Consider the following 50,733-nt stretch of genomic DNA (forward strand, 5'->3'; position numbering starts at 1 on the left):
CAACACCCCGCCCCACGGCCCCGGCGTCGTCGCCCACCCGGCCGATAAACCCGCGAAGTGGCAATCCCGTGCGGAAATCCTCCCGAAGTGGCAATCCCGTGCGGTTTTGACCCCAAATTCCGCACGAAACTGCCACCTCGCGGGCCGAAACGCACAAAACTGCCACCTCGCGGGCCGAAACCCAGGCAGGAAGGAAGGATCTTCGACGACAACTACGTGGCGCGCGACGCCGAAAGACCGAGACAGGCAGCGCATCACGGAAGCGAAGCCCCGCCCCCGCCCCCGCTCCCGACCCGCTTCACACCACTGCCCAGATTCCCGCCGCCACTGCGAACCCGGTCAGTGCCAGCACCGTCTCCAGGACGGTCCATGTCCGCAGGGTCTGGGCCACCGTCATGTTGAAGTAGCGCTGGATGATCCAGAACCCGCCGTCGTTCACGTGGGATGCGATGACGGAGCCGCTGGCCACGGCCGCAACGAGAAGCGCGAGCTGCACCTGCGAGTATCCGCCCGATTCCACGGCCGCCTGCAGGATCCCGCCGGTGGTCACGATGGCTACGGTCGCCGATCCCTGCGCGATGCGCAGCCCCGAAGAGATCACGAAGGCGGAGAGGATGATCGGCCAGCCCAGCGAACTGAGCGACCCGGCCACGGCTTCGCCGATGCCGGTCGCGGAGAGCACCGCGCCGAAGAACGCGCCCGAACCGATGACCAGGAGCAGCATCCCCACCGGGTTCAATGCCTTGGAAATGATCGAGGTGATGTCGGAGGATGAGCGCCCGCGACGCAGCCCCAGCAACCACATGGACAGCAGCACCGCGAGGGTCAGCGCGATGGCCGGCGTACCCACCAGCGTCAGGAAATTACGCAGCGCCCCCTCGGGAAGCAAGATGTTCCCGAAGGTCCCACCGAGAATCAGCAGAAGGGGCAGGCCGATCACCAGGGCCACCACGCCCATGCTCGGCGGTGTCCGCTCCTCGCCCTCCTCCTGGAGCTTCGCCGAGGTGGCGGGTATGAAGGAGTGCACGCGGTTGCCGATCCAAATGCCCCACAGCAGACCCGAGACGATGAACGCCGGGATGCCCACGGCGAAGCCGATCAGCAGCATCCACCCCAGGTCCACACCGAAGAGGCCGGCGGCGGTGACCGGGCCGGGGTGCGGCGGCAGGAAGGCGTGGGTCACGGAGAGGCCGGCGAGCAGCGGCAGCGCATACTTGACCAGTGAGCCCCCGCCCCGCCTGGCGGCGACGTAGACCAGGGGCGCCAGGACGAAGATGCCGATGTCGAAGAACACCGGAATGCCAAGCACGAACCCGCAGATCCCGATGGCCACCGCTGTGCCCCTGGTGCCGAAGACCTTGGTCAGCCGGGCCAGCAGCACCTCGGCCGCCCCGGAGGACTCCAACAGCGCGCCGAGCACGGTACCCAGGCCGATGATGACGGCGATGTGTCCCAGGGTCCCGGCGTAGCCCTTCTCCAGGATGGACTCCGAGGCCCCGGTCGCGGACCCCACGAGATCGGCCACGGAGACGCCGCCGGCCAGCGCCGTCAGAATGCCCACGATCAGAAGGGCAATGAACGGCTCCAGCTTGACCTTGATGATGAGGACCAGGAGCAACGCGACGCTGGCCGCGGCCAGCAGGAGAAGCCCCAGGGTGTCGTTCTGCAACCAGTCGACGAAAGCCATCGTCGTCACCGCCCCTCTCCGCCCGCGCCGGACCCGGAGGCGGGAACGGCTCCGGTGGTCCGCTCCACGAAATCGGTAGCATTCGCGGTGATCTTCTCCCACGCACCGCCCTCGACGTCGGCGGCCGAGACCACCGAGGAGCCGCAGCACACGGCCGTAGCCCCGGCGTCGATGAAGTCCCGAGCGTTCTTCTCGTCGATACCCCCACTGGGGACGGTGGAGAGGCCAGGGAATGGCCCCTGGAGGTCCTTGACGAAGCGGGAGCCGACGACGCCGGCCGGGAAGATCTTCACGTGCTCCGCCCCGAGTGCCCGCGCCCGGAGGACCTCGGTGGGGGTCATCGCGCCGAGGAGCATCGGGACCCCAGCCTCGCGGGCAACCTCGGCCACCTCCTCGATCACGGAGGGTGTGACCAGGAACCGCGCCCCGGCCTCGACCGCACCGCGGGCCTGCGCGGCGTCGAGGACCGTACCGGCGCCCACCAGGGTGCCGGGTGCACCGGAGCTGATCGCGCGCAGGTGCGTCTCGACGTCGGGCGTGGTGTAGGTCAGTTCCAGGATGGAGATGCCGCCGTTGGCGAGGGATTCGGCCAGGGCGACGGCGTCGGGGATGCGCTTGGCGCGCACCACGGCGACGACGCGGCTGCTGCGCAGCTGTTCGGTGAACGTGGTCATGGATGGGTCCTTGTCTCTCAGGATTTGTCAGGGCGCCGGAGGGCGCCGGGAGGATGGAAAAGCGAGCGGGCGGTAGGCCCGGTGGGGTTCACCGGTGCGGGCCGTGCTCGGCGACCCGCGGGGAGAGCGGATGCGGCGACTCGACTTCGCCGCGCAGGGCGCGCCCCGCGCGGCGGCCGGTGGCCCCGTCCTCCCCGTAGGCCAACGCCCCGTTGACCCACACGGCCCGGATGCCACGGGCGGGCTGCCGGGGCTCGGCGAAGGTGGAGGCTGCGTCGACCGTGGACGGGTCGAGGAGCACGAGGTCGGCGGCCCATCCCTCGCGAATCTCACCGCGCTCGCGCAGCCGCAGCCGCTGCGCGGGACGTCCGCTCAGGTGGTGCACCATCTCCTCGAGGCTCATGAGCTTCTCGTCCCGGACGTAGTGGCCGAGGAATCGGGGAAATGTGCCCCACGCACGTGGATGAGGTTTGGCCCCGATCAGGATGCCGTCGCTTCCGCCGGTGTGCGCGGGGTGGGCCATGATGGTGCGCACATTCTCCTCGTGGCCCACGTGCTGCAGGATGCCGGTTCCGAGCCGATCGGCAGCCATGATGCGCAGGGCGGTGTCGAAGGGTTCCTCGCCGGTCTCTTCGGCGATCTCCTGCACCGTCCGGCCGACCAGCCCCGCGAGCTCTGGGTTGCGGACGCCGGAGATCTCCAGAGTCTCGTACTCGACGGTGACTCCATGGCATCCGTCCGAGCCGTTGATCTCCATGTCCTCTCGTATCCGCGCGCGGTCCGCCGGATCCTGGAAACGGGCGAGGATCGCTTCGGTATCCCCGGCAGCGGCCCACGAGGGAAGTACTGCGGAGAGCATCGTCGCACCGGGAAGATAGGGGTAGGTGTCGAGGGTGATGTCGACGCCGCGGGCCAGGGCCGCGTCGACCAGTTCCAACAGTTCGCCGCCGCGTCCTTCGTTCTCGCCAAAGTTCATCGTCGCGTGCGTCAGGTGCAGGGCACAGCCGCTGACCTCCGCGAGGTCGATCATCTCGGCGTAGGCCTCCAGTGCCCCGTGGCCGTAGGATCGCGTGTGCGGCGAGAGGTAGCCGTCATGCCGCGCCAGCACGCCGCACAGCGCGGCCAGCTCTGCCCGGTCGGCATACATACCGGGCGTATAGGTCAGCCCGGTGGACATTCCGGCGGCTCCGTCCAGCAGCCCCTGCTCCAGGATCGCGCACATACGCCCGATCTGTTCGGCGTCGGCGGCCCCCTCGTCGAATCCCATGACCTGGGCCCGGACGACGCCGTGCGGCACCAGGTACGCAACGTTGGCCGCGATCCCGGCCGTGTCGAGCTCGTCGAGGTAGGCGCGCACGGTGGGCCAGCCGATCTCCCGGTCCCGCGGATCGTCGTTCCACCCCGCGATCTTCTGCCGCACCACGGCCAGCACCTCGGGAGTGATGGGCGCGTAAGAGAGCCCGTCCTGGCCCAGCACCTCGGTGGTGACCCCCTGGCTCAGCTTGGCGGTGTGCTCGGGAGTCAGGAGGACCTGCAGGTCAGAGTGGGCGTGCATGTCGATGAATCCCGGCGTCAGGACCAGCCCGGCGGCCTCGAAATGCTCGAGGTGTTCCGACGGGTCCAGCGAGCCGGGGCGCGCGATCGCGCGTATCCGCCCTGCCTCGAGCACGACGTCGGCGTCCCTCCCGGGCGCCCCCGTCCCGTCGACGACAGTGGCGCGGGAGATGAGGGTACTTGCAGTGTCCATGTCCATGGGGTCTTCCCCTGCCGGTCCCATGTTCTAGAAGTAGGTGGTGACGAGGTCGGCGACGGTGCCCTCGGCATCGAGCACCGGCAGCACTGCCCACTTGTCCAGGACGGTGCAGGGGTGGGAGAGGTTCAGCCGGAGCACCTCGCCGACCCGCGGCGGATCCTGGTCCTCGCCGTAGACCACGTACCCGTGCTGGTCGTTGAGCTCGACGACCTCGCCCCGGAAGGCCCGCTCCGACCCGCCGGGGACCTCGCAGGCGGCTGCGACCGTGGGCAGCCCGACATCGAAGGAGACGTCCCGCCGCCCGACGTCCACGATCGCCAGCCCGGGCTCGGGCTGCGAGACGACTCGCGCCCACCCGGTCATCGCGCTTGCGAACTCGTGCTCGGTTCCGGTCAACGGGGAGACCCCGCGACAGAAGCCCGCGTCGTGCACCAGGTAGGCGCCGGCGCGGACGATCACGTCCGCCCCGGTTTCCTCCGCGGCCGGGCGCAGGACCTCGGCGACCACGTCGAAGAAGGCGCTTCCGCCCGCGCTGAGGAAGCTTCTTTCGACGTCGTACAGCTCAACTGCGGCGCGATGCAGCTCGGCAACCCGGCCGAGGTACTCGCGGGCGATGCCCAGGTCAGTCTCGGTCCTCTCGTGGGCCAGCGCGCCTTCGTAGCCACCGACGCCGGACAGCAGAAGGTTGGGCGCCTCGTGGACGGCGCGGGCGACCTCGAGCGCTTCCTCGACGGTCCGGGCGCCGGTGCGGCCGCCGACCCCACCGAGTTCGACCATCACCTCGAGCGGCCCCTGCTCCGCGTGCTCGTGCAGCAGCTCGACGGTCCCCAAGGAGTCGGCCCAAGAGACCAGTCGCACACCCTCGGAGGCCTCGGCCGAGGCCCACGCGATATCCGCCGGCGAGGTCAGCGAGTTGGCCAGCATCAGTCGACGGTGCCCGAAGCGGCGGGCGACGCGTAGTTGCGGCACGTTGGCCAGGGTGATGCCCCAAGCTCCCTCGTCGAGCTGCAGCTGCCAGAGCTGAGGGGACATGGTGGTCTTTCCGTGCGGGGCGAGAAGGACGCCGTGATCACGGCACCACTCGGCCATGGTCCGGGCGTTGTGGGTGAGGGCCTGCTCCTCGAGGGTCACCAGGGGCGTGTTGAGTTCGGTCACGGGGGTGCCGAGGACGTCCCGGTCCCCGAAGGCAAGGTCCCGCCCTCCGAGGGCCTTGTTGGCACCGTGCGAGGAGTGGTCGAAAAGCTGCTGGGGGACGGGGAGCATGATGCGCACCTTCACTGCCGATGGATTGTGTTGCATATGTTGCAACGGCTGTTGCAAAAACCTGATTCCATGTCTAGTGTCACAGGCAACAGTTGTCAATGACTCAAAAACGGAAGGCACTTTATGCCCCACGCTGTCTGCCTCGGGGAGACGATGGCCGTCATGTCGCCTCGCAGTCCGGAGAACGAGTCGGTCCGCCTGCTCACCTGCACAGCAGGCGGCGCCGAGTCGAACGTGGCCGCTGGGCTGGAAGCAGCAGGCATACCGACGTCGTGGGTCTCCCGTCTGGGGGAGGATCCTCTGGGCGACCTAATCCTGGAGGAGCTAGGGGCCGCCGGCATCGATATCGAGGCAGTGGTCCGAGACCCGGAGCGGCGTACCGGGCTGTACCTGAAGTCGCGGCGGGGCGAGAACGAGGTGTTCTACTACCGCGAGGGCTCGGCAGCCTCGGCGATGTCGCCCGGGCTGCTTGAGGAGCCAGAGACAGCCCGACGCCTGGCCGCAGCGGATCTGGTGCACACCTCCGGTATCACTGCCTCGATCTCCCCTGGGTGCTCGAAGCTGTTGGACACCCTCTTCGGCCAGCCGCGGTCTGCCCGCCTCTCCTTCGACGTGAACTACCGCCCCTCGTTGCCAGGGGTCTCCCCCACCGAGCTCCTCGGGCTGGCGCGCCGGGCCGACGTCGTGTTCGTCGGCGCAGACGAGGCGCGGGCGGCCTGGGGCGCGGAGGGCGTCGAGGACATCCTGGCCGCACTGCCGGACGTTCCGTGCGTGGTGGTCAAGGACGACTCCCGTCGGGCGCTGTGCCGCCTCGACGGCGAGGTCAGCGAGGTCCCGTCCCTCTCGGTCCGGGTGATCGACGCGGTCGGCGCCGGCGACGCCTTCGCTGCGGGCTTCCTGGCCGGCCTCCTCCACGGGGACGACCCCATCCGATGCCTACGCCGCGGCCACCTCCACGCCTCCGCCGCACTGACCACCACAACCGACAGAGCTCTGCCGCCCTCCGCGGCGACGTTGGACGCCCTGCTCGCCGTGACCGAAGATGAGTGGGAAAGCATCCGCGTCGACGAGTCGGGTGCGCATCGTGGAGGTCGACTGTGAGCCAAGTCCTGGGCCGTGCGCTGGACATCCTGGAACATCTAGCAAAAGAGCCGGCAACGCTCGCCGAACTGAGCCTCGCATTCGACGTGCACAAAACCACGATCATGCGCCTGCTGCATGCTCTGGAAGAGCGCCATTACGTGGTGAAGCACCCGGACGAGCGATATCAACTGGGGCACGGGGTCTACGCGCTGGCTTCGGCGGCCGCCGCGAGCGGCCGGGGCATCCAGTCCGCGGCTCATCCACACCTGGTGCGGCTGAACATGGACATCGGCCATACCGTGCACCTCGCCGCGCTGGAGAACGACGAGGTGGTCTACATCGACAAGATCGAGCCGAGGACACCGGTCCGCATGTACTCGCGCGTGGGCCTCTCCGCCTCGTTGAACTCGGCCGCGGTCGCGAAGATCCTGGCGGGCAGTCTGGACCGGCCGGATCGGGAGCGCCTGCTCGGGCGCGCCGATCTCACCGAACGCACGCCCCACACATTGACGACGCCGGAGCAGGTGCTCGATGCCTGGGACGAGGCCAGCCGCCGCCACTGGGCCGCCGACCGCGAGGAGCACGAGCGGTTGGTGCACTGCGTCGCAGTGCCGATCTACGGGGCGGACGGCACAGTGTGGGCGGCGATCTCCGTCACCGTGCCGACCGTCATCCTGGACTTCGAGCAGTTGAAGGCGATGCTGCCGCGGCTGCACGAAACCGCGTGCGCGATCTCTGCGGACCTCGGCTTCCGGGGCGAGGTCCCCGCGCCGGACCTTGCCGAGCGCGCGGCCCACTAGGGCCTCGCCCCGACCACAGAGTTTTCCGTCAAACAACATCGACAGAAGGGAATCGCCATGAACGACAAGCAGATCGTGGCCACCGACCAGGCGCCGGCCCCGGCATACGTATTCTCCCAAGGGATCCGCATCGGCAACATGTTGCAGATCTCGGGACAGGGCCCGAAAGACCCTGAGAGCAACGAGTACATCGGAGCGGACGATGTGAAGGCCCAGACCACCCGAACCCTGGAGAACGTCCGGGCGATCGTGGAGGCCGGCGGAGCCTCGATGGAGGATGTGCTGATGCTGCGCGTCTATCTGACCAAGCGCGAGGACTTCGCGTTGATGAACGAGGCCTACGCCGAGTTCGTGGAGAAGTACGTACCGTCCAAGAAGTTCCCGTCCCGCACCACGGTCTTCGTAGGCCTGCCGGACGATCCGATGCTCGTGGAGATCGACGCCGTCGCCGTCGTGGCGTAGTACTGCGCCGACGACGCCGGGGCCGCTCCCCGGCGTCGTCGCCCACCCGGCCGATGAACCCGCGAAGTGGCAATCCCGTGCAAAACCCCCACGAAGTGGCAATCCCGTGCGGAAATCCTCCCGAAGTGGCAATCCCGTGCGGTTTTGACCCCAAATTCCGCACAAAGCTGCCACCTCGCGGGACAAAACGCACATGATTGCCACCTCGCGGGCCGAAACGCACAAAACTGCCACCTCGACCGCCGCACCCCGCCATAGACTGAAGAAACCCCAGCGAACGACGGGATCACGGCGCCCGGGAGGCGAGGACCAGCGATGAACACCGACCGGGCGGCAACGACCGACCAGCCCGAAGACCGCACCGAGCGGCTCGACCTGCACGTCCCACGCATGACTGACCTGGACGAACTGCACCGACTGTATTCGGACCCGCGCGTGTGGACGCATTTGCCGAGCGGCAGGTTCGCGGACGTCGGGACCACCCGCAATGTCCTGGCGGGCTGGATTTCGGCCTGGGATGCCGGCCTCGGAACCTGGGTAGCGCGAGAGGACGGAAAGGTGGTCGGTCACGGAGGCTGCGCCCTGCGCAACGGCGTGTTCTGGAACCTGGGGTACCGGTTCTCGCCCGAGGCCCAGGGGCGAGGACTGGCCACGGAGCTGTCGCGTCGAGCCCTCGATCGGGCGACGACGCTTCGCCCGGAGACCCCGATCGTGGCCTACCTGCTCGAGAACAACCGGGCGTCGGCCGCGGTGGCCGAAAAGTTGGGGCTCACGCTCCGCCACCGCGGACCGGACGCGGGAAACCCGGACCCGTCCGCGATACGCCTGGTCTACGCCGACAGGCCACTCCAGCCAGAGGTGCTGAAGGCGACGCAGAAGTAGCAAACGGGCGACGCCGGGATCGGACCTGACCGGCAGGGACTACTGGTAGGTGACCACCCACGGCTTGGGCTCCATCTGGTAGGTCTGCTCCGGGGTGAACATCGGGGTGTCTTCGTCGTAGAAATTTTTCCACGACATGCGGATACCCTGGGGCAGCCCCTTCTGCAACGCTTCCCAGGTCTCCTTCTTGAGCCCCGGAGTGCCGTGGCCGTCAGCGTGCAGGGTCAACGCGAGTTCCGGGTGGGATGTATCGATCTGTTCCCGGTTCGTGATCATGAATCCGGCGAATTGGTGGATGACTACGGCCTTCTGCGGCAGGTTCTCGCGCTTGGTCAGGTCCGCGATGTAGCGGAGGGAGTCGTTGACCTCGGAAGCGCCCACGGACCCGATCTGCTCGAGAGGTTTCTGACCCGGCGCCAGTCTCCATTCCGCATCCAGACCGACGCCGACGTTCGGGTCCTTGAGGATGTCCTCGTATTCCTTGATCTGGCTCGTGAAGTCCTGCAACCCGGGCTGGAGATCCAGGATCACGTAGACGCCGCTCTTCTTGGCCTCGTCCAGGAGCGGTCGCAGCTGCTCCGGCGTCATCTCGTTGGAGTAGTCCCCGTCCTCGCCGGGGGCCGCATCCGCGACCGAGGCGATGACTTCGAAGGCTGGAACAACCGGCTCTTCGCTGTACGGCTCGTACTGTTTGGCCAGGTCCTTGACCCGCTTGACCGAGGCCGCGGGACCCTGTTCGCCGAGCACGCCCAGGGAAGGATTTCCGGGTGCCCCGTACAGCGCAACCATGCGACGATCCGGGAACACGGTCTTCCCGCCGCCGATCAGCTCATTCTTTTTTGCTTTCTTGGGTGAGGAATCGCCCTCCGCCGTCGAGTCCTTGGACGATCCCTCGGAGGCTTTGCCGGTGGGCTGAGTCTGCGAGGCGTCGGACGACGAGGTCTTGTTGTCCCCCGAATCCGTGGAGCACCCTCCCAGGAAGAGTGCGGATGCAATGAGAAGCGCGGCCGAGGCGCGCGCGGACAGGGTCTTGCCTGTGCAGGTCATAGTGAGGTTCCCCAATGGTGCAGAGAGTGGTTCAGTACGCCAGAGTACAGAACCGTGAAGGTCCACCACAATGGCGGAATGGCCGGTCCACCAACCTACCATTCGCGCCAAACATTCGCCTGACTAGGTGAAACGTATCAGTTGAAAACTCAAGAAAACATATCTCCTTCGAAGAGCCACCGTGCGCGAAAGTTCTGGTGAACATTTTCCGAACTGTCGTAACGGCGCTCATATACCTATGCATTGATGCATAATCAACCATTCGCTGAATCTTTCACGAGGGCTCCGTTTTCTCCTCACACTTCCCGAACGACGCCGCGCCTGGCGTCATCGCATGCAGGTGTCATCTATTACAAATTGCTCATTAAGGGGTTTGCCGCGGTATTCAAACATTTTGAGTGACGTCATCGACTCGGAACACACCGCCTTCCTACGCTCAGTTCTGCCCGAAACAGTAGAAACAGACGGTAAGGAACATTCGACGATGAATAACTTCACGCGCAGGTTCGTTGCAGGTGCGGCTATCGCTTCCCTGGCCACCGGTGCCATGGCTGGCGCCGCGAACGCGACCACCGCGGCCCCCGAGGGTGCCGACACCGCCCAGGCGTCGACCCAGGCACAGCACAAGTTCCAGTACATCAGCCAGGTCCAGGGCCAGGACTCGCAGTACAACGATTGCGGCCCCGCGAGCATCCTGATGGCTCTCCTGCAGGGCGGTGGCAAGCTGCCGAGCAACTACTCGGATTCCGATCAGAGTGCAGCCATGAGCCAGATCCGCGATGAAGCCGGACGAGGCAACTCCGAGTTCCTCCAGAGTGACGACGTCGCCACGATCCTGAGCAACCACGGCGTCAAGGGCACGGCCCATGTGAACGGCGAGGCCACCAACTCGATCGAACAGATCAAGGACGGCAAGGGCGCCGTGGTCCTGACGCAGACCGGGGTCATTGAGGGCGAGGACGCCGCGCCGGGATACGGACACTTCGTCTACATTTCCGGCTACAACAAGGACAAGGGAACCTTCACGGTCAACGACCCTCTGAAGACCTCGAAGAAGTCCTACCAGGCCACCGAGACCCAGCTGACCAACATCATCACGACGTCGGCCGAGGGCAACACCCCCTGGGTCTACACGGTCTGAGTTTCCGACCGTGATCTCCCACCGGAAGTGAGCCGGTGAGAGTTCGGCCAGAACAGGCGCCGGTTTCCGTCCGTCGGAGACCGGCGCCTTTCCGCGTTCACCGCGGTGTGCGTCGGTCGGGATTCGCCCATCTCACAGCCTCGCTGGGTACAGTTGGGAAGCGAAGTGTTGCCGCAGCGACCGAAACACACCTCGCTGAGATGAGCCACCGAGAGGACGTTCATGCCCCAGAACCCGTACGGCCCGCCTCCGGGCCCCGATTTCGAGAGGGACGCCCACAAGTACGGGGCGCCCGGGGTCCATCCGCCGGAATCCGCGTTGCCGTCGCAGCCGCTGGCCGACGACGTCAGCAACGGTTGGGTCCCCGAGGACTCCCGTCAACGAGCCCGCAGCCCTCTGCCGGGGCCTTCGTTGTTCTCGACGCAGTCCCTCCTGGGGGAAGGACTGCGCGGCAAGCTGCGGCACCCCGGGGAGATCCCGTGGCTCATCGTAGGGATCTGCTTCACGATCGCGGCCTACACCTTCGCTTTCTGGGTCCTCTTCATCCGTACGTTCATGCCGATGATCACGACGCCGACCACATACACGGAGGCCGACACCGCGTCGACCTTCGACCAGTTGCTGGCCCTGATGTGCATCGTTCCGATCGCGATTTTCATCGGTCGCGGCATGCTGTACGGCCAGATGCGGCTCAGCGGCGTCCGTATCACCCCCACACAATTCCCCGAGGCCTACGAGATGCTCGTGGGCGCAGCCAAAGCCCACGGTCTGCGCCGTGTACCGGACGCCTACGTGGTGCTGGGCAACGGCACGATCAACGCTTTCGCCTCGGGCCATGGTCATCGTCGTTTCGTCGCGATCTACTCCGACCTGTTCGAGGTCGGCGGCGAGGCCCGTGACCCGGACGCTTTGCGATTCATCATCGGCCACGAGGTCGGCCACATTGCGGCCGGCCACACCTCGTACTTCCGGCTCCTGGGCGTTTCGGCCTTCCAGAACGTGCCGTTCCTGGCCTCGATCCTCTCCAGGGCACAGGAGTACACCGCGGACAACTTCGGTTACCGGTATTGCCCGCGTGGTTCGGAAGGCACGATCCGTACCCTGGCGGCCGGCAAGTACCTGAACAAGGACGTGAATTTCCAGGAGTTGGCCGACCGCGCCGTCTACGAGCGCGGATTGTTCACGTGGCTCGCCAACCTCAACATGTCCCATCCGGCGACGACGTGGCGCGCTCACGCCCTGCGCGATCGTTCCCGTCCCGGCCGCCTCATCTGGCGTCCGCGACTCAACCCGGCGAACAACCCGCTCTCCATGGTTCCCGCCGCGGAACCGGCGGCCTCCTGGCCGGACCCGCTCCAGAGCACCGAGTTCCTGGGCACGTACCCGGAGAAGCCGGGCAATGCGCACTGGGGCGTCAACGTTGTCTCCGACAAGGAGGTCGCCGACCGCCGCGACCGCGTGATCCCCGACCTGCTGGACATCTATTGGGCGGGCCCCGGTCGGCGCGGATTCGGCGGTCCGAACGGCCCCGCAGGACCGGAAGGCCAGACCGGCCCGAACGGGCCCACCGGTACCACCGGTTCCGCGGACGACGATTCGGCCCGTCCCCGACGCTCGAGCGGATACGGCATTGACCCCGAACCCGGTGACCGGCACCGGCAGGCCCCTCCTGAGACCCGCGATTCGCCGGATTCCTCGGGAGACAACCCGCGCCCGCCCGAGAACGGCTGATTCGGACTGCGGTATCGCGCGAAGCGCCCCCTGCCTCGTGAAGGCAGGGGGCGCTTCGCGCATCTGTCCGTCTCCCGCCATTCCCATCGACTCGCATCGCATGCTACGCTCATCTCGCTTCTGCCCCCGAACAAAGGAAATGCATTGGACAGTGCACCTCTCGCCCCCATCGGCTGAGCAGGACCACCGCGTCCGCTCGGCCTGCCATCACGCTGAGAGGACGCCATTATGCCTATCCAACACAACATTTCCCTCGTCGGAATCGGCTTTTCCTGGCCGGACGGGACCCCGTGCCTGACTGATGTCGACGTCGTGTACGACGCCGGCCTGCATGGCCTCATCGGGTCCAACGGCTCCGGCAAATCCACCCTGGTCGACATCATCACGGGTGGCCTCGACCCCGCGCACGGCTCGGCCACGGCCCCGCCGAGGACTCATGTCCTGCGGCAGGATCTGGGCCTGGAGACCGCGACGACGGTCGCCGATCTGCTCGGCATCTCTCCTGTTCTCTCCGCGATCGACGCGGTGACGCAGGGCGACGTCGCTCCACAGCACTTCGACGCGATCGGTGACGACTGGGACCTCCGGGACCGCCCCGAGGCAGCGATGCACCGAGCCGGAATGCCCGGCATCGGCCTGGACCGCGAGGTCGGCACGCTGTCCGGGGGCCAAGCCGTCAGGACCGCGCTGCTCGGGATCCGGCTTGCACGGCCGGAAGCGCTGATACTCGACGAACCCACCAACAATCTCGATGCCGAGGCCCGCGAGCAATTGGCTGGCCTCCTGGACGGCTTGCGACATCGCATACCGGTACTCGTGATCAGCCACGACAAGGCGCTCCTGGAACGATGCGACTCGATCAGCGAGCTCCGGCAGGTCGACCCGCGAAACCCGGCGTCGACTCTGCGACGGTTCGAGGGAAGTTTTTCCGCGTGGGAAGCCACCGTGGACGCCGAGGAAGAGACCAAGCGTCGCGACATTCGCGATGCCCGGGCGACCGCGGACAAGGAGAAGCGCGACCGGATCAATCAGCAGATCAGGCAGTCGCGGGACGAACGGCGCGGCAAGAAGTTCGCGGAGACCAAGCGCAAACCTCCCATCGCCATGGGCGGGGACAAGGAGAATTCGGAGAAGTCCTCCGCCCGGGCGCGTGCCCTGATGGCCGACCGCGAGCGCGCCGCCAACGACAGGCTCGCCGCGGCGGAGGACTCGCTCCGCCGGAGCGAGGACGTCTACCTGGACCTCCCGGACACTGCGGTCGGCAACGGCACCAGAATCGTGGAATTACAACTTCTCGAGGACGCCGGGGTGGTCGGCTCCGCGCAGGAGTCCGAGGACGACGTCGTTCCCTTGCCGACGGACGAAACCCACGTCATCGTCTCCGGGCCCGAGCATCTGCGGATCTCAGGACGCAATGGTTCGGGCAAGAGCACGTTGCTCGAGCGTGTGGTGACCGGCGCTCCCATGTCTTTCGTATCGGCGCCTGGCATGGGCCGGATCTACGAGGTGATCGGGAGGACCGATCGCATCGGGTACCTTCCCCAGCGGATCCGGCTGGACCCGGAGGCAACGGTTCTCGAAACGGTGGCCGCGAGCAACCCGGGGGCCAGCGACCAGCGGCTCCGGGACGACTTGGCGCGTTTGCTGTTCCGGCGCGACACGGTATTCGCGAAGGTTCGGACGCTCTCCGGCGGTGAGCGTTTCCGCGTCGCACTGGCCAGGATCCTGCTCTCGGCGCCCGCGCCGAGGCTCCTGGTGCTCGACGAGCCGACCAACAACCTGGACATGGGCACGGTCGACTGGCTGGTCAACGCCCTGGGCGGATTCCGGGGCGCGCTCCTGGTGGTCAGCCACGACCAGGACTTCCTGGACCGGATTCGCATCGACCGGACCGTGCCGTTGGACGCATGACGCCGCCCTCTGCGCGAAGCGGGCGGAGAAACGTCTAGAGCAGGATCGCGTCGATCGCGGAGACCAGGGCGATATGCGCGAGCGTCTGGGGGAAATTCCCGGTCATGCGCGAGCGGGCCAGGGAGTATTCGGAAGAGAGCAGGCCGACGTCGTTGGCCTTCTCCAGCACTCCGTCCAGGATGTCGCGGCCGCGGGCGATGTTCCCGGACCGGATGTGCTGCTCGGCAAGCCACAACGAGGACGCGAAGTGGGCGTTGTCCTGCCCCTCGAATCCGTCCAGCCGGTCGGCGTTGCGGTAGCGGTAGATCAGTCCGCCGCCGGCATCGAGTTCGGTCTCGATGCGCTCCACGGTGCCGCGCATCTCCGGCGAATCGAAGGAGACGAACCCCGTGTGGGCGACATTCAGCAGTGCGGAGTCGACGCTCGTTCCGCCGTAGTACTGCACGAACGAGTTGAGTTCCCGGTTGAAGCCGTGGGCCCAGATCTGTTCGGCGAGTCGGTCGCGGGCGGCCGCCCAGAGGTCGGCGTCGCCGGACAAGCCGTGAGTCCGGACGCCGCGAACCCCGGCATCGAGCGCGGCCCACAGCATGATCTGGGAGTGGGTATAGATGCGCGTTTCCCCGTGCATTTCCCAGATGCCTTGGTCCTCTTCGCCGACGTGGTCCACGGCGGACCCGAGAAGCGCCTGCTGAAGGGGCCACGAGAGGTGGTCTTCCGCGTAGCCCAGGCGGCGCAGCTTTTCGAACGTCACCATGAGTTGGCCCATGGCGTCTCCCTGCAGCTGCATGGCCGCGCCGCTCCCACGGCGAACGGGCACGGAGCCTTCATAGCCGGGCAGATCGATCTTCCGTTCGAAGTCGTCGCTCTCCCCGGCGAGACCGTACACGTTGTGCAACCGGGTCGGGTCGTTGGCGATGGCCCGGAGCAACCAGTTCCGCAGCTGGGTCGCCTCGCGGTCGTGGTCGTGGCCGATCGCGACTCCGACCGACTGGGCGACGTCGCGCAACCAACAGAACCGGTGGTCCCAGTTGCGTTGGCCGCCGATGACCTCGGGCAATGAGGTGGTCGGGGAGGCAACCATGCCGCCTGTCTCGCGGTTCATGAGCGCGCGGATCACGAGCAGGGACTGGCGCCGCGCTTCGCGATAGGTCTCGAGCTGCGGGTCCTGCTGTTCCTCTTCCTCGGTCTCGCCGCCCGGCACAGCGCCGAGCGGGATGGCCCCGGAATGGCCATCGACCACGGGCATCGCCGTGGTGGTCGGGACCGGTCCGGTGCTGGTGGGAACGGGTTCGCTCGGATCGTTGTACAGATCGGACCATTCGCTCCACTGGTCGGCGGTCCGGTGCAACGAGTCGTTGAAGTCCACCGGCGCCGGCGGATTCCGGTGGGAGGCAAAGTAGGTGAGCGAAAAGTCCCTCACCTGACCGGCGGAAATGTCGAATTGACCGGCGTGGCAGCGATGAGCGACGTCGGGAATGGGGTCGCCGCGGAACACCAGCGCGTCGGGGCCGGCCATCGCGACGAGCATCCCGTCGGCCGGGTCGGGGTATCCCGTCTGCGGGTCGGGGGCGCCGTCGTATCGGGTGACCCACGGGACGGTGCGGCCGTAGTTGAATCGCAGGGCGAGTTCCTGGTGCATAGTGACTTCGCCCGTGAGCCCCTCGACGCGACGAACGATCTCGGTCCTGTTGCCCAGCGGCATGAAGTCCGTGACCCTGACCGACCCGGTGCTGGTGGACCAGATGGTGTGGAGCACGAAGGAGTTCTCGCCGTAGAAGCGCTCGGCAACCTTGGCGGGCGCGTCCTCCTGGGCCGTGTCCTCTGCCGGTGCGCCGGTCACCGTGTCCGGGAATACCGCGGCGGCGGGGGCCAGCAGCCAACGACCGTGATCGTCGGAGCCCAGGAGTGCTGCGAATGCGGCCTCGGAGTCGAACCTGGGTGCGCAGAACCAATCCACGGATCCGTCCCGCGAAATCAGTGCGGCAGTGCTCATGTTGGAGAGCAGGGCATAGTCCTCAATCTTCGAAGCCATAGGTCAACTCTCGCACAAACAGGCCCGAGCGTTCGCCCCTTCGGCGTCAAACGCTTCAATTCTCACAACCAACCCCTTGTTTTATACCCCTAGGGGGTATACATTCGGTGCCATGAGCGAGACATCGAGCCACCAGGCCGCGGACCCCCATCAGCCTCCCCACGGGTACACCCATGACAAGGAGGCTTACCTGAAGCGACTCCGTCGCATCGAGGGCCAGATCCGCGGTGTGCAGCGCATGGTCGAGGAGGACACGTACTGCATCGACGTGCTGACCCAGATTTCGGCCGCCAACAAGGCACTGCACGCCGTCGCGATCGGGCTGCTGGACGAACACCTCAACCATTGCGTGGTGGGCGCGGCCGAGGCCGCCGCCGGCGGGGGCGATCCCGCGATCGTCCGGGACAAGGTCTCGGAGGCGACGGCGGCCATTTCACGACTCGTTCGGAGCTAGCAGCCCGGCCTTCGCGGCCCGGACCGAACACCACTCTTCGAAAGGACAGCACATGAACACCACAGACATCACGGTCCGCGGCATGACCTGCCAGCACTGCGTTGCATCCGTGACCGAGGAACTCCAGGAGATCGGGAACGTGCAGGCCGTCGAGGTCTCGCTCGAAGCGGGCGGGGACTCCCCCGTTCGCGTGACCCACGAGGGAGAACTGGACCCGGCGGCGGTCAACGACGCCGTCGCCGAAGCCGGGTACACCCTGGTCGACTGACCCCAACCATCACTACTCGCACGAGAAGGACTCATGCCCACCGCAACACCGTCAGCGAACAACCCGTCAACCGGTGAGGGCGACCGCGTCGTCGACCTCACCGTCGAGGGGATGACCTGCGCTTCCTGCGTCGGGCGGGTCGAACGCAAGCTGGGCAAACTCGACGGCGTCGAGGCCAGCGTGAACCTTCCGCTCGGTACGGCGAAGGTCACCGCCCCCGCGCACATCTCGGACGAGAACCTGCTCGAGGCCGTGCGCAAGGCCGGTTACACGCCTTCCCTCGCGACCCGCGCGACCGGGAAACGCGGGTCCGGCACGGGGACGGGTGCGCCTGCCGGCGCGTCCGCGAAGACTGACGCCGCCGCACCCGCCGACGCCGCAGCCCCTACCGCTGCCGCCGCTCCCACCGGCCACCGCTCGGAGGACGCCAGCGGTTCCACGCCCGTCCACGCGCAGCACGGACACCACGCCCCCGAAACAGAGCAGGGTACGGAGAACAGTCACGGTGAGGGCCACGGTCACGCCGGCCACGCCGGCCACGACATGGCCATGCCTCCGGAGTCGTCCCTGATCCGGCGCATCTGGGTCTCAGCGATTTTCACGGTGCCGCTGTTCGCGATATCCATGATCCCGTGGTTCCAGTTCCCGCACTGGGCCTGGGCCGCGGCGGTTCTCGCCCTGCCCGTGGCCACGTGGTCGGCGTGGCCGTTCCACGTCACCGCAGCTCGGGCTGCGCGTCACGGCGCGTCGACCATGGACACGCTGGTCTCGCTCGGCGTCGTCGTCTCCTACCTGTACTCCCTCGGCAGACTGATCGCCGAGCCGGGCATGACGGCGGGCGCCCACCCTGGTGGTCACATGGACATGTCTTCCCACCAGGTCTACTTCGAGACCGCCGCCGTGGTGACGTTCTTCCTGCTGATCGGCCGGTACACCGAGACCCGGGCGCAGTCCCGATCCAGCGAGGCGCTCCACAAGCTGCTCGACCTGGGCGCCCGCGAGGTCGACGTCGTTCGCTCCGGAAGCGCCGAACCGGTCCGCATCCCGGTGGAAGAGTTGCGTGTGGACGAAGAATTCGTGGTCCGACCGGGTGAAAAGATCGCGACGGACGGCGTCGTGGTCGATGGCGACTCCGCGGTCGACGAGTCCATGCTGACGGGCGAGTCCGTACCGGTCGACGTCGGCCCGGGGAGCAATGTCACGGGTGCGACCCTCAACGCCAACGGCCGCCTTCTGGTGCGCGCCACGCGAGTCGGAGAAGGAACGACGCTGGCGCAGATGGGTCGCCTGGTCGCGGACGCGCAGGCGTCCAAGGCCCCGGTCGCCCGCCTCGCCGATCGGATCTCGGCGGTGTTCGTCCCGATCGTGCTGGTCCTGGCCGCCCTCACGTTCATTCTGTGGTGGACGATCGGCGGCGCTCTGACACCGGCGTTCGTTGCCGGCGTCTCGGTCCTGGTGATCGCCTGCCCGTGCGCCCTCGGCCTCGCGACCCCTACCGCACTGTTGACCGGTACCGGCCGCGGTGCCCAACTCGGGATCCTCATCAAGTCGGCCCAGGTCCTGGAGGACACGCGACGCGTGAACACGGTCCTGCTCGACAAGACGGGAACGGTCACGAGCGGGGAGCTCTCCGTGGAGGGCACCCGGGTGCTCGGGTCGTCGGCCGCCGTCCGGGATGGCGATTCCCTGTTGGTTCTGGCCGGCGCCGTCGAGGACGCCTCCGAACACCCGATCGCGCGCGCCATAGCCGATGCCGCCCGGCGGGCGCACGGCTCGCTGCCTCGGGTCGACGACTTCACGAGCGCGGCCGGTGGCGGCGTGCGGGGGCGCGTCGTCGTGAACGGCTCCGCGCACGACGTCGCCATCGGGCAGGCTTCGTGGCTCGCCGACGTCGGTGTGGATGTGCCCTCCGACCATCTCGATGTCGTGTCCCGAACCCAGGAGCGTGGCGAAACGTCGATCCTCGTCGCGGTGGACGGGGCATCGGCCGGGATGCTTGCCCTCCGCGACAGGCCCAAGGACGACGCCGCCTCCTCCATCGCGGAGCTTCGCAAGATGGGGCTCCGGCCCGTCCTCCTGACCGGCGACGCCGCCCCCGTGGCACGCGCTGTCGCGACGGAGGTCGGCATCGACCCCTCGGACGTGATCGCCGGAGTCAGCCCGAGCGGCAAGGTGGAACAGGTCGAACGGCTGCAGGGTCAGGGAAAGGTCGTGGCCATGGTCGGCGACGGGGTCAATGACGCGGCCGCACTGGCACGGGCCGATCTCGGTGTCGCCATGGGCGCGGGCACCGACGTGGCCCTCGAGGCATCGGATATCACCCTGGTTCGAGGCGAGGTGGGGGCCGTGGCCCAAGCCATCCGGCTGTCCCGGGCCACGCTCCGCGTGATCAAGTCCAGCCTGTTCTGGGCCTTCGGGTACAACGTCGTGGCGATTCCCGTTGCGGCCCTCGGCCTGCTCAACCCCATGGTCGCGGGTGCCGCCATGGCGTTCTCCTCGGTCTTCGTGATCCTGAACGCCCTGCGGCTCAAGGGGTTCGGCAGGTAGCCCCTCGGCCGGTCTGTTCGGGGACCCAGAAGAAAATCACCGCCGAGCCTGTTCACGGCTCGGCGGTGATTTTCTTGCGTATGGCCCCAGGATCTCCTGGGGTCAGTTGTGTTCTTCCGGATGTGCGCGTTGGCCGTAGTCGGGGCCGTCCTCGGAGCTGCCGGACTCGGAGCCGCCGGACGCGGCGTCGGACTGTTCCGAGCCGCCTTCTTCGCGAGCCTCGCGTTCGCGGGCTTCGCGTTCGCGGGCATCCTTGCGCGCTTTTGCCTGAGCGTAAAGATCGGCCGATCTCTTGTTGATGCCTGTGCCCTGACCCAGCTCTTCGTCATTCGGCTTCTCGACGATGATCAGGGTCGCGCAGACGACGAGGGTCCCGACGAAGACGCAACCGGCCACCGACAGAGCGAGACGGAATTCGGGGGCGTTGTTGGTACCACCCGTGGCGAAGATCAGGATGCACACGAATGCGACGACGGCCAGGACGGCCGCGATGATGAGCGGTCCCTTGATGTCGGCCTTGATTCCGCGCTTGGGGCGCTGTGCCACGTGTGTTCCTCCTGGTGTCTGCGGATGCCCCTTCAGTCTACGTCCCGAAGCAGGATCGCGCCGTCCGAGCCCGCCAAGGTTTCGCCCTCCGGGGACTAGTCGCCGGGGTTCTGTTGCTCCAGTGCCACGGCGTCATGCCGGAAGGTCAGCGCCGCGAGAAGCAGGAAGATGCCGACGATGATGGCTCCTCCGCCGGTGACGCCGAAGCTCGCCTTGGGGCCAATTTCACCGACGAGGAAGAGGGCCGCTCCCGTTAGGAAAGTCACCAATCCCGCAATCTTCCAGTCCTTGGACATCGCAGAGGTCGAGGTGGTTCGCATTCCTTGGAGCAGTTCGGTGATTCCGCAGACCGTGAGGATCAGGCCCGCGATGAGCACAAGGATCGGCAGTGATGCCGCGAAAGCGACCGTGAGCACGCCGCCCAGCAAGTACAGGATCGCGAACGACTGGATCACGGAGCTGCTGGATCCTCGACTGCCGTAGACGTGTTCGTTGAGGCTGCGTTGCATGTAGATCAGCCCGATGCCCTGGGCGATCAGGTAGAGACCCAGGACCCAGCGCACGAGCATGAGGCTCGGCTCCTGCCAGAAGACCGTGATCAGGCCGTATACGAGGCAGATGAGGGAGCGGACCAGCACCGGTCCGAACAGAGCGCGAAGCTCCCGAACCGTCTGGCGGATTTCCTGAGCGGGCATTCGGCGGCGTGCCTTTCGCAAATTGGGTGTCGCGACGGCGCACGAGAGGGGCTCGGCGCAGGGTTTCAGCTTACCGCCCGGTTCGGTCACCGGAAACGTGAGGCTTCTCCGATACAGCGCTCGAGCGACTCCCGGAGCAGGGTGAGGCCCCGCTCGAAGCGTTGCTCGGAGAGCCCTCCGAAGCCGACGACGACCCCGGCCCGCCCGCTGCCACCGCTCCAGTAGGTGCCGAGTGCGCCCACCGCGACGCCGCGCCGTCGGGCGTCGTCGATGACCTGTTCTTCGGCGGCGGCCGTGGGCAGGCGAATGACTGCGTGCAGACCGCCGTCCATGGGCAGGACCTCGACGCCGGGGTGGTCCTTCGCCGTGTCGAAGGCCGTGGCGAGCATGTCCCGCCTGCGTCGGTAGCTCCTCCGCATGCGCGCGGTGTGCCTCTGGAGGCCCCCGTCGGCCATGAACCGAGTCATCGCGTCCTGGAGGATCCCGGAGACCGGCGGGCCGGCGTCGCCCTTGAGCCTGACCAGCTCCTTCCTCACGGGGCTCGGCATGAGCAGATATCCCAGGCCGAGCCCCGGGGTCAGGACCTTCGCGAAGGAGCCGAGCGTCACGACGGAGGTTCCCTGCTCGTCGAGGGCCGCAAGTGCCGGCAGCGGGTCACCGACGTAGCGGAGTTCGGAGTCGTAATCGTCCTCGACGAGGATCGCCCGGTTCTCTGCGGCCCACTGGATGAGTTCGAGCCTCCTCGGGGCGGGCATCGAGGCACCCATCGGGTACTGGTGCGAGGGGGTCACCAGCACGACGTCGGGGCGGTCCGCGCCCGACGGGAGGCGGGCCGGGTCGACCCCCTGGTCGTCCAGGGGGATGGGAACGATGCGGTGACCGAGCGCTTGCGGAACCTTGTGGAGCGACGGGTACCCCGGGTCCTCGACGGCGACGACCAGGGGTCGCCCTTCCCTCTCATGGAGCGTCATGAGCAGGATGCGGAGCCCATCGCGCGCACCCGCTGTGACCAGCAGATCGTCCGGGCTTCGAATCACCGATCGCATGAGCCGCAGATATTCGCTGAGTTGGTTCCGGAGATGGGGAGATCCCTGGGGTTCGTACCCGAGGGACGGGTCGGCCGCGGCGGCTCGCCACGCGGCCCGCCAGGTCGTATTGGCCAGCGACGACGTATCCGGGGTTCCCGGACGGAGGTCGAGGAGTGCGAGATCCCGGCTTTCCTTCGCGACTCCCGCGATCGAGTCGCGGTTCTCGGTCCAGGTTCGCGCGCGTCCTGACGCGGGCGACGACGGCGCGTGGGGTCCCCTCCTTGGAGACGCTGACCCGACAGTGATCGCGGCGGAGTTGTTTCCCGTGAAACCTTCCGCCCCCAGGCCGGAGAGTTCGGTGGTGATGCGCGTACTGCCGCGATCGGCTTCGAGATAGCCCTCCACGGCGAGCTGGTCGTACGCCGAGGTCACGGAGCCGCGCGAGACGCCGATCCGCGTCGCAAGAGTCCGACTGGACGGCAAAGGGTCGCCGGGGCGAAGACGCCCCTCAGCAACCAAGGAGCGGATCTGGTCAACGATCTGGCCGGGGATGGTTCCCTGCCCGCGCATGACACTGAGGGGCAGGTCGGCCTCGGAACGGTATCTGGGCATCGAGCTCATTCCGCCTGCGGACGGCGGGTCGAAAGGCCACTGTGAGCCAGGAAGGGAGACCGGGACATGCAAAAATCCTAGAAGATTTTTGACGCGGCACCGGACGGAATCGGCTCGAAGTGGCAATTTTGTGCGGATTCGGCGTCGAAAACCGCGCAATATTGCCACCTCGCGGGGCCGCCTTGCGTTCAACGTCCACACATGTAAAGGTTGCTTGACACGTTAAGGACGCTTTACAAGGAGGATTCATGGCACAGGACAACGACGCTCCCCTTCTGCCCCGCTGGGGATACACCAAGCTCGGCCGCCGGAAGATCCCGGCGTGGAAACCGGCTCTCGCGCTCGGATTGGTGACGGACGGCGTGGCGAGCCTACTCGCAGCCTTCCTCACGACTTCCGACCCCTTCAACGCTCTGGCCTTCTTTGTTTTCCTGGTTTTTCTCTGGGCACCGCTGACCATGCTGTGGTGGGTCGCCCTCGTGGACAGAAAGACGGTACGGGGCGCTACCCGGGATCCTGAGAAGTCAATCGAGTCGACCTGGTACTCCGGGGCCGCAGAAGGGGTCTTTCATGACCTCATGATCATCATGGGACTGGGGGCGGTGGCGACTACATGGTGGAAGCCCTCCTTCGATACATCCTGGTTCTTCCTCGGCGCTTGCGTGGTGATGATGCTCGACTTCTCCCTGCGATACGCCATCCTCAGAGCCAGGAGCTGACCATGGAGAACCGGGTGCGGGAGTACCGAAACTCGCGGGAGTGGTCCCAGCAGCACTTGGCCGACACGCTGGGCGTTTCCCGGCAGACGATTCTCTCGATCGAAAAGGGAAAGTACGATCCTTCCCTGCCCCTGGCCTTCCAGATGGCCTCCGTCTTCGAATGCATGATCGAGGATCTCTTCCTCCCGGAACTCTGAGGCCCCTGCACCCGTTCGAGACGACGGGCCCGTGAGTTCCGCTGCAAGGGACCCGCACGCCGCCCCCGAGGTGCGGGGAAGGCCGCAGGAAACTGGACCAAAAATTTTCGGCAATTCTGGCCCTTACGATGATCCACCCATTCGGTGGACGATGGACCCCATGACTGATTCAACGAACGAAACCTCCGCCCGCACCGGTTCCCCTCTCGTCAAGAGGGGTCTGGCCGACATGCTGAAGGGTGGAGTGATCATGGACGTGGTCACCCCGGAGCAGGCACGCATCGCCGAGGATGCGGGTGCGGTCGCCGTCATGGCTCTGGAGCGTGTGCCGGCGGATATTCGCGCCCAGGGCGGCGTCGCCCGGATGTCGGACCCGGACCTGATCGACCAGATCATCGACACCGTGTCCATCCCGGTGATGGCCAAGGCCCGCATCGGCCACTTCGTGGAGGTCCAGGTCCTGGAGTCCCTGAAGGTGGACTACATCGACGAGTCCGAGGTTCTTTCCCCCGCCGACTATGTCAATCACATCGACAAGCAGAAGTTCACGGTTCCGTTCGTCTGTGGCGCCACGAACCTCGGCGAGGCCTTGCGCCGCATCGCCGAGGGTGCGGCGATGATCCGGTCGAAGGGCGAGGCCGGAACCGGCGACGTGTCCGAGGCGACCAAGCACATCCGCACGATCCGGGCGCAGATCGCGGATCTGCAGGCCGCGTACGCGGCGTCGCCCGATGCCCTGTACGTCAAGGCGAAGGAACTTTCGGCCCCGTACGACATCGTTCTGGAGGTCGCTCGCACCGGGAAGCTGCCGGTGGTTCTGTTCACCGCGGGCGGTGTGGCGACGCCGGCCGATGCGGCGATGATGATGCAGCTCGGCGCGGATGGCGTGTTCGTCGGCTCCGGCATCTTCAAGTCCGGGAACCCGGAACAGCGCGCGGCCGCCATCGTCAAGGCCACCGCCTACTACGACGACGCCGCGGCGGTCGCCGAGGCTTCTCGCGGTCTGGGCGAGGCGATGGTCGGTATCAACGTGGGTGATCTGCCCGCGCCGCACCGCCTTGCCGAACGCGGTTGGTAAGGCGGCGATGAACAGCCCGACGATTGGGGTTCTCGCGCTCCAGGGCGGGGTGGCCGAGCACCAGCGCATGCTCGGCCACCTCGGGGCGGAGACCGTACTGGTTCGCAAGCCCGAGCAGCTGGACGCCATCGATGCCTTGGTACTTCCCGGTGGTGAATCGTCCACGATCGACCGCCTGACCCGAATCTTCGGGTTGCGAGATCCTTTGATCGATGCGATTCGGGGCGGCCTGCCGGCCCTGGGGACGTGCGCGGGCCTGATCCTGCTCTCCTCCCACATCGATGACCCCGCGCCGGGGCAACAGTCCCTGTCCGTGCTGGACGTGGGGGTTTCCCGGAATGCCTTCGGTTCACAAGTGGCCTCGGCGGAAGTCACGTTGACGTGGTTGGGCACGGCATCGCCGTCGGTCCGTGCCGCGTTCATTCGCGCACCCGTCGTCACGAGCCACGGTCCGGAGGTCGAGCCGCTGGCCGAGCACGAGGACCGAGTGGTCGCCGTGCGGCAGGGCAACGTTCTGGGTATCTCATTCCACCCCGAGCTGACGGGCGACACCACGGTCCATCGGGAGCTCCTGGAGATGGCTTCGACCTGACCGGCCAGAACCCCAGCGCGGCGAAGACGCGAGGATCTTTCCCCTGGTCCCGGCCCATAACCCATCGTCTGGCAACTTATTTCGTGGGCGGAGTATCGTGGGCGACAAGACGTCGATCCGACCGCTCCCGGGCCGGCCGGACGAGGGAACCATAATCCGGGCGAGGAGAGAGCATGACCGTCCATCCACACGTCAGGGGACAGTCCGACGAGACTGCCAGCGCTCCCGGCGCACACAAGGGCCCGCTCGGAAGTTCTTACCTTCGGGGGCTGACCGGTCAGCTCGTCACCGAGTGGAACGCCGATGGCGAGGAGGGCCAGGGCGGTTACGGTCCTCGCACGCACCGGCCCTTCTCCCACAAGGCGTACCACCACCCGGCGGCCGGCTATGGCGCCGCGCTCTCCGTGAGCCAGGTCTTGGCCAAGGAGCGCGAACCTATCGAGGGTGCCCGTTCGATCTTCACCATGAACCAGACGGACGGCGGTTTCGACTGCCCAGGGTGCGCGTGGCCGGATGATCCCGATGTTTCGATGGATATTTGCGAGAACGGGATCAAGCACGTCACGTGGGAGATGACGCCGAAGCGGACGACGCGCGAGTTCTTCGCCAAGCACTCCGTGACGGAGCTCGAGTCCTGGACCGACCATGACCTGGAGAAGGTCGGTCGGCTCACCGAGCCCATGTCCTACGACGCCGAGTCCGACCACTACATCCCGATCACGTGGGAGGATGCCTTCGCGATGGTCGGGGACACCCTCCGGGGCCTGGACAGCCCCCACGAAGCGACGTTCTATACTTCGGGGCGCCTGAGCAATGAGGCCACGTTCCTCTACCAGCTCTGGGCACGCGAGTTCGGCACGAATAATCTGCCCGACTGCTCGAACATGTGTCACGAGGCATCCGGCCGTGCGTTGACGGCTTCGCTGGGCACGGGCAAGGGAACTGCCGACCTGAACGACTGGCTCCAGGCGGACCTGCTGTTCGTGATGGGCGTGAACGCCGGGTCCAATGCGCCGCGCATGCTCACGGCGTTGGCCGAGGCCGAGCGCAAGGGCACCAAGATCGTTCACATCAACCCGATCATTGAGGGCGCGACCAACGGAACGATCGTGCCGCACGAAATCGATCAGATGATGATGGCCAAGGTCACGCGGACTTCCTCCCTGAATCTCCAGGTGCGGCCCGGTGGCGACATGGCGCTGATGCGCGGCATCGGCAAGCGTCTGGTCGAACTCTCCGAGAATGACCCGGAGGCCATCGATCACGCATTCCTCGAGGAGTACACCCACGATTTCGAGGCGTACCGCACGCTCGTCGATCAGACCTCCTGGGAGGACATCGAGGAGCAGTCGGGTGTTTCCAAGGGCCAGATCATGCAGCTCGCGAACCTGTACCGCGAGTCCAACAAGACGCTGATCTCCTGGTGCCTCGGTGTTTCCCAGCACGAGCACGGCGTGGACACGGTCCGTGAGATCGTCAACCTCCTCATGCTTCGCGGAAACCTGGGCAAGAACGGCGTCGGCCCCTCCCCCGTGCGCGGACATTCCAACGTCCAGGGCAACCGGACCTGCGGCATCGACCACCGTCCGAGCAAGGACTTCATTGAGAAGATCAACAACGTTTTCGGCCTGAATGCGCCGACCGAGCACGGCCTGGACACGGTCAGCTCGATCGAAGCCATGCACGAGGGTTCGGTCAAGGTATTCGTTTCTCTGGGCGGCAACTTCGTCCGGGCGGTACCGGATCCGGAGTACACCGAGAGGGCCATGCGGAAGCTTGATCTGAATGTGCAGGTCAGCACCAAGCTGAATCGCAGTCATATTGTGCACGGCAAGAAGTCGTTGATCCTCCCCTGCCTGGGTCGTTCCGAGAAGGACGTCCAGGCCTCCGGCGAGCAGTGCGTTTCTGCCGAGGACGCGATGTCCATGGTCCACGCCTCCTTCGGTATGAAGAAGCCGGCGTCTCCGCATCTTCTGTCGGAAATGGCGATCCTGGGCGGGATGGCACGCGCGACTCTGCCCGATTCGACGACGCCGTTCGAGAAGTACGTGGACAACTACGACGAGATCCGTGACGTGATGGCCGAGGTTCTGCCCGGTTTCGAGAATTTCAATGAGCGCGTCCGCCAGCCGGCCGGGTTCCGGATCTACCAGGCGGCCAGGGAACTGGACTTCTCCAAGACCCCGACGGGCAGAGCGAATTTCTCGACCGCCGAGCTTCCCCAGGTCGATCCCGGTGAGGGCAAGCTGGTGCTTCAGACGATGCGCTCCCATGACCAGTGGAACACCACGATCTATTCGAACAATGACCGTTACCGCGGAATCAAGAACATCCGCACCCTGGTGTTCATGAACCCGGACGATATGCGCGCACGGGGGATCCAGGAGGGAGACTTCGTCTCGATCACCTCGACGTCGAAGCTCGGGATCATGCGACGGCTGAACAAGTACCGGGCTTTCGCAAAGGATATTCCGCAGGGAAGCGCGGCCGGTTACATGCCGGAGATGAACGTGCTGATCGGAATCGAGGACTACAGCACGCAGTCCGAGCAACCGCTGATGAAGAGCCAGCACGTAACGATCGAATTGGAGAAGTAGACCCAGCAGACCTGCCCACAGGTTCCGCCCGGTCAATCCATGGAGCGGCCCGTCACCTCGACGGGCCGCTCTTCTGCATCTGGCCACGCCCAACCACCCGGGTCTCAGGCATTCAGGAGCTCGCGTGCTCGGCCGTATTTGGCGGCCAACCGCTCCCTGGTCTCCTTGCCGAGTCGGGCGGTTCGTTGAGGATCCGTGTTGTCGTCCAGATCGGCCTTCTTGACGAGTATCGCTGCGGGCACTGCCCTCACACGCTCGAAGTAAGTTTCGAGGCTTTCGCCGGGATGTTTGGTCACGGCGGCCACCGCGTCCACGACCTCGTCGGGAAAGCTTTCCCGCAGCTGGGCCTCGGTCACGGTGGTGTCTTCAAGGACGTCGTGCAACCACGCGGCAGCGATCACGAGGTTCGCTTCATACCCGAAGACGCCGCGTTCCTCGCACCGGCGAGCCGCATGTGCCGCTACCCGCGTGGGATGCCCGATATACGGCTCTCCCGCCTTGTCCTTCTGGCCCTCGTGCGCAGCCGTGGCCAGCATTTCAGCACGCGGGACCAGCGAATGGTCCTTCATGCTCTCCCACATCGATTCGTCCACATGGTGTTCGCTCATCATGGTCAGACCCTCTTTTCCGATGATCGTGGTGATGAGTCCGAGCCTAGACACCCCGACTGACAAGTTAAGGATTTTCACGCGTGCATGAGCGTTTCCACCGGATCTGTTCTTCCAGCCCGCCAGGCCGGGTAGGACCCTGCGAGCAGACCGACAGCCAAACCCGCGATGGCCCCGCAGAGTACCGTGTCCATCCGGAGGACGGGTTGCCAGTGATTCACCAAGCTGATGGGAACGACCTCCCTGAGGACGCGTTCGGGTTATCCTCCCCGACCAGGTGTCCCCGCAGCGTCGCGGCGTCGTAATCCGTCCGGAAGCGACCGCGCCTCTGGAGCTCCGGGATCACCAGGTCCACGAAGTCTTCGATGCCTCCCGGCAGGGTGGGTGGCATCAGGTTGAACCCATCCGCTCCCCCGCGGTCCAGCCAGAGTTCGATCCGGTCAGCAATGGTCTCCGGTGTGCCGACCATCGTGCAGTGGCCGCCGCCGGCTGCCAGGCGGCCAAGAAGTTCACGCACCGTGGGCTTCTCGGACTCGACGATGCGCAGAATCGTCGCGTATCGCCCCTTGGGGCCGGTGAATTGTTCGAGCGGCTCAAGGTCCGGAACGGGCGCATCGAGTTCCCAGTCGCTGCAATCGCGCTGCACGAATTTCCCCAATTGGCGCAGGGAGGCCTCGACCGGCAGGAGCGCGTCCAGGTCCTTCCGCTTCCGTTCGGCTTCCTCCACGGTCGAGCCCACGTACGTCACGAGACCGGGCATGACGACGACGTCGTCCGGGCGACGTCCAGCAACCTCGGCCCTCCGACGGATGTCGGATCGGTATTCCTCACCCTGATCCAGGTCGTAGGCGACGGCGTATATGCCTTCCGCGCGACGCGAAGCAAGGTTGCGCCCGGGCTCCGAGGCACCGGCTTGGAACAGCACCGGCCGCCCTTGGGGCGGTTGGGGCACGTTGAGCGGACCGGCCACCGAAAAATTCTCGCCCGCGTGATCGACGCTCCGGATCATGGTCGAGTCCGCATAGCGTCCCTCACGGTCGGCAAGGATGGACTCCCGCGGCCACGAATCCCACAGGGCCTGGACGGCGTCGACGAACTCCTCGGCCCGACCGTAGCGTTCCTCGTGCCCGGGCAGGGACTGGCCACCGTGGTTGCGCGCTTCGGCGTCGAACATGGACGTCACGACGTTCCAACCAACCCGCCCACCGCTGATGTGGTCGAGGCTCGCGAGGATCCTGGCCGCGTGGAACGGCGTCCAGAACGAGCTGGACACCGTGCTGACGAGGCCGATTCTCGACGTCGCCCGCGCCATCGCGGACAGGCAGGTGAGCGGCTCCAGAAACCACGCGGGTGAGTCCTCGAGTCCGCCGGGGCTCAAAGACTGCCCGTCGGCGAAGAAAACCGCGTCGAGCTTGCCGCGTTCGGCCACTCTCGCGAGTTCCTCGTAATAGGCGATGTCCCCGAGCCTGTCGACCGATGAGCCCGGGGCGCGCCAGGCCGCGTTGTGGTGCCCGCAGCCGTAGATGAACAGATTGATGTGTGCCTGCTTTTTCCGGTCGCTCATCCTTTGACCAGCCCTCCGTCGACGATCAGGTTCTGACCGGTCACCGCACGTGCCCACGGGGATGCGAAGAACAGGACGGCGTCGGCCAGTTCGTCCGGAGTGGTGACGGAGCGCAGGGGCGTGCCTTCGGCGATCGCGTCGAAGACTTCGGCCGGCGTCGCCGAACTCGCGTCGGTCTCCCGCAGCAGACCGCCCGAGACCATGTTGACGGTGATGCCCTCCGGCCCCAGGTCATGCGAGAAGGTCCTGGTCAGGGACAACAATGCGGCCTTGGCGGCCGTGTAGTCGTGGTACGGGACCACGGGGTTCTGAAAAAGGTTCGTACCGATGTTCACGATTCGCCCGAATCCCCGTTCGGCCATCCCCGGCCGGAGCGCCTGGATCATCGCGAGCGGCCCGTGGAGGGACCCGTCGAGTTGCGTCCGAAATTCCTCGGCGGAGATGTCTGCAGCCTTCGGCCGGGCCTCGCCGTTGAAGCTGAAATCCACCAGGGCGTTGTTCACCAGCGTGGTCGGGGCGGCGCCGAAGAGTTCGGAGGACGACGCCGCAAACTCCTGGATGCTCTGCCGGTCGCGAATGTCCAGGTGCGCGCATCGGGCCCGGTCGGGGTACTCGTCGACGATGCGCTGGGCATCGTCCTGACTGCGGTGATACCCGATCACCACCCGGGCGCCTTCCCTGAGGAACGCTCGGCTGATGCTCGCCCCCAGGCCCCGTGCGCCGCCGGTCACGACGACGATGTGCTCGTTCAGGGGAATCGCGGTGCGTGCTTCTGTCATGGTCTCTGCCTCTCTGCCGAGGCGAAGGCACCCCAAAGAGCGAAGCCTCCCTCGACGAGAGCGGAGGTGCGCGGGTGCGCGAGCGCTCTGCGGACATTCCCTTCGCCAGTGCTAACTGCATCAGGTTCGACGGGTCTCATCTCAGCCTCCCTCGGAGGCACCCCGTGTCGCGCGTCTCATCGTAGCACCGCTATTCGAACAGGCGCTGGCCCACCAGGGCGTCCCCTTCCCGAATGCCCGGCGGTACCGCGAAGAGGGCCGAGGCCTGGTGCTGGAGATATTCCGTGAGGGCGTCCTTCTCGGTCATCTTCTTCAAGACCGGGTAGAAGCCCGTCCGCGGATCGCGCACGAACGCGACGAAGAACATCCCGGCGTCCAGACGGCCGAGCGAGTCGTTGCCGTCGGTGTAGTTGTAACTGCGGCGGAGCATCCGGACGCCCTGGTTGTTGTCGGCACCGACCACCGCCACATGCGAGTCGGCAGGAATTGCGGTGCCGCCGTCTCGGCCGGGAGCGGCGAAGTCGGGGCGGGCGAATTCGTCCGAGTCCTGCGGGTCGGAAACCGACAAGGGCGCACCGTGGTACTTGTCCCGACCGATCACCTCCTGCTGTTCGGAGAGTCGGACACGATCCCAGACCTCCAGGTGCATGTGGATCTTGCGCGCGACGACGTAGGTCCCGCCGTTCAGCCACGAGGCCGCGGCGTCGTCCTCCGGCTGGACCCACACGTGGCGGCGAAGCAGCTCGGCGTCGTCCTCCGCCTTGAGGTTTGCGGTTCCGTCCTTGAAACCGAGAAGATTTCGCGGGGTCCGCTGCTCCTTCGACGTCGACGAGCTGCGTCCGTATCCGATCTGGCCCCACTTGAGTGTCGCGGACCCGAAGGCGATGCGGGTCAGGTTTCGAACCGCGTGGACGCAGACCTGGGGGTCGTTCGAGCAGGTTTGGATCAGGATGTCCCCGTCGCTGGCCGCCGCCCGCAGGGCCTCGTTCGCGAATTTGGGAACGCCGTCGGCCAGGACCCGCGGCATTCTGTCCTTGAGGCCGAAACGGTCGCCGCCGTGCTCGTCCACGAACAGGGAACGCCCGAACCCGAAGGTGATGGTCAACCCGCTCGGCGGATACCCCCACACCTCGCCGGTGTCGGACGGCGGCAGCTCGACGTCGTTCTCAGCGCCTCCCACCGGTTCGCCCGCAACCATCTTCTCCGAGGCGGACGTCCATGCGGTGAGCAGTCGGCGGAGCCCGTCCCGATTGCGGGTCGTGACCGTGTAGGCGACCGTATACATGGTGTCCTGCGCGGGAGTCAGGATTCCTTGTTGGACCTCCCCACGGAAGGGGTACCGGAGTTCGTCCGGGCTGGAGGCCGAGGCGGCGTCGAGCCCCCTCCGGCGCCCCAGGACCTCGCCGCCGAAGCCCGAGACGCCCATGAGACCCGCGACGCCGGCCGCGCCGACCAGCCTGCGCCGGGTGAACCCCCGGTCCCGCCCGCCGGCCGACACGGCCTCATCCCCTGTCACGGCCTTGATCCCGTTCCCGGCATGCTCGTGTGCTGACATCGTCGCGGTCGTGTCCTAGTGGAGAACCGTTCCGGCGATCTTCGACAGCGGCTCGCTCAGAGCGTTGACCGCATCGGAGAACTTGCGCTGCGTCTCGGTGTAGGCGGAGGCATCTGGCGCCTCCCCGGCGTCTTTCTGGACCGCGGCGACCAGGGAGTAGTCCCGGAAGGTTTCCGTGCCGTCGTCGGTCCTGCCCGAGACCTGTTCCTCGATCAGGGCCTTCACGGTCTCGATATTCGATTCGATCGACTCCGCCAGGGCGGGGTCCTTCTTCCGCACCAAATCAGCCACGTTGCCGTAGGCGACCTCGGCCCCCTCGACGTTGGCCCTGAAGTCGTACATGTCGGTGTGGGAGAAGGTCTCTTCCTCGCCGACGATCTTGGACTTCGCGACCTCCTCCAACAACGACGACGCCCCGGTCGCCACGTCCGCCAGCTTCAGTTCGAAGTCGCCGTCCACGCCCTTGATCTGCCCGTAGACCAGATCGTAGAGCTTCTGGGTGTTCTCGGTCAGGTCGTCAGCGGCCTGCTGGCGTTCCTCGTCGCTGGCAAAATGGAAGGGCGAGTCGTCGTTCCCGAACAGGTCCGCCTCGATGCGGTGCCATCCGGTCCACCCCTTGAGGACCTCGGGGTCGGTGGGCTCCTTGTGGGCATCCGTCGAAAGGTCCTGGACTCGGGCGTCCAGGGCGGCGTCGAGGTCCCCGGCCTCTTCGATCCCGAAGGCCTCGGCCGTGGGCTCGATGCGCTCGTAGTGCTGGCGCGCCAGCGGGTAAAGGGTTTTGGCTTTCTCGACCTCGCCCGAGGTGTAGGCCTGCGCAAATTCCTGGGTCGCGGTCAGCAACTGGCCCGTCTGGTCCTTGACGTAGGACGTGTATCCGGCGATCGCCCGATCTTCTGCGGCCTTGGTGTCCTCGGAGACGTCGACGTCGTCGCCCTGGGAGACCTCCAACTCGGACAGGCCCACGAAGTTGCCCACCATGTTGGGCTTGCACGCGGTGTAGTAGGTCCCCTGTTTGAGCGCGGTCGTGAGCTCGGCGGTGGTACCGGGGCCGATGTTCTCTTTCTCGGAGGCGATCTGGAGTTTGTTCTCCGTGAGGATCTCGAACTCATTGGGCTTGGTTCCCTTGTTCGAGATGCTGAATTCGACCTTGCCGGACGGGATCTGCGAGGGGTTCGTGGTGCACGTGTCGTCGGTGATGTCCACCGTGACCTTGTGGGTGTCCCCCGCGCTTGCGGACGCCCCGGACGAAGCCTGGGGATTGTCGGCGCAGGACGCCAGGCTCAGTGTCAGGGCGAAGGTTGCGGGGACGAGCAGATATTTGGTGTTCTTCATGATTTCCTCTGGGTGCGGTGAGGGCCCGAGCGACGTCGTCCGGGCCTGCGGTGTGGAAGAAAGCCTGTGGGGCGCCAGGTGGCGACGGGTCCCCGCGGATCAGTGGGGTTTCGCCGCCGGCACGGTCTCGGAGGGGGCTCTTCGTACGATCCCGGAGCGGTAGGCGTACAAGGCGGCTACGGGGGCGAAGTACGCGATCCACGCGATGACCTGAAGAATCGTGGGCTGGAGGTTCACCTGGAAGATGGCCTGACCGAGGACGTACAGCCAGAACAGAGGGGAGCCCGCGGCCGGGAGACTGCCGCTGAGGTCCCACGCGTGATTCATGACGCCGGGAAGAACGCCCGCCTCCTGGAGGTCTCCGACCCCGTAGGAGCAGATGCCGGCCGCCACAAGAATCAGGAAGCAACTCGTCACGGAGAAGAACCTGCGGAGGTCGATGGTGCGGGCCCCGCGGTAGACGAGGTGGCCGAGCAGGAGGGCCAGGAGCAGGCCGGTGACAACTCCGGCGGTGGTCGCCACCGCGTTGGTCTCGATGGAGGAACGAACCGTGGCCCAGATGAACAGCGCGGTTTCGACCCCTTCCCGGCCCACGGCCAGGACAGCGATCCCCACCATCCCCCAGCCCGAGGACCGTTCGACCAGGGATCGCCGCGTGGACGATTCCAGCTCCTGCTTGAGACCCCCGGAGTGTCGCCCCATCCAGAAGATCATCCACGTCACCATCGCCACGGCAACCAGAGACAGGCCACCACCGATGATTTCCTGGGCCTGGAACGTCAGGGTCTTCGGCCCCCAGGTCAGCGCGGCGCCGATCGCCAGTGGAAACAGGGCCGCCAGGCCGACTCCGAGCCAGAGCCGGGGAAGCACGTCCCGTCGATCGGCTTTGACCAGGCATGCGACCAGAATCCCCACGATGAGGGACGCCTCGAAGCCCTCACGGAGGGCGATCAACAGGTTTGCGAGGAACACAGAATCTCCATGACACCGTGAATCGTCGAATGCCTCCTGCGGACCCCCGACGGCCGGATAGACAGAAGAAGTATACCCTAATTCACTATGTAGCGTACCCTATCCACATAGTATCCCGAACCTTCTACGGGGACATCGTGTCAACAGGACGGTGCCTCAAGCCCGGATCCACACGTCGGACCGCGAGCGCCATCCCAGGGTGATACCCCGCAGACCCATGAAGCCCATCGCGTAGGCGAGCCATATGCAGACGAAGCCCCAAGGGTCGACGCCGTCACCCCGGTCGCCGCTCACGGCCAGAATCCACCAGAGCAGCGGAGCGTAGACGATCAGGCACACGAAGGAGGCCAGCGCCAAGTACTTGACGTCCTGGGCCCCGATCAGTACGCCGTCGAGAATGAAAACGTACGAGGCCAGAGGCTGCCCGATGGCCACCACGATCATGGCGATCGCGAAGAGATGCTGGACCTGGGGGTCGGGGGTGAAGGCCCAGCCGAATCCGTAGCCCAGGATCGGGCAGATGAGTCCGGTGATCACGCCGAAGCCCAGCGACCACCGGATCAGTCGGTGCATGAGCCCCCGGACGTGCTGCTTCTCGGAGTCCAAGGTCAGATCCCGGCTGCCCATTTCCTTCCCGAGCAGTGCCTGTGCGGCGATCGCGAGCGCGTCGAGCCCGAAGGCCATGAACCCGAAGAGCGACATGGTCAGCTGGTAGCCGGCGAGGTTGACGGGTCCCTGGTGGGTGACCACGAAGACGGTCAGGAGCATCGCGGCACGCATCGAGGCCGTCCGCAGCATGAGCCAGGATCCGACCGAGAGGATCTCGCCGATCCGCCGCGACGTCGTCCTCCACGAGATGCCGTGCTCCCGAGACCCGCCAATGATCATGCGCAGATAGATCGCCGCCATGCCCCACTGGACCAGGGAGGTGCCCATGGCGGAACCCGCGACCCCGAGGTCGAGGAGGAACACCAGGATCAGGTTGAGGACGATGTTCACGCCGGCCCCGACCGAGGCGACGTACAGCGGCGTCCTGGTGTCCTGGAGGCCGCGCAGAATTCCCAGTGCGGCCAGGACGATCAGCATTCCGGGAAGGCCGGGCATCGACCACCGCATGTACGCCACCGCGTGGTCCAGGGTCTCGCCCTGCGCGCCCATGTGTCCGAGCACCGTCGGCGCGAGGATGGTCCCAGCGACGGCGAGCACGACGCCGATCCCGAGCGCGACCCAGAGACCGTCCCGACCTTTCTCATAGGCGGCCTTGAGATTCCGTGCGCCGAAGAATCGTGCGACGGCCGGGGTGGTCGAGTAGGACAAGAAGATCATGAGTCCGATGACGGTCTGGACCACGGTCGATGCGACGGAAAGACCGGCCAGTTGCTTGGTTCCGAGGTGACCGACGATCGAGGTATCGGCGAGGATGAAAATGGGCTCGGAGATCAGAGCTCCGAAGGCGGGGAGTGCGAGGGCCAGAATCTGCCGATTCAGGCTTTTCGCGGACGTCTCGGCAGGGCTCTGGTCAGGAGGATTGTTCACCTGATCAGTCTAGGAGGACCCTGGGTCCCGGGTCATCTGGTTGAATCACATCATGAGCACCCCCTCAGCCCAGGTCCACCCCGCCGACTCCCACGACCTCATCCGGGTGCATGGCGCCCGGGAGAACAATCTCAAGGACATCGACGTCGAGCTCCCGAAGCGACGCCTGACCGCGTTCACGGGCGTGTCCGGCTCCGGAAAGAGCTCCCTGGTCTTCGGAACCATCGCCGCGGATTCCCAACGACTCATCAACGAAACCTACAGCGCTTTCATCCAGGGCTTCATGACCAGCCAGGCACGGCCCGAAGTGGATTTCCTGGACGGTCTCACCACCGCGATCATCGTGGACCAGGAGCGGATAGGCGGCAATGCCCGGTCCACGGTCGGCACGGTCACGGACGCGAACGCCCTGTTGCGGACGCTGTTCAGCAGGGTCGCGGAGCCCTCGATCGGCGGGCCCAAGGCGTACTCCTTCAACGTGCCCTCCGTGAAGGCCTCGGGCGCCATCACGGTCGAGAAGGGACACAGGAAAGCCACCAAGGCGACCTTCTCGGTCACGGGTGGCATGTGCCCCAGGTGCGAAGGCATGGGGTCCGTGACCGACGTCGACCTCGAGGAACTCTACGACGAGGACAAGTCCCTCGCCGAGGGGGCCATCAAGGTCCCCGGGTACACCGGCGGCGGATGGAACGTCCGGCTCTTCAGCGGGTCGGGGTTCGTGGATGCGGACAAGCCGATCAAGGAATTCACGCAACGGGAGATGCACGATTTCCTGTACAAGGAACCCGTGCGCATCAAGGTCGAGGGCATCAACATGACCTACGAGGGTCTGATCCCCCGCATCCAGAAGTCGATGCTGTCCAAGGACAAGGAGTCGATGCAGACCCATGTGCGAGCTTTCGTGGATCGCGCGGTCACCTACGTGGCCTGCCCCGATTGTGGGGGAACGAGGCTCACGCAGGGCGCGCTGTCCTCCACGATCGAGGGCAAGAACATCGCCGACCTGTGCAGCATGCAAATCAGCGACCTCGCTGACTGGGTTCGGAATCTGGAGATTCCCTCGGTCGAGCCGCTGATGGCCACCCTGCGCCATCTCCTCGACTCGTTCGTGGAGATCGGTCTCGGCTATCTCTCCCTCGACCGCTCCTCCGGGACCCTGTCCGGCGGCGAGGCCCAGCGCGCCAAGATGATCCGGCACCTGGGGTCGTCGCTGACGGACGTCACCTACGTCTTCGACGAGCCGTCCATCGGTTTGCACCCGCACGATATCGAACGCATGAACAAGCTCCTGCTCCAGCTCAGGGACAAGGGCAACACCGTGTTGGTGGTCGAGCACAAACCGGAGATGATCCGCATTGCCGACCACGTGGTGGATCTCGGTCCCGGCGCCGGGACCGACGGCGGAGAGGTGTGTTTCGAGGGCGACGTCGATGGGTTGCTGGCCTCGGACACGATCACCGGGAAGCACTTGGAGGACCGCGTCAGCCCCAAGGAGACCGTGAGGACGCCGACCGGGAGGCTCGAGATACGCGGTGCGAACCGAAACAACTTGCAGAACGTCGACGTCGATATCCCTCTCGGGGTACTGACGGTGGTCACCGGCGTCGCCGGCTCCGGGAAGTCCTCGCTGCTTCACGGGTCCCTACTGAAAGGCACCCGCGCCGAGGACGAAGGGGTCGTCGCAATCGACCAGTCGCCGATCAAGGGGTCACGGCGCAGCAACCCGGCGACCTACACCGGGCTCCTCGACCCGATTCGCAAGGCGTTCGCGAAAACCAACGGGGTCAAGCCGGGGTTGTTCAGCTCCAACTCCGAGGGTGCGTGCCCGACCTGCAACGGAGCGGGCGTCGTCTTCACCGACCTCGGCATGATGGCGGGGCTCTCGACCGTGTGCGAGGACTGCGGGGGCAAGCGCTTCCAGCCGGAGGTGCTGGAATACACCTTCGGCGACAAGGACATCAGCGAGGTCCTGGCCATGTCGGTCGCGCAGGCTCTGGAGTTCTTCGGTTCGGGCGAAAGCAAGGTGCCGGCGGCCCACAAGATCCTCAAGCGGCTCGACGACGTCGGCCTCGGCTACCTGAGTCTCGGCCAGCCGCTGACCACTCTCTCCGGCGGCGAGCGCCAACGCCTCAAGCTGGCCTCCCACATGGGGGAGAAGGGCGGGGTGTACATCCTGGACGAACCGACCACGGGGCTGCACCTGGCCGACGTCGAGCAGCTTCTCGGCCTCCTGGACCAGCTCGTGGACTCGGGGAAGTCGGTCATCGTGATCGAGCACCACCAGGCGGTCATGGCTCACGCGGACTGGATCATCGACCTGGGACCGGGCGCCGGGCACGACGGCGGCCGGGTGGTCTTCGAAGGGACACCGACCGAGTTGATAAGGTCCGGATCGACGACGACCGGCCGCCACCTGAAGGAATACGTCGAATCATGAGCACCCGCCACGGAACCTCGGAGCGCGGACCAACGGCTGACGTGATCGAAGGGTCCGGGCCCGGGGCTTCTGGGGCGGAGGTCCCCGGGCGGCGGGCTCTTGGGCGACGTCCGGGCCGGCAGCGCCCGGGTCGGCAGCGTCCGGGCCGGCAGCGTCGCGACACCACGCCCGCTTTGCGCGCTCCGCGGCGCTTTCCGGTTGACCCGGGGCACGCTCTTGGCGGCGCCGGCGGCCTTCAGCCTCGGTGGCCCCAGAGCTTTTCGAGCTCGCGCCGTTCCTTCTTCGTCGGACGACCTGCGCCCGGTTCACGACGTGGCACCGGTGCCGACAAGGCGCTCGGCTTCGGCGGCGAGTGGTCGACGTAGCACGTGCGAGCGATCGGCGCCCCGACCCGCTTGGTCAGCAATTTGGTGACCTCGAAGACCCGTTCCCAGCCGGGAGTCCTGACCTTGACGACGTCGCCCACTCGAATCGCCTGCGAAGCCTTGACGGGCTGGTCGTTCAGCCTCACGTGCCCCGCCCGACACGCTGTCGTGGCCGAGGACCGGGTCTTGTAGAGCCGGACCGACCAGAGCCACGCGTCGAGCCGGACGCTCGACGGCCCTTCCTGCGGAGCCTGGTTCTGGGAAGTCATGGTCACCATTCTAAATCGCGCGGTCGAGACCACCCCAGCGGCCTGGGGTCGGGGCCGGGACGCCGGTTCGGGTTGGCTGGACATAGTGGGGGGACGGTTGGTTTGGGTGGCTGGTTTGGGCGGCCGTTGAGGCGGCGGTTCGGACGGCCAGCTCCGGTGGCGGTGTGGGCGGCCAGCTCCGGTGGCGGTGTGGGCGGCCAGCACCGGCGGCGGTTACCGATTTCGGAGGCGGTTCCCGACGCCGGCCCACGCTTCCTGCTCTCGTGTGCTCCCCGTTGGGTGGCGGTTGCCCACTTCGGAGGCGGTCGCCGACGTCGACCCACCGTCCTTTACCTCGTTGATTCGCACGTTGGGAGGCGGTTGCCCAATCCGGAGGCAGTTCCCGCCCTCAACCACCGATTTCTGACGCCGTTGGCCGCGCCGCTGGGAGGGGGTTAGCCAATCCGGAGGCATTCCCCGTCGTTAGGTGGCGGCTAAGCCCCCACCTAACGACGGAGAACGCCACTTATGCGGGTAACCGCCACCCAACCCGCGGTCGGCCAATCACACAGACCGCATCCGCGGTCATCGGAGCTTGTCCATCGCGGCCGCGATTCGCAGACGCAGACCGGCCGGATCCCGCGTAATTTCGTTCCAGTTCGTCCGCAGAATCGTCCAGCCCTCAGCGACGATCAGTTTCTCCCGATGCCTCTCCTTGAAGACCACCTGGTCCGTGGGCGCGAAGTCGAAGTACTTGGACTTTCCGTCGACCTCCAACCCCAGCTTGAAGCGGGGCCACCCGAAATCCAGATGCTTGGTCCCCTCTCTCGTACGAACGGGTTGCTGCGAGACGGGAGGGGGCAGGCCGGGCAGGCACAGAACGAATCTGGTCATTGTTTCGGCGACGGACTGGCACCGTGGGTCGGCGAGCTCAAGAACCTGGCGCGCCCTTCCGATGCCGTGCCGACCTCGCCCACGTACCACCATCGACTCGACCTCGGACTTGTCCACTCCACGTGCCAGGATCTGGTCCATAACGATCAGCCCCTCGCTCACCGGAAGGATCAGCGAGCACTCGAAGGCCGTCCTCGCCAGCGGTGTCACGTGTGGCCCTTCCCTGTATCTGACCCAATCAGCCAGTGCATGCGGGCGAGCATGCGCCCTCACCAGAGGGTTGCTCGGGAAGGTGCGCTGCGGCGTCGTGATGTGGATGCGGTCCGGAAGACGAAGAAGGCTGATGTCGTGAAACAGCGCCGCCGACGCATGAGAGAAGACGAACGAGAGCTGAGTTGTCTTCCATACCGCGAGGTGCCGGGCGATTGTTCTTTCACGCTCATTCGCCTGATGCCACCGGTCGGCGCGGACATAGACCCCGCGCGAGATCCGGGTGAACTCCCCTGAGCGAATCTTGTGGCTCAGTGTCTTCTCCGTCTCGCCCTGAGCCAGCAGAAATCTGGTTGTCATGACGTCCGAGGACGTTATCGGAGGGCATTTGTCGTTCATACGACCACTATCGACGCCGTTGACTGCCCCTGGCACCCGTTCCGGCAATCTGTGGAAAACGGAATGGGAGGACGACGCCGCGACGATGGGCGTCGGCACGCGTCGGACGGAAGCTCCTTCGAGGATCAGTCGCCCAATTCGGTGGCGTTCGCCCGGTTCGGTGGTAGTCGCCCGATTCAGTGGCGATTCCCGGCGTCAACAACCGGTGCTCGACTCCGCCCCGACCTCAGTCAGGTGGTGGTTCCCCGCTCAGATGGCGGTTTTCGACGTCAATCGGCGGACTGGCCGAGGACCCGACCCCACGCTGGGAGGCGGTTGCCCAATTCGGTGGTGGTTTCCGTCCCCAAACGCGATTCCGGACCCGAGTTTGGCCCCCACGTTGGGAGGCGGTTTCCTGCAAAAGTGGCGTTCTCCGTCGTTAGGTGGGGTTTTGGCCACCACCTAACGACGGTGAACGCCGCGCAATCGGGTAACCGCCACAAAACCGAACCCGCGGCACGCAAAGAACCACGGGCCGCAGCAGAACCGTGGGACGGCGCAGACGCGCGGCGCGCAAAGACGCATGAGCTCCGGTCGAACGTTGGGGCGGTGCCGGAGCGCGGGCCGCAGCAGAACCGCGTCCCGAAGCCGCCCCGTTAAAAACCAACGGCCGGGAGTGGAGCTATAGGGAAAACGCTCCACCCCCGGCCGATGATCCGAGACGGATTCGCGGTCCGCCTCTCATCAATCACTCGCACCTTATGAGGTAGTTATTAACCTAATCGCCCCGACTGGAACACAACCCCACATGGCCTGAAAGCCTCCTGTTAAACAGATAACGACTTGGACACGAAGCTGAACGCCGCGCCTACCTTGTGACCAGGTTAAATGGAACGTCCCGCTCGAGTGCGAGCACGAGCGGGACGTCAGCTTCCGCAATTCCCCCATATGGAGGGGCGCCGTACGACGTCGGTCGCCAACCTCCGTGCGGAAGCAGTTCCGGTCGCACGTGTTCGGCCGGAACAGCGTCGGACACCCTGGGTACAAACCTGACCCACTTCCGGGCGTTGGACGGTGCCCGATGCTCCGCTGCGGAAGTGACTTTCCCCAGGACAGGAAAAGGATCACGGAAAGTCGGGGGACCGCCTCGCCGGGCAGTTTGTACAAGGACTTGTATCCGTTGCTGGTACTGATAATAACGGATGGAAGGTCGATGGCAACACGCTCGACACGCAGGTATTCATGATTTGTAGCACCCCGATTCCCGCCCCGTGCGGCAGCGATTCCGGTCACCTCTCCCCTTGATCACCCCCTGGCCGTAAAGTGACATGCATGAACGATTCGACCGTCACACCGAACACCGTGTCCGAATCCCTCGAGAGGATCCGAGACCTCACCGCATCCCACGAGAACCACCCCGTCGTCGTCGTGACGGGTGCTTCCGGCGGGATCGGCTCCGACGTTGCCCAGGACCTCTCCCGCGACCGTTTCGTCGTCGCCATCGGGCGCAATCGGGAAAAACTTGCAGAGCTCGCCGAATCGGGCGGCCCCGAGGGCGGGATCGTGCCGCTGGTCATGGACTTGAACGACGTCGACGCCATCGCGGGGGTGCTCAACCTCCTGCCGCGCGTCGATGCTCTGGTCAATGCGGCGGCCGTCGCGCCCCGGTTCACCCTCGAGGACGCACGCCCCGCCGACTGGCAGGATGCATTTCGGACCAACGTGACCGCGCCCGCCGAGGTCACGCGGGCCGTGCTGCCGCAACTGCGTGAGAGTCAGGGGACCGTGGTGTTCCTCGGTTCGGGAGCGTCCCGGGGGTCGAACCAGTACAACGTAATCTATTCGGCCACCAAGCACGCCCTTCAGGCAACGGCCGACGGATTCCGCAAACAGGTCGCGGAGGACGGCGTCCGGGTCGCGACGGTCGCCCCCGGACCGACGGATACGAAAATGGTCCAGTGGGACGACGACTACCCCAAGTCCGAGCCGCCCCAGTTCATCGAGCCCTCGACCGTGGCCCGTTCGATCCGCCACGTGATCGACGCCCCGACCGACACGCAGATCACCGAGGTCTGGGTCAGGCCCCGAGTCGAGGCCAAATAGTCGGGACACGGCCTCCGAACCCCTGCCGACGACGCCGCGCCGTCGCCCGCCCTAGCAGACGGGAGGGCGATCGCGGCGTCGTCGGACACAAAAAGCCACAGACATCGCGCCCGGCGGAATCGACCGTCATCGTGACAGATCGTTCACACGCGACGTCCAACGCCTGGTAGGGTTGAATCCGCACACGCCGAGCCGCAGACGCACAAAGAGGTCCGTCAGCACCGCCGGCAATTACCGTCGAAACCACCGCTCCCCTGAAAAATACCGCGAGCATCCCATCACCAACCGAAGCGGAGACAACACTATCCCGCTTCAGCACCCCCAAAAATTTTTGAGTTCTTTAAAGCAGTACGTCTGCGTTCAGCAGCTCAAGAACCGCGTCGGCAGAATCGTCGCGGAGTACATGGTCACCCCAGGTGACCGCCACGAAGGAAAGTTAGAATAATGGCTACAGGCACCGTCAAATGGTTCAACAGCGAAAAGGGCTATGGCTTCATTGCCCCGGATGACCATTCCAGTGATCTCTTTGCTCACTACAGCGCTATCGAGGGCAGCGGCTTCCGCAGCCTCGAAGAGGGCCAGAACGTCGAGTACCAGGCCGAGCAGGGCCCCAAGGGTCTCCAGGCCACGAGCATCCGCGTTATCTGAGCGTGATTCCCCCTCGTCAGGGGGACTGCCGAAGGGCCGTTGGCGAACGAGAGTTCGCCAACGGCCCTTTTTTGTTTGCCGCATACCCCCGGAATGTACTTTGGAAACCCTGACCTAAATTCAGCCGATGCACACCTGAAGTCTGTCTGAGGAAAGGCTGTACACGGCTGACAAGCCGCACAAACGGGCATATTCTCGAACCTATGAAGATGTCTACAGATCTTGAAAAGAAGTTCCAGGACCAGATCACCCTCGAGTTCGAAGCGTCCATCACCTACCGTCAGCTCGCCATCGAGGCGGACGAGCAGGACCTTCCCGGCATCGCCTCGTGGCTGCGCCACCAGGCCGATGAGGAAATCGTCCACGCCAACAAGTTCATCGATCACCTCTCCGACCGCGGCAACCACGCCGAAATCGGTCAGATCAACGCACCTGCCGTGAAGACCGGCCTGTCCGTTCTGGAAATCTTCGAGGCCGCACTGGCCCACGAGGAGAAGGTTTCCCAGTCGATCCGCGATCTCTACCGCGAGGCAGAGGCGGAGGGCGATTTCGATTCCCGCCCGCTGCTGAACTGGTTCGTCGACGAGCAGATCGAGGAAGAAGCCACGGCTTCGGAGATCATCGGCCGCGTCAAGCTCATCGATGGCGAAGGATCCGGAATCCTCCGTCTCGACGCCGAGCTCGGCCAGCGCCCCGAAGAGGGCACCGAGGACTGATCGCCCGGTCCCCCACGCAACCAAGGGCCCCGAACATCCATTGATGTTCGGGGCCCTTTTTCGGTGCAGTCACTTCTCGGAGTTCTTGCCGTCCTTGTCGATGCGCTGTTCCTCGGCCTCCTGGGTGGTTTCGCCCTGGCCGGGAACCTCCTCGGACAGTTCCTTTTCTTCCTTGTCACCATTCGACGTGGTCATGGTGTCACTCCTTTCGTTGCGACGTTCCGGCCCGTTCCGGACCGGCGGCGTGACCCGGGGCCGATGAGCCCGGGGCGAGGGAAGGAAACCGCACCCGCTCGGTCGCGGTGGTCGGGTCCCTGGGCACACGATTCCAGAGGATCCCGGCGCGGGGATCGCTCCTGTCCTTGGGGATGATCCACCCCAAGGAGATCATGGTTCTGGTCAGTTCCTTGATGTCCTTGGCGAGGAGGTTTCCCGCGGCGTCGCGGACCTCACCGCTCGTCGGGTGGAATTCCCAATGGTATTTCGCGCACACCTGGAGGGCCCATTGGGACTCGTGGCGCACGTATCGTGCGGGAATCGTCAGCGCAGTGACCGGTATCTGTCGTGTGTTGTACAAAATGCTGAGCTCCTTAGCTCGGCAGAACAGTCACGCGATCCCGACCGCAGGGCGACTTCGGTGCACCCTGGGGGCATCCTCGCCCCGTCGGCGGGTGAGGGAACGCGTTCTCATGTACTGGTCAGCCATTATCGTTCTTCTCGTGATGTCACGGCTGTACGCTTCACTGTCCACTCAACCCTGCCAGAGCCGTCAGCGCAAGTATTTTCCCTTGTCAACGCCCTTTTATTCCGTCTTGCGCACCTTCTTGGCGACACTGTTCCGGCCGGCGTCGCTCCGCCGATCCATCTCACGCATGTATGCCGAGAACCCATCGGGCACGCGTCCCTCCCGTCTCGCGGAGGTCACCACCCGGGTGATATCGGTCGCTGTCCACCGCGCGCCCGATGCCTTCAGGCGCTCGACGGCGTCCACGTCCTCCCCCAGGCGCAGGTCACGAAAGTTTCCCACCGACAAAAGGCTCGACATTCTCACACCCAGGTTTGCGCCATGAATCGCCGAGTGGCCCTCGCCCGGAGGATGCCCCTCGAGCCACAGCCTGTACGTTGGCGCCCCGACGGGTTCGTCTGGCTCAACGCTCCCGATGACGACGTCGTGGCCCGCTTGCGCCAGGTCAACCTGACGACGCAGCCAGGTCGGGGGGACCCGGGTGTCGGCGTCGGTGTGGGCCGTCCAGACAGCCTCGGGCGGCAGGCCCGGAAAGGCCTCCACAAGGCTGCGCGTGCCCGCGGCCCGGGCCGCCCCGACGCTCGAATACTGCCCCTCGAGCACCGTGATCACGGCCGAGGCCCCTCTCGTTCCGGCTGGACCGATCAAGGACGCGACGACGCGGGCACTGGCATCCGTGCACCTGTCCAGGACCACGACCACGCGAACCGGGAGGACAAGGTGCTCGGTCGCCGCCAAAAGGGAGGCGAGGCATGGGCCAAGATGCTCTTCCTCATTGTGCGCGGGAACGACGACGCCGACGGCGCGCACGGCGTCGGGCAGCCCCAAGTCATCACGCCCCATCAGGGCCACCGCCCCACGAGGACGTCGTCGACCACACCGCGAGATCGAAGTCAGGGTCAGTCAGCGTGACCGTGCGCGGCACAACCATTCTTTCGTCGAGGATTCGATGGACCTCGCGCGCGGTCAGGGGCCACCCGACCACGGGATGTACCCAGTGACAGGCCACAACGGTGTGTGCTCCGGAATCAGCGATGCATTCGGCGAGACGGGCCAGGCGGTCGGGGCTGAGGAAGTATCCGACCTCGGACAGGATCACGGCGTCGAATGGCGCCCTTTCGGCCACCCTCTCCCAGTCCTCCGGGACGGAGGCCTGCACCCAGTCGATGTCGGGCGAATCGGAGACCCGACGGGCCCGTTCCAGCGCCTTCGCGCTCTCGTCGACGGCGACGACCTTCTCGCACCGTTCGAGCAGGTCGCGGGCCAGTGTTCCCACGGAACACCCGAGCTCGAGCACAGTTCCGTACCGGGGGACCGGCAAAGAAGCCACGGTGAGGTCGCGCTTGCGCCGTTCGTACCAGCTGCTCCGGGTCCGCCAGGGGTCCCCGGAGAGACGATGAAGCTCGTCGAAGGGGCTTTCCGCGTCATGCCGCGGGCTCACGAAAATCTCGAACGGCCGCTCGAAGTGGCTGGTGACCTGCGGCGGCAGCAGGACTTCGTTGCCCGGTTCGCTCCCGAGCGGGCTCGTCTGCGACGCGTGCGCGACCATGGCGGAGCGTTTGGCCGCCAGGGCTGCGGCGTCGAGGTCGAGGCGCAGAAGTGCCCGGTCACCGGCCAGCGCGGACAGGTCCTCCGGGGTTCCCCAGTGCCAGAGCCACAGGGGCGCCTCGAGGTGAGTCGCGTCGGTCCGCCATGCGGCGGCCGCGGCCGCCTGACCCGCCGCCTCGTGGTCGGTGTGTCCGTCCGTACGGCACGTCGAGACGACCAGCGTCCGACCTGCCGTCTGCCCGATCACGTCCACCAGCGCGGCGACCAGCTGGTGGATGCTCTCCCGAAGGCGGCCGTCGCCCAAATCGAGGCGATGGACGCGAGCGCTCGGGTCCAGCGTACCGACGGCTTCTCGCACTTCCCGGTCCCGGATACCACGCAAATCGTCCGGACCGTGTGTAGGAGAGGCCGGGTGGGATGCCTCGCCGGCCGTCGCGACGACGACGTCGACCCCAATCCCGTGTGACGAAGCGGCGGCGATGAGGCCGCCCGCTGTCAGGGTTTCGTCGTCGGGGTGGGCGGCCACCACCACGAGGTTGTCGAAGCAATCGAGCCGCAACGGGTCTGCACGCTCGAGCAGCGGCTCTGAGGCCCACACGGACTCCGGTGTCCCGGCGTCGTCGTGACGGAACGCGGGGGCGCGACGCGGGGTCAAGGGAGACCCCCAAAGGTCGAGGGACCGTCCAGAATGGACTGGCCAAGGGCGGCGACGTCGCGTTCCGGCTTGTACTGTTGCAGGTATATCTGCAGGTCAGCGACGCGGCGGGCGTATTCGTCGTCCTGCGTCAGGGGCCCAGGGCCCAGCGTGTGGCCAACGGCGGTCAGGACCACTTCGCAAGCGCGGTGCACCGACCCTCGCACTCGCAGGGCCGTGGCCCAGGCGGCCTCCGAGCCTTCCGCGGTAGAGCCAACAGCCAGGTCGAGGGCGTCCGCGCGGTGTGCGGCATCGGCCAGCACCGACTGGGCGGCCTCCAGGGCAAGTGAGCATTGGCCCAGGTGAAACTGGGCTATCTGGTCGGGAGTGCGCGAACGGCAGGAGCTCTCGAGCTGCGCCGCCAGCTTGCACGCCGCACCCCACCACACTGCCGCGACCCCGATGCCGCCGAAAGCGAAGCCGGAGCGCGTGAAATACCATTCGTCGTCGCCGACCGGCGCCGCGGGAGCCGCGTCGAACTCGAGGGATGACGTCCGGAGGCGGCTGAGCCCCCTGGCGACCCAGCGGTCCTCACCGGCACGAACCTGCGACGACGCGAGATCCACCGCGAAGAGCCTGCGCGCCGTGGTCGACGTCCAAGCCGTCACGAGAGCATTCGAGACGGACCCCGCCAGGGAACACCAGGGCTTGTGACCCGTGATCCTCCAGCGGCCGTCATCCGACTGATTGGCCTCGAGCCGATGGTCCGGGGACTCGGCGGCGTAGACACCCCAAGTCCGCGCTCCACCGGCGTCTTCCGGCACCAGCCCTACGTCTCGTGGTTGCCCAGGTATCTCTGCTTCGGGATCCCCGACGAACGAACCGGCTTGATCGAGGATTGCTCGGGCGTCCAGATCGGGTTCGAGGGTGCGGGCCACGGTCAAGTCGATGGCGCCCAGCTCGGCCAAGCCGCGCCATAGGTGCCGGGTGTTGCCCCCTCCCGGCCGCCCGAGGGCCTCCGCGACGTCGGGAGCGAGCCGCAACGCGGCCTCCGGGTCGCCGGCCGCCTCGCGCGCGGACCGAACGAGGGCGGGTGGAAGTGATGGACTGTCAAACACGATTCACCTCGAGTGTGGTTCGTTTTCCCTAGTCAAACCGAGGTTACCAGTACCCTGACCGGCCCTGTCGCTAGTGCTCGCCGGGCGTCACCATCGATACGGCGTCGTGCGCCGCGCTGTACTTCAGGAAGCCGAGGTGGGCCTCGAAACGGTCCAGGACGTCGTCGATCACCTGTTGCTGCGTGAGCCCCATGAGGTCGTAGCCTTCCGAGCCGGTCTGGGTAAAGACCTCGAGCCGGTAGTACACGTCGACCTCGCGGGACATGCGGCCACCGAACATCGGGACGGGCGCCTCGACCGCGGCAACCTCGTACCGGAAGGTGCGGTGATCCGGGATCTCGACCAGGAGCGTGCGCTCGTCCACGCCCGTCTCCTCGTTGGACTGGGCAGACAGCGTCGCCGCATATCCTTGCTCCACGAATTCGGCGGCCACGGCCTCGAGCGCGGGCCCGATCGTCTGCTTCTCGAATTCCTTGACGGCTCGCTGGGATGGGTAGGAACGCATCCTGGCCAGTCGTTGCCGCCAGGTCTTCTCGGGCTTGACGCCGCCGTCGGGCGCTATCGACGACCTCATCAGCAGACGTCCCTCGCGCTCGGCGCGTTCCATGCGCAGAACCTTGGAGAACGAAGCCATGACCAGGTAGGCCACGATCGTGACGGGCAGGGCGAAGATCAACGTCGCGTATTCCATGGTCGTGACGCCGCCGGCGACGAGCATCGCGATCGTCAGCAGTGCGGTCAGGACGGCCCAGAAGATCCGCAACCACTTCGCGCCGTCCTGGGAGGGGTCGGGAATCGTCGAGGAGAAGTTCGACATGACCATCGCGCCCGAGTTCGCGCTGGTCAGATAGAACAGCAAGCCGGACAGCGTGGCCAGGCCGATCAGGAAGGCCGCCCCCGGGAAATTCTCCAGGAGCGCGTACCACCCGGCTTCGGGCGAGTCCATCGCGAGCTTTGCGAAGTCCTTGTCACCGCTCATGACCCGGGAGAGAGCGCTGTTGCCGAAGATGGTGACGATGAAGAAGTCGCACATCACCGGAGCGGTGATCGCGGCGATGACGAATTCTCGGAGCGTGCGGCCCCGGGAGATGCGTGCCAGGAACAGCCCGACGAAAGGCCCCCAGGCCAGCCAGAAAGCCCAGAAGAACAGGGTCCACATGGACATCCACCCGGACCCGCCGTCTTCATAGGCCATGGTCTGCATGGTCCGCTCGGGGAGGGACCACACGAAGCGACCGATGTTTTCGACCATCGCGTTGAGGAGGAAGGCCGTCTTGCCCGTGACCAGGATGTAGATCATCATCGCCGCCGCGGACCACAGGTTCAGCTCCGAGATCAGACGAATCCCCTTGTCCACGCCGGAGGTGCAGGCAGCAATCGTCATGACGACCGCAACCAGGACCAGTGCGATCTGGAGGGCAAGCCCTTCGGGAAGTCCGAAGAGCCAGGCGAAGCCGACATTGAGGAGAACGACGCCGATACCCATCGACGTCGCCACGCCGAACACCGTGCCCACCAGGGCGAAGATATCGATCACGTCGCCGGTGGCCCCGCGAACGCGCTTGCCCAGCAACGGGTAGAGCACGGCACGAATCGACAAGGGCATGCCCCAGCGGTAGGCGAAGTAGCCCATGGCCATACCGAGCAGCGAGTAGGTGGACCACCCGGCGACGCCGTAGTGGAACATCGTCCAGACGACGGCCTCGTGGGCGGCCTCGGAGCTCTCGGGAGACGCGTTGATCGGCTGGATGTACTGGGTCACCGGACCGGTTACGGAATAGAACAGCATGTCGATCCCCACGCCCGCGGCGAAGAGCATCGACACCCAGGTGAAGAGTTTGTACTGGGGCCTGGAGTGGTCCGGCCCAAGTCGGACGCTGCCCTGCTTGGAGAAAGCCACCCAGAGGACGAAAAGGATCACGCAGGTGACCGTGAGGACGTAGAACCACCCCAGGTTCTCCGAGATCCAAGCGACCACCTGGCTCATCGTCGATTCGGCCGACTTCGGTACGACGATGGCCCACAGCGAGAAGGCCAGGACCACGGCTGACGAGATGAGCAGAACTTTCCAGTTGACCTTCGGATCCGCGGCCTTGCGCAGTTCGGAGGGGCCGCGCCGCATGTCCTCGCTCGAGCTAGGAGGTCGGTTCTCCTGGCGTTCGACCACGTCCGCGAAGGAACGCTGGGAACCGCCGAAGCGTTCGCGCTCCACCCCTCGGGACGTCGCGTTTTCCGGCGAACTGAACTCCTGCGAATCCGACACTTCTCTCCTGACTGCTTGGGGCACGGTCCACGAGCCGTGGGCGGCAGGCACACACGTGCCCGGAGTCCCACGGGATCTCGATCGCGCACTCGCTCTCGGGCTCCGTCCGCGAGGCGATGTGAGCCGGTTTCTCGGCTCCGGGTGGCGGCCCGACATACGGCCGCACACGAATAGGCGCACTATTCAAATTAGTAGCCTGTGAATTTTCTGGCAATTTCGTGACGGCCGCGGGGTCGGTGGGGCGGAGATCGTCTGGCGAGGCTGTCCGGGCGGTGCGGGGG

43 protein-coding genes and 1 riboswitch are annotated in these 50,733 nt (G+C 66.0%); of the genes, 19 read left to right on the plus strand and 24 right to left on the minus strand.

The features are described from left to right. Positions 1 to 298: 298 nt before the first annotated feature. The 4 genes from EWU68_RS10635 to EWU68_RS10650 all read right to left on the minus strand — a co-directional run bounded on the left by EWU68_RS10635 (position 299) and on the right by EWU68_RS10650 (position 5,377). A complete protein-coding gene (locus EWU68_RS10635) occupies positions 299 to 1,687 on the minus strand; it encodes a GntP family permease (RefSeq protein ID WP_129316109.1) in 1,389 nt (462 codons plus the stop codon). Between the two features lie 5 nt (positions 1,688 to 1,692). Beyond that, positions 1,693 to 2,361: a bifunctional 4-hydroxy-2-oxoglutarate aldolase/2-dehydro-3-deoxy-phosphogluconate aldolase gene (locus EWU68_RS10640; RefSeq protein WP_129316110.1), complete on the minus strand. Its 669-nt coding sequence runs from the start codon at positions 2,359 to 2,361 to the stop codon at positions 1,693 to 1,695. Positions 2,362 to 2,449: 88 nt separating this feature from the next. Beyond that, positions 2,450 to 4,108, minus strand: a complete 1,659-nt coding sequence (locus EWU68_RS10645; RefSeq protein WP_129316111.1) for an N-acyl-D-amino-acid deacylase family protein — start codon at positions 4,106 to 4,108, stop codon at positions 2,450 to 2,452. A gap of 33 nt (positions 4,109 to 4,141) precedes the next feature. Continuing rightward, positions 4,142 to 5,377 carry an alanine racemase gene (locus EWU68_RS10650; protein WP_162421459.1) on the minus strand — a complete coding sequence of 412 codons (1,236 nt, stop codon included), beginning with the start codon at positions 5,375 to 5,377 and terminating at the stop codon, positions 4,142 to 4,144. A 123-nt stretch (positions 5,378 to 5,500) separates the two neighbouring features. Here EWU68_RS10650 and EWU68_RS10655 point away from each other — a divergent pair, with 123 nt between their 5' ends. The 4 genes from EWU68_RS10655 (at position 5,501) to EWU68_RS10670 (ending at position 8,604) form a co-directional block, all read left to right on the plus strand. Beyond that, positions 5,501 to 6,478, plus strand: a complete 978-nt coding sequence (locus tag EWU68_RS10655; RefSeq protein WP_129316113.1) for a sugar kinase — start codon at positions 5,501 to 5,503, stop codon at positions 6,476 to 6,478. Continuing rightward, entirely contained in the window at positions 6,475 to 7,260 is a 786-nt protein-coding gene (locus EWU68_RS10660) for an IclR family transcriptional regulator (protein WP_129316114.1), read from the plus strand. Before EWU68_RS10655 ends, EWU68_RS10660 begins: the two co-directional genes overlap by 4 nt. 57 nt (positions 7,261 to 7,317) lie before the next feature. Continuing rightward, positions 7,318 to 7,722 carry a RidA family protein gene (locus tag EWU68_RS10665; RefSeq protein ID WP_129316115.1) on the plus strand — a complete coding sequence of 135 codons (405 nt, stop codon included), beginning with the start codon at positions 7,318 to 7,320 and terminating at the stop codon, positions 7,720 to 7,722. Between the two features lie 315 nt (positions 7,723 to 8,037). Further along, complete coding sequence (locus EWU68_RS10670) at positions 8,038 to 8,604, plus strand: GNAT family N-acetyltransferase (protein WP_129316116.1); 567 nt, start codon at positions 8,038 to 8,040, stop codon at positions 8,602 to 8,604. A gap of 39 nt (positions 8,605 to 8,643) precedes the next feature. On the opposite strand, the gene EWU68_RS10675 is transcribed toward EWU68_RS10670, so the two are convergent. Continuing rightward, the gene (locus EWU68_RS10675; RefSeq protein ID WP_129316117.1) at positions 8,644 to 9,651 is read right to left on the minus strand and encodes a hypothetical protein; all 1,008 of its coding nucleotides are present in this window, start codon (positions 9,649 to 9,651) and stop codon (positions 8,644 to 8,646) included. A gap of 484 nt (positions 9,652 to 10,135) precedes the next feature. Here EWU68_RS10675 and EWU68_RS10680 point away from each other — a divergent pair, with 484 nt between their 5' ends. From EWU68_RS10680 to EWU68_RS10690, 3 genes are all read left to right on the plus strand, one after another. Further along, positions 10,136 to 10,792: a C39 family peptidase gene (locus EWU68_RS10680; protein ID WP_162421458.1), complete on the plus strand. Its 657-nt coding sequence runs from the start codon at positions 10,136 to 10,138 to the stop codon at positions 10,790 to 10,792. 222 nt (positions 10,793 to 11,014) lie between these two features. After that, positions 11,015 to 12,523, plus strand: a complete 1,509-nt coding sequence (locus EWU68_RS10685; RefSeq protein WP_129316119.1) for a M48 family metallopeptidase — start codon at positions 11,015 to 11,017, stop codon at positions 12,521 to 12,523. Positions 12,524 to 12,751: 228 nt separating this feature from the next. Then, complete coding sequence (locus EWU68_RS10690; protein WP_129316120.1) at positions 12,752 to 14,434, plus strand: ATP-binding cassette domain-containing protein; 1,683 nt, start codon at positions 12,752 to 12,754, stop codon at positions 14,432 to 14,434. A 34-nt stretch (positions 14,435 to 14,468) separates the two neighbouring features. On the opposite strand, the gene EWU68_RS10695 is transcribed toward EWU68_RS10690, so the two are convergent. Beyond that, positions 14,469 to 16,466, minus strand: a complete 1,998-nt coding sequence (locus EWU68_RS10695; RefSeq protein WP_129316121.1) for a glycoside hydrolase family 15 protein — start codon at positions 16,464 to 16,466, stop codon at positions 14,469 to 14,471. Positions 16,467 to 16,578: 112 nt separating this feature from the next. Between EWU68_RS10695 and EWU68_RS10700 the strand changes: the two genes are divergently transcribed. Genes EWU68_RS10700 through EWU68_RS10710 form a run of 3 tightly spaced genes read left to right on the plus strand, consistent with a single transcriptional unit; the run spans position 16,579 to position 19,735 of the window. Further along, positions 16,579 to 16,920, plus strand: a complete 342-nt coding sequence (locus tag EWU68_RS10700) for a metal-sensitive transcriptional regulator (protein WP_129316122.1) — start codon at positions 16,579 to 16,581, stop codon at positions 16,918 to 16,920. Between the two features lie 52 nt (positions 16,921 to 16,972). Then, positions 16,973 to 17,188 (plus strand): heavy-metal-associated domain-containing protein, encoded by a 216-nt coding sequence (locus EWU68_RS10705; RefSeq protein WP_129316123.1) that lies wholly within the window; start codon positions 16,973 to 16,975, stop codon positions 17,186 to 17,188. A 33-nt stretch (positions 17,189 to 17,221) separates the two neighbouring features. Beyond that, positions 17,222 to 19,735, plus strand: coding sequence for a heavy metal translocating P-type ATPase (locus EWU68_RS10710; RefSeq protein WP_129316124.1), 2,514 nt, complete (start codon positions 17,222 to 17,224; stop codon positions 19,733 to 19,735). A 102-nt stretch (positions 19,736 to 19,837) separates the two neighbouring features. Here EWU68_RS10710 and EWU68_RS10715 read toward each other — a convergent pair whose 3' ends face one another. From EWU68_RS10715 to pdxR, 3 genes are all read right to left on the minus strand, one after another. Then, on the minus strand, positions 19,838 to 20,281 hold the full coding sequence (locus EWU68_RS10715; RefSeq protein WP_193554052.1) for a hypothetical protein: 444 nt from the start codon (positions 20,279 to 20,281) through the stop codon (positions 19,838 to 19,840). Between the two features lie 95 nt (positions 20,282 to 20,376). Further along, positions 20,377 to 20,976: a DUF308 domain-containing protein gene (locus EWU68_RS10720; protein ID WP_129316125.1), complete on the minus strand. Its 600-nt coding sequence runs from the start codon at positions 20,974 to 20,976 to the stop codon at positions 20,377 to 20,379. Positions 20,977 to 21,062: 86 nt separating this feature from the next. Continuing rightward, the gene (gene pdxR / locus EWU68_RS10725) at positions 21,063 to 22,616 is read right to left on the minus strand and encodes a MocR-like pyridoxine biosynthesis transcription factor PdxR (RefSeq protein ID WP_162421456.1); all 1,554 of its coding nucleotides are present in this window, start codon (positions 22,614 to 22,616) and stop codon (positions 21,063 to 21,065) included. Between the two features lie 248 nt (positions 22,617 to 22,864). Here pdxR and EWU68_RS10730 point away from each other — a divergent pair, with 248 nt between their 5' ends. From EWU68_RS10730 to EWU68_RS10750, 5 genes are all read left to right on the plus strand, one after another. Then, on the plus strand, positions 22,865 to 23,335 hold the full coding sequence (locus tag EWU68_RS10730; protein WP_129316127.1) for a hypothetical protein: 471 nt from the start codon (positions 22,865 to 22,867) through the stop codon (positions 23,333 to 23,335). Positions 23,336 to 23,337: 2 nt separating this feature from the next. Further along, a complete protein-coding gene (locus EWU68_RS10735; RefSeq protein ID WP_129316128.1) occupies positions 23,338 to 23,532 on the plus strand; it encodes a helix-turn-helix transcriptional regulator in 195 nt (64 codons plus the stop codon). Positions 23,533 to 23,692: 160 nt separating this feature from the next. Beyond that, complete coding sequence (gene pdxS / locus EWU68_RS10740; RefSeq protein WP_129316129.1) at positions 23,693 to 24,610, plus strand: pyridoxal 5'-phosphate synthase lyase subunit PdxS; 918 nt, start codon at positions 23,693 to 23,695, stop codon at positions 24,608 to 24,610. Positions 24,611 to 24,617: 7 nt separating this feature from the next. After that, complete coding sequence (gene pdxT, locus EWU68_RS10745) at positions 24,618 to 25,202, plus strand: pyridoxal 5'-phosphate synthase glutaminase subunit PdxT (protein WP_129316130.1); 585 nt, start codon at positions 24,618 to 24,620, stop codon at positions 25,200 to 25,202. Between the two features lie 173 nt (positions 25,203 to 25,375). Next, entirely contained in the window at positions 25,376 to 27,799 is a 2,424-nt protein-coding gene (locus EWU68_RS10750) for an FdhF/YdeP family oxidoreductase (protein ID WP_129316131.1), read from the plus strand. A gap of 104 nt (positions 27,800 to 27,903) precedes the next feature. Here EWU68_RS10750 and EWU68_RS10755 read toward each other — a convergent pair whose 3' ends face one another. The 7 genes from EWU68_RS10755 to EWU68_RS10785 form a co-directional block, all read right to left on the minus strand. Beyond that, on the minus strand, positions 27,904 to 28,461 hold the full coding sequence (locus EWU68_RS10755) for an HD domain-containing protein (protein WP_238692433.1): 558 nt from the start codon (positions 28,459 to 28,461) through the stop codon (positions 27,904 to 27,906). Positions 28,462 to 28,624: 163 nt separating this feature from the next. After that, on the minus strand, positions 28,625 to 29,971 hold the full coding sequence (locus EWU68_RS10760; protein ID WP_129316132.1) for an LLM class flavin-dependent oxidoreductase: 1,347 nt from the start codon (positions 29,969 to 29,971) through the stop codon (positions 28,625 to 28,627). Next, a complete protein-coding gene (locus EWU68_RS10765) occupies positions 29,968 to 30,750 on the minus strand; it encodes a 3-oxoacyl-ACP reductase (protein ID WP_129316133.1) in 783 nt (260 codons plus the stop codon). Before EWU68_RS10765 ends, EWU68_RS10760 begins: the two co-directional genes overlap by 4 nt. 79 nt (positions 30,751 to 30,829) lie before the next feature. Then, positions 30,830 to 30,925: riboswitch (TPP riboswitch) on the minus strand. A 15-nt stretch (positions 30,926 to 30,940) separates the two neighbouring features. Beyond that, positions 30,941 to 32,305 (minus strand): iron uptake transporter deferrochelatase/peroxidase subunit, encoded by a 1,365-nt coding sequence (efeB, locus tag EWU68_RS10770; protein ID WP_129316134.1) that lies wholly within the window; start codon positions 32,303 to 32,305, stop codon positions 30,941 to 30,943. Between the two features lie 15 nt (positions 32,306 to 32,320). After that, entirely contained in the window at positions 32,321 to 33,637 is a 1,317-nt protein-coding gene (efeO, locus tag EWU68_RS10775; protein WP_129316135.1) for an iron uptake system protein EfeO, read from the minus strand. Between the two features lie 99 nt (positions 33,638 to 33,736). After that, positions 33,737 to 34,609, minus strand: a complete 873-nt coding sequence (gene efeU, locus EWU68_RS10780; protein ID WP_129316136.1) for an iron uptake transporter permease EfeU — start codon at positions 34,607 to 34,609, stop codon at positions 33,737 to 33,739. Positions 34,610 to 34,765: 156 nt separating this feature from the next. Further along, complete coding sequence (locus tag EWU68_RS10785; RefSeq protein WP_129316137.1) at positions 34,766 to 36,145, minus strand: MATE family efflux transporter; 1,380 nt, start codon at positions 36,143 to 36,145, stop codon at positions 34,766 to 34,768. 52 nt (positions 36,146 to 36,197) lie between these two features. On the opposite strand from EWU68_RS10785, the gene EWU68_RS10790 reads away from it, so the two are divergent. Beyond that, positions 36,198 to 38,582 (plus strand): ATP-binding cassette domain-containing protein, encoded by a 2,385-nt coding sequence (locus tag EWU68_RS10790; RefSeq protein WP_129316138.1) that lies wholly within the window; start codon positions 36,198 to 36,200, stop codon positions 38,580 to 38,582. Between the two features lie 235 nt (positions 38,583 to 38,817). Here EWU68_RS10790 and EWU68_RS10795 read toward each other — a convergent pair whose 3' ends face one another. Both EWU68_RS10795 and EWU68_RS10800 read right to left on the minus strand, forming a co-directional pair. Continuing rightward, entirely contained in the window at positions 38,818 to 39,216 is a 399-nt protein-coding gene (locus tag EWU68_RS10795; RefSeq protein WP_129316139.1) for an RNA-binding S4 domain-containing protein, read from the minus strand. A gap of 564 nt (positions 39,217 to 39,780) precedes the next feature. Continuing rightward, entirely contained in the window at positions 39,781 to 40,659 is an 879-nt protein-coding gene (locus tag EWU68_RS10800) for a hypothetical protein (protein WP_129316140.1), read from the minus strand. A 1,350-nt stretch (positions 40,660 to 42,009) separates the two neighbouring features. Here EWU68_RS10800 and EWU68_RS10805 point away from each other — a divergent pair. From EWU68_RS10805 to EWU68_RS10815, 3 genes are all read left to right on the plus strand, one after another. After that, the gene (locus EWU68_RS10805; protein ID WP_129316141.1) at positions 42,010 to 42,780 is read left to right on the plus strand and encodes an SDR family NAD(P)-dependent oxidoreductase; all 771 of its coding nucleotides are present in this window, start codon (positions 42,010 to 42,012) and stop codon (positions 42,778 to 42,780) included. A 444-nt stretch (positions 42,781 to 43,224) separates the two neighbouring features. Then, positions 43,225 to 43,428 carry a cold-shock protein gene (locus EWU68_RS10810; protein ID WP_129316142.1) on the plus strand — a complete coding sequence of 68 codons (204 nt, stop codon included), beginning with the start codon at positions 43,225 to 43,227 and terminating at the stop codon, positions 43,426 to 43,428. 203 nt (positions 43,429 to 43,631) lie between these two features. Continuing rightward, entirely contained in the window at positions 43,632 to 44,144 is a 513-nt protein-coding gene (locus tag EWU68_RS10815; protein ID WP_129316143.1) for a ferritin, read from the plus strand. 69 nt (positions 44,145 to 44,213) lie between these two features. On the opposite strand, the gene EWU68_RS13455 is transcribed toward EWU68_RS10815, so the two are convergent. The 6 genes from EWU68_RS13455 to betT all read right to left on the minus strand — a co-directional run bounded on the left by EWU68_RS13455 (position 44,214) and on the right by betT (position 50,452). Beyond that, positions 44,214 to 44,339, minus strand: a complete 126-nt coding sequence (locus EWU68_RS13455) for a hypothetical protein (RefSeq protein WP_274542749.1) — start codon at positions 44,337 to 44,339, stop codon at positions 44,214 to 44,216. A 4-nt stretch (positions 44,340 to 44,343) separates the two neighbouring features. Beyond that, positions 44,344 to 44,721, minus strand: a complete 378-nt coding sequence (locus EWU68_RS10820; protein WP_129316144.1) for a hypothetical protein — start codon at positions 44,719 to 44,721, stop codon at positions 44,344 to 44,346. 225 nt (positions 44,722 to 44,946) lie between these two features. Next, complete coding sequence (locus EWU68_RS10825) at positions 44,947 to 45,732, minus strand: glycosyltransferase family 2 protein (RefSeq protein WP_129316145.1); 786 nt, start codon at positions 45,730 to 45,732, stop codon at positions 44,947 to 44,949. Next, on the minus strand, positions 45,722 to 47,092 hold the full coding sequence (locus EWU68_RS10830; protein WP_129316146.1) for a bifunctional PIG-L family deacetylase/class I SAM-dependent methyltransferase: 1,371 nt from the start codon (positions 47,090 to 47,092) through the stop codon (positions 45,722 to 45,724). The genes EWU68_RS10825 and EWU68_RS10830 overlap by 11 nt, the downstream gene beginning before the upstream one ends. Continuing rightward, the gene (locus tag EWU68_RS10835; RefSeq protein ID WP_129316147.1) at positions 47,089 to 48,189 is read right to left on the minus strand and encodes an acyl-CoA dehydrogenase family protein; all 1,101 of its coding nucleotides are present in this window, start codon (positions 48,187 to 48,189) and stop codon (positions 47,089 to 47,091) included. Before EWU68_RS10835 ends, EWU68_RS10830 begins: the two co-directional genes overlap by 4 nt. 70 nt (positions 48,190 to 48,259) lie before the next feature. Then, positions 48,260 to 50,452 (minus strand): choline BCCT transporter BetT, encoded by a 2,193-nt coding sequence (gene betT / locus EWU68_RS10840; protein WP_197964341.1) that lies wholly within the window; start codon positions 50,450 to 50,452, stop codon positions 48,260 to 48,262. Positions 50,453 to 50,733: the final 281 nt, after the last annotated feature.

Source organism: Rothia koreensis, from assembly GCF_004136575.1.
In the GTDB taxonomy this organism is placed as follows: domain Bacteria; phylum Actinomycetota; class Actinomycetes; order Actinomycetales; family Micrococcaceae; genus Rothia; species Rothia koreensis.

Coding starts and splice junctions, on each gene's coding strand:
- EWU68_RS10635 (WP_129316109.1), bottom strand. CDS start 1,687: ATGGCTTTCGTCGACTGGTTGCAGAACGACACCCTGGGGCTTCTCCTG.
- EWU68_RS10640 (WP_129316110.1), bottom strand. CDS start 2,361: ATGACCACGTTCACCGAACAGCTGCGCAGCAGCCGCGTCGTCGCCGTG.
- EWU68_RS10645 (WP_129316111.1), bottom strand. CDS start 4,108: ATGGACACTGCAAGTACCCTCATCTCCCGCGCCACTGTCGTCGACGGG.
- EWU68_RS10650 (WP_162421459.1), bottom strand. CDS start 5,377: ATGCTCCCCGTCCCCCAGCAGCTTTTCGACCACTCCTCGCACGGTGCC.
- EWU68_RS10655 (WP_129316113.1), top strand. CDS start 5,501: ATGCCCCACGCTGTCTGCCTCGGGGAGACGATGGCCGTCATGTCGCCT.
- EWU68_RS10665 (WP_129316115.1), top strand. CDS start 7,318: ATGAACGACAAGCAGATCGTGGCCACCGACCAGGCGCCGGCCCCGGCA.
- EWU68_RS10670 (WP_129316116.1), top strand. CDS start 8,038: ATGAACACCGACCGGGCGGCAACGACCGACCAGCCCGAAGACCGCACC.
- EWU68_RS10675 (WP_129316117.1), bottom strand. CDS start 9,651: ATGACCTGCACAGGCAAGACCCTGTCCGCGCGCGCCTCGGCCGCGCTT.
- EWU68_RS10680 (WP_162421458.1), top strand. CDS start 10,136: ATGAATAACTTCACGCGCAGGTTCGTTGCAGGTGCGGCTATCGCTTCC.
- EWU68_RS10685 (WP_129316119.1), top strand. CDS start 11,015: ATGCCCCAGAACCCGTACGGCCCGCCTCCGGGCCCCGATTTCGAGAGG.
- EWU68_RS10690 (WP_129316120.1), top strand. CDS start 12,752: ATGCCTATCCAACACAACATTTCCCTCGTCGGAATCGGCTTTTCCTGG.
- EWU68_RS10695 (WP_129316121.1), bottom strand. CDS start 16,466: ATGGCTTCGAAGATTGAGGACTATGCCCTGCTCTCCAACATGAGCACT.
- EWU68_RS10700 (WP_129316122.1), top strand. CDS start 16,579: ATGAGCGAGACATCGAGCCACCAGGCCGCGGACCCCCATCAGCCTCCC.
- EWU68_RS10705 (WP_129316123.1), top strand. CDS start 16,973: ATGAACACCACAGACATCACGGTCCGCGGCATGACCTGCCAGCACTGC.
- EWU68_RS10710 (WP_129316124.1), top strand. CDS start 17,222: ATGCCCACCGCAACACCGTCAGCGAACAACCCGTCAACCGGTGAGGGC.
- EWU68_RS10720 (WP_129316125.1), bottom strand. CDS start 20,976: ATGCCCGCTCAGGAAATCCGCCAGACGGTTCGGGAGCTTCGCGCTCTG.
- pdxR (WP_162421456.1), bottom strand. CDS start 22,616: ATGCCCAGATACCGTTCCGAGGCCGACCTGCCCCTCAGTGTCATGCGC.
- EWU68_RS10730 (WP_129316127.1), top strand. CDS start 22,865: ATGGCACAGGACAACGACGCTCCCCTTCTGCCCCGCTGGGGATACACC.
- EWU68_RS10735 (WP_129316128.1), top strand. CDS start 23,338: ATGGAGAACCGGGTGCGGGAGTACCGAAACTCGCGGGAGTGGTCCCAG.
- pdxS (WP_129316129.1), top strand. CDS start 23,693: ATGACTGATTCAACGAACGAAACCTCCGCCCGCACCGGTTCCCCTCTC.
- pdxT (WP_129316130.1), top strand. CDS start 24,618: ATGAACAGCCCGACGATTGGGGTTCTCGCGCTCCAGGGCGGGGTGGCC.
- EWU68_RS10750 (WP_129316131.1), top strand. CDS start 25,376: ATGACCGTCCATCCACACGTCAGGGGACAGTCCGACGAGACTGCCAGC.
- EWU68_RS10760 (WP_129316132.1), bottom strand. CDS start 29,971: ATGAGCGACCGGAAAAAGCAGGCACACATCAATCTGTTCATCTACGGC.
- EWU68_RS10765 (WP_129316133.1), bottom strand. CDS start 30,750: ATGACAGAAGCACGCACCGCGATTCCCCTGAACGAGCACATCGTCGTC.
- efeB (WP_129316134.1), bottom strand. CDS start 32,305: ATGTCAGCACACGAGCATGCCGGGAACGGGATCAAGGCCGTGACAGGG.
- efeO (WP_129316135.1), bottom strand. CDS start 33,637: ATGAAGAACACCAAATATCTGCTCGTCCCCGCAACCTTCGCCCTGACA.
- EWU68_RS10790 (WP_129316138.1), top strand. CDS start 36,198: ATGAGCACCCCCTCAGCCCAGGTCCACCCCGCCGACTCCCACGACCTC.
- EWU68_RS10795 (WP_129316139.1), bottom strand. CDS start 39,216: ATGACTTCCCAGAACCAGGCTCCGCAGGAAGGGCCGTCGAGCGTCCGG.
- EWU68_RS10800 (WP_129316140.1), bottom strand. CDS start 40,659: ATGACAACCAGATTTCTGCTGGCTCAGGGCGAGACGGAGAAGACACTG.
- EWU68_RS10805 (WP_129316141.1), top strand. CDS start 42,010: ATGAACGATTCGACCGTCACACCGAACACCGTGTCCGAATCCCTCGAG.
- EWU68_RS10810 (WP_129316142.1), top strand. CDS start 43,225: ATGGCTACAGGCACCGTCAAATGGTTCAACAGCGAAAAGGGCTATGGC.
- EWU68_RS10815 (WP_129316143.1), top strand. CDS start 43,632: ATGAAGATGTCTACAGATCTTGAAAAGAAGTTCCAGGACCAGATCACC.
- EWU68_RS13455 (WP_274542749.1), bottom strand. CDS start 44,339: ATGACCACGTCGAATGGTGACAAGGAAGAAAAGGAACTGTCCGAGGAG.
- EWU68_RS10825 (WP_129316145.1), bottom strand. CDS start 45,732: ATGGGGCGTGATGACTTGGGGCTGCCCGACGCCGTGCGCGCCGTCGGC.